At 60.2% G+C, this 57,479-nt stretch carries 51 protein-coding genes; 27 read left to right on the forward strand and 24 right to left on the reverse strand.

The window, feature by feature from the left end; genetic code table 11:
- Window positions 1-289: 289 nt before the first annotated feature.
- Both QYH43_RS23880 and QYH43_RS23885 read right to left on the reverse strand, forming a co-directional pair.
- A complete protein-coding gene (locus tag QYH43_RS23880; protein ID WP_095061471.1) occupies window positions 290-1,783 on the reverse strand; it encodes a CoA-acylating methylmalonate-semialdehyde dehydrogenase in 1,494 nt (497 codons plus the stop codon).
- Window positions 1,784-1,857: 74 nt separating this feature from the next.
- Entirely contained in the window at window positions 1,858-3,207 is a 1,350-nt protein-coding gene (locus tag QYH43_RS23885; RefSeq protein WP_095061469.1) for an aspartate aminotransferase family protein, read from the reverse strand.
- Between the two features lie 125 nt (window positions 3,208-3,332).
- Between QYH43_RS23885 and QYH43_RS23890 the strand changes: the two genes are divergently transcribed.
- From QYH43_RS23890 to QYH43_RS23900, 3 genes are all read left to right on the forward strand, one after another.
- Window positions 3,333-4,253 carry a LysR family transcriptional regulator gene (locus QYH43_RS23890; RefSeq protein WP_095061467.1) on the forward strand — a complete coding sequence of 307 codons (921 nt, stop codon included), beginning with the start codon at window positions 3,333-3,335 and terminating at the stop codon, window positions 4,251-4,253.
- Between the two features lie 88 nt (window positions 4,254-4,341).
- Entirely contained in the window at window positions 4,342-4,992 is a 651-nt protein-coding gene (locus tag QYH43_RS23895; RefSeq protein WP_095152336.1) for a TetR/AcrR family transcriptional regulator, read from the forward strand.
- Between the two features lie 6 nt (window positions 4,993-4,998).
- A complete protein-coding gene (locus QYH43_RS23900; RefSeq protein WP_095152335.1) occupies window positions 4,999-5,580 on the forward strand; it encodes a YigZ family protein in 582 nt (193 codons plus the stop codon).
- A gap of 360 nt (window positions 5,581-5,940) precedes the next feature.
- Here QYH43_RS23900 and QYH43_RS23905 read toward each other — a convergent pair whose 3' ends face one another.
- Complete coding sequence (locus tag QYH43_RS23905; protein ID WP_095152334.1) at window positions 5,941-6,387, reverse strand: hypothetical protein; 447 nt, start codon at window positions 6,385-6,387, stop codon at window positions 5,941-5,943.
- 85 nt (window positions 6,388-6,472) lie between these two features.
- Between QYH43_RS23905 and QYH43_RS23910 the strand changes: the two genes are divergently transcribed.
- The 4 genes from QYH43_RS23910 (at window position 6,473) to QYH43_RS23925 (ending at window position 10,282) form a co-directional block, all read left to right on the forward strand.
- Window positions 6,473-6,829, forward strand: coding sequence for a MerR family transcriptional regulator (locus tag QYH43_RS23910; RefSeq protein ID WP_095061459.1), 357 nt, complete (start codon window positions 6,473-6,475; stop codon window positions 6,827-6,829).
- Between the two features lie 19 nt (window positions 6,830-6,848).
- Window positions 6,849-7,538, forward strand: coding sequence for an SDR family oxidoreductase (locus tag QYH43_RS23915; RefSeq protein WP_095152333.1), 690 nt, complete (start codon window positions 6,849-6,851; stop codon window positions 7,536-7,538).
- 229 nt (window positions 7,539-7,767) lie between these two features.
- Window positions 7,768-9,126, forward strand: a complete 1,359-nt coding sequence (locus tag QYH43_RS23920; RefSeq protein WP_095152332.1) for an 8-oxoguanine deaminase — start codon at window positions 7,768-7,770, stop codon at window positions 9,124-9,126.
- A gap of 202 nt (window positions 9,127-9,328) precedes the next feature.
- Window positions 9,329-10,282 carry an adenosine deaminase gene (locus QYH43_RS23925; RefSeq protein ID WP_095061453.1) on the forward strand — a complete coding sequence of 318 codons (954 nt, stop codon included), beginning with the start codon at window positions 9,329-9,331 and terminating at the stop codon, window positions 10,280-10,282.
- An 81-nt stretch (window positions 10,283-10,363) separates the two neighbouring features.
- On the opposite strand, the gene QYH43_RS23930 is transcribed toward QYH43_RS23925, so the two are convergent.
- Both QYH43_RS23930 and QYH43_RS23935 read right to left on the reverse strand, forming a co-directional pair.
- Window positions 10,364-11,098: a helix-turn-helix transcriptional regulator gene (locus QYH43_RS23930; RefSeq protein ID WP_095152331.1), complete on the reverse strand. Its 735-nt coding sequence runs from the start codon at window positions 11,096-11,098 to the stop codon at window positions 10,364-10,366.
- Window positions 11,099-11,412: 314 nt separating this feature from the next.
- Window positions 11,413-12,342: a LysR family transcriptional regulator gene (locus QYH43_RS23935; protein ID WP_095152337.1), complete on the reverse strand. Its 930-nt coding sequence runs from the start codon at window positions 12,340-12,342 to the stop codon at window positions 11,413-11,415.
- A gap of 126 nt (window positions 12,343-12,468) precedes the next feature.
- On the opposite strand from QYH43_RS23935, the gene QYH43_RS23940 reads away from it, so the two are divergent.
- Both QYH43_RS23940 and QYH43_RS23945 read left to right on the forward strand, forming a co-directional pair.
- Window positions 12,469-13,482 (forward strand): zinc-binding alcohol dehydrogenase family protein, encoded by a 1,014-nt coding sequence (locus QYH43_RS23940; RefSeq protein WP_095061449.1) that lies wholly within the window; start codon window positions 12,469-12,471, stop codon window positions 13,480-13,482.
- 19 nt (window positions 13,483-13,501) lie between these two features.
- Window positions 13,502-13,894, forward strand: a complete 393-nt coding sequence (locus tag QYH43_RS23945; protein ID WP_143498441.1) for a hypothetical protein — start codon at window positions 13,502-13,504, stop codon at window positions 13,892-13,894.
- Window positions 13,895-13,901: 7 nt separating this feature from the next.
- On the opposite strand, the gene QYH43_RS23950 is transcribed toward QYH43_RS23945, so the two are convergent.
- Together QYH43_RS23950 and QYH43_RS23955 are read right to left on the reverse strand one after the other, a co-directional pair.
- The gene (locus tag QYH43_RS23950) at window positions 13,902-15,098 is read right to left on the reverse strand and encodes a multidrug effflux MFS transporter (protein ID WP_095061447.1); all 1,197 of its coding nucleotides are present in this window, start codon (window positions 15,096-15,098) and stop codon (window positions 13,902-13,904) included.
- A gap of 93 nt (window positions 15,099-15,191) precedes the next feature.
- Complete coding sequence (locus QYH43_RS23955; protein WP_095061445.1) at window positions 15,192-15,389, reverse strand: cation transporter; 198 nt, start codon at window positions 15,387-15,389, stop codon at window positions 15,192-15,194.
- 149 nt (window positions 15,390-15,538) lie between these two features.
- Here QYH43_RS23955 and QYH43_RS23960 point away from each other — a divergent pair, with 149 nt between their 5' ends.
- The 3 genes from QYH43_RS23960 to cueR all read left to right on the forward strand — a co-directional run bounded on the left by QYH43_RS23960 (window position 15,539) and on the right by cueR (window position 18,915).
- The gene (locus QYH43_RS23960) at window positions 15,539-15,922 is read left to right on the forward strand and encodes a hypothetical protein (protein WP_095152330.1); all 384 of its coding nucleotides are present in this window, start codon (window positions 15,539-15,541) and stop codon (window positions 15,920-15,922) included.
- A 189-nt stretch (window positions 15,923-16,111) separates the two neighbouring features.
- On the forward strand, window positions 16,112-18,505 hold the full coding sequence (locus tag QYH43_RS23965) for a heavy metal translocating P-type ATPase (protein ID WP_095152329.1): 2,394 nt from the start codon (window positions 16,112-16,114) through the stop codon (window positions 18,503-18,505).
- Entirely contained in the window at window positions 18,502-18,915 is a 414-nt protein-coding gene (cueR, locus tag QYH43_RS23970) for a Cu(I)-responsive transcriptional regulator (RefSeq protein WP_095152328.1), read from the forward strand. The genes QYH43_RS23965 and cueR overlap by 4 nt, the downstream gene beginning before the upstream one ends.
- A gap of 64 nt (window positions 18,916-18,979) precedes the next feature.
- Here the strand turns inward: cueR and QYH43_RS23975 are convergent, their stop codons facing one another.
- Together QYH43_RS23975 and QYH43_RS23980 are read right to left on the reverse strand one after the other, a co-directional pair.
- Window positions 18,980-19,873 (reverse strand): PA4780 family RIO1-like protein kinase, encoded by an 894-nt coding sequence (locus QYH43_RS23975; protein ID WP_095061437.1) that lies wholly within the window; start codon window positions 19,871-19,873, stop codon window positions 18,980-18,982.
- Window positions 19,874-20,147: 274 nt separating this feature from the next.
- The gene (locus QYH43_RS23980; protein WP_301158243.1) at window positions 20,148-21,425 is read right to left on the reverse strand and encodes an acetyl-CoA C-acetyltransferase; all 1,278 of its coding nucleotides are present in this window, start codon (window positions 21,423-21,425) and stop codon (window positions 20,148-20,150) included.
- A 123-nt stretch (window positions 21,426-21,548) separates the two neighbouring features.
- Between QYH43_RS23980 and QYH43_RS23985 the strand changes: the two genes are divergently transcribed.
- The 4 genes from QYH43_RS23985 to QYH43_RS24000 all read left to right on the forward strand — a co-directional run bounded on the left by QYH43_RS23985 (window position 21,549) and on the right by QYH43_RS24000 (window position 27,492).
- Window positions 21,549-22,901, forward strand: coding sequence for a 3-oxoacyl-ACP reductase (locus QYH43_RS23985; RefSeq protein ID WP_095152326.1), 1,353 nt, complete (start codon window positions 21,549-21,551; stop codon window positions 22,899-22,901).
- 2 nt (window positions 22,902-22,903) lie between these two features.
- Window positions 22,904-23,758 carry a MaoC/PaaZ C-terminal domain-containing protein gene (locus QYH43_RS23990; protein ID WP_301158244.1) on the forward strand — a complete coding sequence of 285 codons (855 nt, stop codon included), beginning with the start codon at window positions 22,904-22,906 and terminating at the stop codon, window positions 23,756-23,758.
- 337 nt (window positions 23,759-24,095) lie between these two features.
- Window positions 24,096-25,685, forward strand: a complete 1,590-nt coding sequence (locus tag QYH43_RS23995; protein ID WP_301158245.1) for a collagen-like triple helix repeat-containing protein — start codon at window positions 24,096-24,098, stop codon at window positions 25,683-25,685.
- Between the two features lie 136 nt (window positions 25,686-25,821).
- The gene (locus QYH43_RS24000; RefSeq protein ID WP_301158246.1) at window positions 25,822-27,492 is read left to right on the forward strand and encodes a ShlB/FhaC/HecB family hemolysin secretion/activation protein; all 1,671 of its coding nucleotides are present in this window, start codon (window positions 25,822-25,824) and stop codon (window positions 27,490-27,492) included.
- 683 nt (window positions 27,493-28,175) lie between these two features.
- Here the strand turns inward: QYH43_RS24000 and QYH43_RS24005 are convergent.
- Complete coding sequence (locus QYH43_RS24005; protein WP_095061424.1) at window positions 28,176-28,589, reverse strand: response regulator; 414 nt, start codon at window positions 28,587-28,589, stop codon at window positions 28,176-28,178.
- 52 nt (window positions 28,590-28,641) lie between these two features.
- Entirely contained in the window at window positions 28,642-28,878 is a 237-nt protein-coding gene (locus tag QYH43_RS24010) for a Flp family type IVb pilin (RefSeq protein WP_301158247.1), read from the reverse strand.
- 325 nt (window positions 28,879-29,203) lie between these two features.
- Between QYH43_RS24010 and cpaB the strand changes: the two genes are divergently transcribed.
- The 5 genes from cpaB to QYH43_RS24035 all read left to right on the forward strand — a co-directional run bounded on the left by cpaB (window position 29,204) and on the right by QYH43_RS24035 (window position 34,498).
- Complete coding sequence (gene cpaB / locus QYH43_RS24015; protein WP_095061420.1) at window positions 29,204-30,154, forward strand: Flp pilus assembly protein CpaB; 951 nt, start codon at window positions 29,204-29,206, stop codon at window positions 30,152-30,154.
- A 95-nt stretch (window positions 30,155-30,249) separates the two neighbouring features.
- Window positions 30,250-31,440: a pilus assembly protein gene (locus tag QYH43_RS24020; RefSeq protein ID WP_095061418.1), complete on the forward strand. Its 1,191-nt coding sequence runs from the start codon at window positions 30,250-30,252 to the stop codon at window positions 31,438-31,440.
- On the forward strand, window positions 31,437-32,717 hold the full coding sequence (locus QYH43_RS24025) for a CpaF family protein (protein ID WP_095061416.1): 1,281 nt from the start codon (window positions 31,437-31,439) through the stop codon (window positions 32,715-32,717). The genes QYH43_RS24020 and QYH43_RS24025 overlap by 4 nt, the downstream gene beginning before the upstream one ends.
- A 9-nt stretch (window positions 32,718-32,726) precedes the next feature.
- A complete protein-coding gene (locus QYH43_RS24030) occupies window positions 32,727-33,611 on the forward strand; it encodes a type II secretion system F family protein (RefSeq protein ID WP_301158248.1) in 885 nt (294 codons plus the stop codon).
- The gene (locus QYH43_RS24035; protein WP_301158249.1) at window positions 33,608-34,498 is read left to right on the forward strand and encodes a type II secretion system F family protein; all 891 of its coding nucleotides are present in this window, start codon (window positions 33,608-33,610) and stop codon (window positions 34,496-34,498) included. The genes QYH43_RS24030 and QYH43_RS24035 overlap by 4 nt, the downstream gene beginning before the upstream one ends.
- An 888-nt stretch (window positions 34,499-35,386) precedes the next feature.
- Here QYH43_RS24035 and QYH43_RS24040 read toward each other — a convergent pair.
- Together QYH43_RS24040 and QYH43_RS24045 are read right to left on the reverse strand one after the other, a co-directional pair.
- Window positions 35,387-36,169, reverse strand: a complete 783-nt coding sequence (locus QYH43_RS24040) for a response regulator transcription factor (protein WP_095056259.1) — start codon at window positions 36,167-36,169, stop codon at window positions 35,387-35,389.
- Window positions 36,170-36,282: 113 nt separating this feature from the next.
- Entirely contained in the window at window positions 36,283-36,753 is a 471-nt protein-coding gene (locus QYH43_RS24045) for a prepilin peptidase (protein ID WP_095152317.1), read from the reverse strand.
- 75 nt (window positions 36,754-36,828) lie between these two features.
- Here QYH43_RS24045 and QYH43_RS24050 point away from each other — a divergent pair, with 75 nt between their 5' ends.
- Complete coding sequence (locus QYH43_RS24050) at window positions 36,829-37,269, forward strand: TadE/TadG family type IV pilus assembly protein (protein WP_095152316.1); 441 nt, start codon at window positions 36,829-36,831, stop codon at window positions 37,267-37,269.
- Entirely contained in the window at window positions 37,266-40,019 is a 2,754-nt protein-coding gene (locus QYH43_RS24055; RefSeq protein WP_301158250.1) for an ATP-binding protein, read from the forward strand. The genes QYH43_RS24050 and QYH43_RS24055 overlap by 4 nt, the downstream gene beginning before the upstream one ends.
- On the opposite strand, the gene QYH43_RS24060 is transcribed toward QYH43_RS24055, so the two are convergent.
- The 5 genes from QYH43_RS24060 to QYH43_RS24080 all read right to left on the reverse strand — a co-directional run bounded on the left by QYH43_RS24060 (window position 40,004) and on the right by QYH43_RS24080 (window position 44,377).
- Window positions 40,004-41,926, reverse strand: a complete 1,923-nt coding sequence (locus QYH43_RS24060) for a pilus assembly protein TadG-related protein (RefSeq protein ID WP_301158251.1) — start codon at window positions 41,924-41,926, stop codon at window positions 40,004-40,006. The genes QYH43_RS24055 and QYH43_RS24060 overlap by 16 nt on opposite strands.
- Before the next feature lie 148 nt (window positions 41,927-42,074).
- Window positions 42,075-42,638 carry a DUF4136 domain-containing protein gene (locus QYH43_RS24065; protein ID WP_095056264.1) on the reverse strand — a complete coding sequence of 188 codons (564 nt, stop codon included), beginning with the start codon at window positions 42,636-42,638 and terminating at the stop codon, window positions 42,075-42,077.
- Between the two features lie 54 nt (window positions 42,639-42,692).
- Window positions 42,693-43,313, reverse strand: coding sequence for a DUF4136 domain-containing protein (locus tag QYH43_RS24070; RefSeq protein WP_301158252.1), 621 nt, complete (start codon window positions 43,311-43,313; stop codon window positions 42,693-42,695).
- Window positions 43,314-43,325: 12 nt separating this feature from the next.
- Window positions 43,326-44,075: a methyltransferase domain-containing protein gene (locus QYH43_RS24075; protein WP_095056266.1), complete on the reverse strand. Its 750-nt coding sequence runs from the start codon at window positions 44,073-44,075 to the stop codon at window positions 43,326-43,328.
- Window positions 44,075-44,377, reverse strand: a complete 303-nt coding sequence (locus QYH43_RS24080; protein ID WP_095056267.1) for a MazG-like family protein — start codon at window positions 44,375-44,377, stop codon at window positions 44,075-44,077. Before QYH43_RS24080 ends, QYH43_RS24075 begins: the two co-directional genes overlap by 1 nt.
- Window positions 44,378-44,572: 195 nt before the next feature.
- On the opposite strand from QYH43_RS24080, the gene QYH43_RS24085 reads away from it, so the two are divergent.
- Together QYH43_RS24085 and QYH43_RS24090 are read left to right on the forward strand one after the other, a co-directional pair.
- Window positions 44,573-44,866 carry a hypothetical protein gene (locus tag QYH43_RS24085; protein WP_095056268.1) on the forward strand — a complete coding sequence of 98 codons (294 nt, stop codon included), beginning with the start codon at window positions 44,573-44,575 and terminating at the stop codon, window positions 44,864-44,866.
- Window positions 44,867-45,045: 179 nt separating this feature from the next.
- A complete protein-coding gene (locus QYH43_RS24090) occupies window positions 45,046-46,395 on the forward strand; it encodes an MATE family efflux transporter (protein WP_301158253.1) in 1,350 nt (449 codons plus the stop codon).
- On the opposite strand, the gene QYH43_RS24095 is transcribed toward QYH43_RS24090, so the two are convergent.
- The 6 genes from QYH43_RS24095 to QYH43_RS24120 form a co-directional block, all read right to left on the reverse strand.
- A complete protein-coding gene (locus QYH43_RS24095; RefSeq protein ID WP_301158254.1) occupies window positions 46,389-47,183 on the reverse strand; it encodes a DUF4123 domain-containing protein in 795 nt (264 codons plus the stop codon). The two genes, QYH43_RS24090 and QYH43_RS24095, sit on opposite strands and share 7 nt — an antisense overlap.
- On the reverse strand, window positions 47,180-48,487 hold the full coding sequence (locus QYH43_RS24100; RefSeq protein ID WP_301158255.1) for a type VI secretion system Vgr family protein: 1,308 nt from the start codon (window positions 48,485-48,487) through the stop codon (window positions 47,180-47,182). Before QYH43_RS24100 ends, QYH43_RS24095 begins: the two co-directional genes overlap by 4 nt.
- 231 nt (window positions 48,488-48,718) lie before the next feature.
- Window positions 48,719-50,632 carry an arginine decarboxylase gene (gene speA / locus QYH43_RS24105; protein WP_095056272.1) on the reverse strand — a complete coding sequence of 638 codons (1,914 nt, stop codon included), beginning with the start codon at window positions 50,630-50,632 and terminating at the stop codon, window positions 48,719-48,721.
- Between the two features lie 219 nt (window positions 50,633-50,851).
- Window positions 50,852-51,223: a translation initiation factor Sui1 gene (locus QYH43_RS24110; protein WP_301158256.1), complete on the reverse strand. Its 372-nt coding sequence runs from the start codon at window positions 51,221-51,223 to the stop codon at window positions 50,852-50,854.
- 303 nt (window positions 51,224-51,526) lie between these two features.
- Window positions 51,527-52,096: an NUDIX hydrolase gene (locus tag QYH43_RS24115; protein ID WP_301158257.1), complete on the reverse strand. Its 570-nt coding sequence runs from the start codon at window positions 52,094-52,096 to the stop codon at window positions 51,527-51,529.
- Between the two features lie 3 nt (window positions 52,097-52,099).
- Window positions 52,100-53,167: a DUF2333 family protein gene (locus tag QYH43_RS24120; protein WP_095056275.1), complete on the reverse strand. Its 1,068-nt coding sequence runs from the start codon at window positions 53,165-53,167 to the stop codon at window positions 52,100-52,102.
- A 472-nt stretch (window positions 53,168-53,639) separates the two neighbouring features.
- Between QYH43_RS24120 and gcbA the strand changes: the two genes are divergently transcribed.
- Window positions 53,640-55,310, forward strand: coding sequence for a diguanylate cyclase GcbA (gcbA, locus tag QYH43_RS24125; protein ID WP_301158258.1), 1,671 nt, complete (start codon window positions 53,640-53,642; stop codon window positions 55,308-55,310).
- A 53-nt stretch (window positions 55,311-55,363) separates the two neighbouring features.
- Window positions 55,364-57,310 carry a methyl-accepting chemotaxis protein gene (locus QYH43_RS24130; protein ID WP_301158259.1) on the forward strand — a complete coding sequence of 649 codons (1,947 nt, stop codon included), beginning with the start codon at window positions 55,364-55,366 and terminating at the stop codon, window positions 57,308-57,310.
- Window positions 57,311-57,479 lie beyond the last annotated feature (169 nt).

The following is a 57,479-nucleotide window of genomic DNA, read 5'->3' on the forward strand; positions in this document are numbered from 1 at the left end:
CTCAGATCTCTCATCAGCGGGAGGCGAATTCTACAGCGTTACTCACTGTTGTCAACACCTCTTTTTCAACTTCCTTTTGGCTTCGATGAACTGAAGCAACCCGCTGCCGAAAACCGCGTAACTCTTTGTTTACCAAGGAGTTTTCCGTTTCGACTGCGCCGGAAGTGGGGCGAATTATAGACACCTGAGATCTGCCGTCAACCGCTATTTTCATAAAACTGTCATATAAGTCAAAAAGCCCCGCAAACGCGAAGGCCGGCCACCAGGGCCGGCCTTCATCCCCTTCTACTTACAAACTAGGGAAGGCGAACTGCGACGCTTCGTGGCTCGCACGCTGCGGCCAGCGCTGGGTAATAGCCTTGCGGCGAGTGTAGAAACGTACGCCATCCGGGCCGTAGGCATGCAAGTCGCCGAACAGCGAACGCTTCCAACCGCCAAAGCTGTGATAGGCCACTGGCACTGGCAACGGTACGTTGACGCCGACCATGCCGACTTCGATCTCGTCGCAGAACAAACGCGCTGCTTCGCCGTCACGGGTGAAGATGCAAGTGCCGTTGCCGTATTCGTGATCGTTGATCAGCTGCATGGCTTCTTCCAGGCTGTTGACCCGAACGACGCACAGGACTGGTCCGAAGATCTCTTCTTTATAGATGCGCATTTCCGGTGTGACGTTGTCGAACAGGCAGCCACCCAGGAAGAAACCTTCCTCATGACCTGCCACGGTCAGACCACGACCATCTACAACCAGTGTCGCGCCGGCAGCTACGCCGTCTTCTACATAACCGCTGACTTTGTCGCGCGCCTGGCCAGTCACCAATGGACCCATGTCCAGACCGCAGTTGGTACCGGCACCGATTTTCAGTGCCTTGATCTGAGGAACCAGTTTGGCCACCAGCGCATCAGCCACTTGATCGCCCACGCACACGGCTACCGAGATTGCCATGCAACGCTCGCCGCAAGAACCGTAAGCCGCGCCCATCAGTGCGCTGACGGCGTTGTCCAGATCTGCATCCGGCATCAATACCGCGTGGTTCTTTGCCCCGCCCAGTGCCTGGACGCGCTTGCCGCGCTTGGTGCCTTCGGAATAGATGTATTCGGCAATCGGCGTCGAGCCAACAAAGCTCAGCGCTTTGACTTCCGGCGCTTCGATCAACGCGTCCACCGCAGTCTTGTCACCGTGCACCACGCTCATCACGCCTTTCGGCAAACCGGCTTCCAGCAGAAGCTGTGCAATCAGCAGCGTCGAACTTGGATCGCGCTCGGACGGCTTGAGGATGAAGCAGTTGCCGCAGACGATGGCCAGCGGGTACATCCACAGTGGCACCATGGCCGGGAAGTTGAACGGCGTGATACCGGCCACTACGCCCAGTGGCTGGAAGTCCGACCAGGCATCAATGTTCGGGCCGACGTTACGGCTGTACTCGCCCTTGAGAATTTCCGGTGCCGCACAAGCGAACTCGACGTTCTCGATGCCGCGCTTCAATTCACCGGCAGCATCTTCCAGGGTCTTGCCGTGCTCTTCGCTGATCAATTGCGAGATGCGCGCTTCGTTCTGCTCCAGCAATTGCTTGAAGCGGAACATCACTTGGGCACGTTTGGCCGGCGGCGTGTTGCGCCAGGCCGGGAATGCAGCCTTGGCAGCATCGATGGCGCTCTGGATGGTTTCGCGGGTCGCCAGTGGCAACTTGTGAATCGCCTGGCCGGTAGACGGGTTGAACACATCGACCGTGCGACCGTTCTCGGTCACCAGTTCGCCATTGATCAAATGCGGAATAACGCTCATGGAAGCTCCTGAAAAGTTGTCCACAGGCACCCGTTACCGGGCACCCGTTGTTTATAGGTATATAGAAGGAGAAATCAGTCGATCTTGCTCAGCACTTCGCCGACCGCGTCGAACAGACGATCCAGGTCCTGCGGCTTGCTGTTGAAGGTTGGGCCGAACTGCAGGGTGTCGCCACCGAAGCGAACGTAGAACCCGGCTTTCCACAGCGCCATGCCGGCTTCGAACGGACGCACGATCGCGTCGCCGTCACGCGCAGCGATCTGGATCGCGCCAGCCAGGCCGAAGTTGCGGATGTCGATGATGTTCTTGGTGCCCTTCAGGCCATGCAGCGCATTTTCGAAATGCGGTGCGACTTCGGCCACGCTCTGCACCAGGTTTTCCTTCTGCAGCAGGTCGAGTGCTGCCAGGCCCGCGGCGCAAGCCACCGGGTGTGCGGAGTAGGTGTAACCGTGAGGGAATTCCACTGCGTACTCAGGCGTCGCCTGGTTCATGAAGGTCTGGTAAATCTCGGAGCTGGCAATCACCGCGCCCATCGGGATCGCGCCGTTGGTGACTTGCTTGGCGATGCACATCAGGTCCGGAGTCACGCCAAAGGTGTCGGCACCGAACATGTTGCCGGTACGGCCGAAACCGGTGATCACTTCGTCGAACACCAACAGGATGCTGTGCTGATCGCAGATCTCGCGCAGACGCTTGAGGTAACCCTGTGGCGGAACCAGTACGCCAGCGGAGCCGGCCAGCGGCTCAACGAACACGGCGGCGATGTTCGACGCATCGTGCAGTTCGATCAGCTTCAGCAGTTCGTCGGCCAGGGCGATACCACCCTGCTCCGGCATGCCACGGGAGTACGCGTTGCTTGCCAGCAAAGTGTGCGGCAAGTGGTCGACATCCATCATCGCCTGACCGAACAGCTTGCGGTTGCCGTTCACGCCGCCGAGGCTCGTACCGGCGATGTTCACACCGTGGTAGCCACGGGCACGGCCGATCATTTTGGTCTTGGTCGACTGACCTTTCAGGCGCCAGTAAGCACGCACCATCTTCACGGCGGTATCGGCGCACTCGGAACCCGAGTCGGTGAAGAACACGTGGTTCAGGTTGCCCGGCGTCAGGTCGGTGATTTTCTCAGCCAGCTGGAACGACAGCGGATGACCGTACTGGAAGCCTGGGGAGTAATCGAGAGTGCCCAGTTGCTTGGCAACCGCTTCCTGGATTTCCTTGCGGGTGTGGCCGGCGCCGCAGGTCCACAGACCGGACAGCGAGTCATAAACCTTGCGCCCCTTGTCGTCGATCAACCAGCTGCCTTGCGCACCGACGATCAAGCGCGGGTCGCGCTGGAAGTTACGGTTGGCGGTATAAGGCATCCAGTGAGCATCGAGCTTGAGCTGGCTAGCCAGAGAAGTCGAAGCGTTTTCGGGCAAGTTCATGAGCGAAACCTCGCAAGGCGATAAGCGGCGTAAGGATTAAAAACCGTTGTTGCAGCTAAATTGCCATGGAGATAAAGTCTGTGAAATCCAACTTTTGTAACCTTCAGTCAGGCGTCTACTAAACTATGTCCAGCCGCCGTCCCGATCCACTGGCGCAAGTCAGCGACTTTGATATTCGCTTGCTGCGGATCTTTCGCAGTGTGGTCGAATGCGGCGGCTTCTCCGCAGCGGAAACCGTACTCGGTATCGGTCGCTCAGCCATCAGCCAGCAAATGAGCGATCTGGAGCAGCGCCTTGGTTTGCGTCTATGCCAGCGCGGGCGGGCCGGTTTCTCCCTGACCGAGGAAGGTCGGGAGGTCTATCAATCGGCGTTGCAACTGTTGAGTGCACTGGAAAGTTTCCGCACCGAGGTCAACGGCCTGCACCAACATTTGCGCGGTGAGTTGACCATCGGCCTGACTGACAACCTGGTCACCCTGCCCCACATGCGCATCACCCATGCGCTCGCACAATTGAAAGAACGTGGTCCGGATGTGCAGATCCAGATCCGCATGATCGCGCCCAACGAAGTCGAACAAGGTGTACTCGACGGACGCCTGCATGTTGGCGTGGTACCGCAGGCGAGTGCGCTGTCGGGGTTGGAGTACCAGCCGCTTTATAGCGAACGCTCGTTGCTGTACTGCGCGGTCGGTCATCCGTTGTTTTATGTCGATGACAAGCAACTGGATGACACGCGCCTGAACAGCCAGGACGCCATTGCGCCGACCTTCCGATTGCCGGCGGACATCCAGGCCCATTACCAGGCACTCAACTGCACCGCCAGCGCGTCGGACCGCGAAGGCATGGCGTTTCTGATCCTGACCGGACGTTACATCGGTTATCTGCCCGATCATTACGCGAGCCTTTGGGTGCAACAAGGCCGCCTGCGTGCATTGAAACCCGATGCGCGGTTCTATGACCTCAGCCTCGCCTCGGTCACTCGCAAGGGCCGTCGTCCACACTTGGTACTGGAGAGTTTTCTGGAAAGTCTGGCCGCGACCCGTTAATGATGTTTCAGCCGCACAGAGGCTTGTCTGAAGGCTGTGGCCGCGCTATCAACACAGATTGCACCCACCCACCCATTCGGAAGTGCCCATGACCTTTGAAGTCCCAGCCCACGGCGACAAACCCGCCGGCCGCATTCGTCAGAAGAACGAAGAGACCATCATCAAAGCCGCCGAAGGCGAGTTCGCCCGTCACGGGTTCAAAGGCACGAGCATGAACACCATCGCCCAGAATGCCGGGTTGCCCAAGGCGAACCTGCATTATTACTTCACCAACAAACTCGGTTTGTACGTGGCGGTGCTGAGCAATATCCTCGAACTATGGGACAGCACCTTCAATACGTTGACGGCAGAGGATGATCCGGCCGAAGCCTTGACCCGATACATCCGCGCGAAGATGGAGTTTTCCCGTCGCCAACCGCAAGCTTCGCGGATTTTCGCGATGGAGGTCATCAGTGGCGGGGAATGCCTGACTGAATATTTCAACCAGGATTACCGCGCCTGGTTCCAGGGCCGTGCAGGTGTATTTCAGAGCTGGATCGACGCTGGCAAGATGGACCCGGTCGATCCGGTACACTTGATTTTCCTGCTGTGGGGCAGCACCCAGCATTACGCCGATTTCTCCACGCAGATTTGCCGAGTCACGGGACGCGCCAGGTTAACCAGGCAAGACATGGAAGACGCCGGCAACAACCTGATCCGTATCATTCTCAAGGGCTGCGGCCTGACACCTGCCATTTAAGTACTTATGCCTTTTACCCTCAGCGGTTTTTGCGAACACCGCGAAGAGATTCGCAAAAGCCGTTTCATCACTTTCGCCGCGCCGATCTCCAGCCCGGCCGAAGCCCAGGCGTTCATTGAACAGCACAGCGACTTGAATGCCACGCACAACTGCTGGGCGTGGAAACTCGGCGATCAGTATCGCAGTACCGATGATGGCGAGCCTGGCGGCACTGCGGGCAGACCCATTCTGGCGGCGATTGAAGCGCAGGATTGCGATCAGGTCGTGGTGTTGGTGATTCGCTGGTATGGCGGCATTCAACTGGGCACCGGTGGCCTGGCCCGGGCCTACGGCGGCGGCGCCAACAAATGCCTGCAAGCGGCGCCGAAAGTGGAGCTGATCAGTCGGGTGCCTCTGAGTTGTGCTTGCGGGTTTTCCGAGTTGCCCTTGGTGAAACTTCGGGTGGCAGAATCGGGTGGCCTGGTTGTGGAAGAAACCTTCACCGCCAATGGCGTGGAGCTGCAGTTGGCGGTAGGTGAAGCGCAGATCAATACCTTGCAATCCCAGCTTGCCGACTTGAGTCGTGGGCGGATTCTGTTACAGCGTTAGGGCTGCAATCTTTTGGGGCGCAGCGATTTTTTCAGCTCTTTCACATTTGCCCACATCTACTGTGCACCCGGCTGTGGATAACCTGAGCACATATGGCTGTAACCCTTCTGTCATGCGGCTTTGCGGGCTTTGCTCAATTTTCGTCCAGTTGACCATCGCGAACACCAAAAATACGTAAAAACAAATAGTTACAGCGGTTTATCACCTTTAGAAGAAAGCCACACAGTGCTTATGCCCGACCTTCGGGCTTGCGCACAAATACTGTGGAGGAACCTGTGGATAACCCGTTCATGGCCGCCCGGGCGCCACGCACAGTATGGCGTGCATTCAATTGATCGTTTTTTAACCAAAAACCGATGTTCAAATTCGGGGCCTGGTCAATGTCCCTGCCCTCAAGCGGTGCTGGCCGTCTATCGACCGCACCGGCAACACCTGAGCTACACCCCACGCCATCTCAAAGATCAAGAAAACCACCAGCATTGAACTCGCGCCATGGGCCAGGGCATAAGCCTGCCATGCCGAAAACAGAAATCTGGCCACCGCGTCATATCGCCCAAACACCGGTTGCGGATCACGAATCCGCAGCACCGCCCACACGCAGACAATCGACCCCAACAGATTCGCCATCAACATATGCACAGGCTCGAACGGTGGCAGCTCGCCGGGCAGACTCAGCGTCTGACTTATCCCCAGCAAAAGCCCATGCAACGCCGCGAAACTCCACGGCGTGACAAACGCGGCCGTCACGATCAGGTCGTACCACGCGCTGCCTTGCACCAACCGACGATATTGCGTTGTAGTCCACATCGACATTGCTCCACCAAATCAGGGAGCAACAAGGCTAAAGCCTGGAGTATGCTCCAGGGTCAACCCCCTTTCATGAGACGTCAGGATGCGTATCGGTGAATTAGCCCAAGCCAGCGCCGTCAGCCGTGACACGCTGCGTTTCTACGAGCAGCGCGGGTTGATCGCGGCGCAGCGCAGCGCCAATGGGTATCGCGACTATCCTCCCGATATGGTGCAACTGGTGCACTACATCAAGACCGCTCAACGACTGGGGTTTACCCTCGGTGAGATTGGCAACAGCGTCGCGGCAATCTGGCAGTCGCCCGATCCGGACGCGGCCGTTACGCAGCTGCTGCAAGACAAACTCACGCTGATCGAAGCCCGCATGGCCGAACTCGGCGCGTTGCGCGATGAGTTGCAGCAGCGACTCGGGCAACAGTGTCCATTGAATCCACGACTCTGACTTTTCAAGGAAGCCACTCATGTCTACGGCAAAAACCGCACTCATCATCGGCGCCTCCCGGGGCCTTGGTCTCGGTCTGGTGAAGACCCTTCTGGCCGACGGCTGGCAAGTCACCGCCACCGTGCGCAATCCGCAGAATGCCGAGGCCTTGCAGGCGTTGGGCAAGGTTCGGATCGAAAAGCTCGACCTGGACGATCAGCAAGCCGTGCGTACGCTGAGCCAGCAACTCTCGGGCGAAGTGTTTGACTTGCTGTTCGTCAATGCCGGCGTCAAAGGCCCGGAGGTTCAGACGCCGAATGGAGGCGCGACGATGGCTGAAGTCGGTCAGCTGTTCTTTACCAATGCCGTGGCACCGATCAACCTGGCCGAGCGCTTTGTCGGGCAGATCCGCCCAGACACCGGCGTGCTGGCGTTCATGAGTTCGGTGCTGGGCAGCGTGACCATGCCCGACGCTCCGGAGCTGGCGTTGTATAAGGCCAGCAAGGCGGCGCTGAACTCGATGACCAACAGTTTTGTCACGCAGCTGGGTGACACCCGGCTCACCGTGCTGTCGTTGCATCCGGGCTGGGTGAAAACCGATATGGGCGGTGAAGGCGCGGATATCGACGTGGAAACCAGTACCCGTGGTCTGGTTGATCAGGTGAATGCGTTTGTTGCCAAGGGTGGGCATCACTTCATCAATTATCGGGGTGAGACGATTCCCTGGTAACTACCGCCGCCCCCTGTAGGAGCTGGCTTGCCAGCGATGTTGTGTCAATCAACGTCGATGTCGCCGATAAGCCATCGCTGGCAAGCCAGCTCCTACAGGGGTATTTACTTGCCCACAAAGCCGTTTTGATCGAAACTGCGCACCTCGCCTCCCCGGCGACCCTGGATCAGCAGACAGGACAACACTGAGCTGGCAACCCTGAACCCAACTTTCAGAGGAGCCGGCCACCATGCCTGCGACCCGTACCTGGTTAAAAAATCCCCTCGCCATTTTCACCTCCAACGAGCTCGATGCCCGTGGCGGTCTGGTGCTGCAAGACGGTGTGATCGTCGAAGTGCTTGGCCTCGGTCAGCAACCGTCCGCGCCATGCAATGAAGTGTTCGATGCCCGCGAACATGTGATCCTGCCGGGCCTGATCAACACCCATCATCACTTTTACCAAACCCTGACCCGCGCCTGGGCGCCAGTGGTCAATCAGCCGTTGTTCCCGTGGCTGAAAACCCTGTACCCGGTCTGGGCACGCCTGACCCCGCAAAAACTCGCCCTCGCCACCAAAGTCGCCTTGGCCGAATTGCTGCTTTCCGGCTGCACCACCGCCGCCGACCACCATTACCTGTTCCCGGAAGGTCTGGAAAACGCGATTGACGTGCAAGTCGAAAGCGTTCGCGAACTGGGCATGCGCGCCATGCTGACTCGCGGCTCGATGAGCCTCGGCGAAAAAGACGGTGGCCTGCCTCCGCAGCAAACCGTGCAGGAAGGTCAGGTGATCCTCGACGACAGCCAGCGCCTGATCGCCGAATACCACGAGCGCGGTGACGGCGCGCAGATCCAGATCGCCCTGGCGCCGTGCTCGCCGTTTTCGGTGACTCCGGAAATCATGTCCGCCAGTGCCGAATTGGCGAACAAGCTCGACGTGCGCCTGCACACGCACCTGGCCGAAACCCTCGACGAAGAAGACTTCTGCCTGCAACGCTTCGGCCTGCGCACCGTGGATTATCTGGACAGCGTCGGCTGGCTCGGCCCGCGCACCTGGCTGGCCCACGGCATCCACTTCAACCCGGACGAAATCGCCCGACTCGGCGCCGCCAAAACCGGTATCTGCCATTGCCCAAGTTCTAACATGCGCCTGGCGTCGGGCATCTGCCCAAGCATTGACTTGACCGATGCTGGTGCCCTGCTTGGCCTGGGCGTGGACGGTTCGGCGTCCAACGATGCCTCGAACATGATGCTCGAAGCGCGTCAGGCGCTGTACATCCAGCGCCTGCGTTACGGCGCCGAGAAGATCACACCAGAACGTGTACTGGGTTGGGCGACCAAAGGTTCGGCCAGTCTGCTGGGACGTACCGATATCGGTGAACTGGCCGTGGGCAAGCAGGCCGACCTCGCGCTGTTCAAGCTGGATGAGCTGCGTTTCTCCGGCAGTCATGATCCGGTCTCGGCATTGCTGCTGTGCGGTGCGGATCGCGCGGATCGGGTGATGGTCGGCGGCAAATGGCGAGTCATAGATGGCCAGGTTGAAGGGCTGGACCTGAAAGGCTTGATTGCTGATCACAGCCAGGCAGCACGGCAACTGATCGCCGGCGTCTAAGTCAGCGAAACCTGATGTGGGAGCAAGCTTGCTCGCGATGACGGCGTGTCAGTCGATTTGTTTCGTATGACACAGCGCTATCGCGAGCAAGCGCGCTCCCACATTTTTTTCGTGGATCAATGAACCGGCTGGTCAGGTTTTACCAATTGTTGCGACTGGCATCTGTAGAATGGCGACCATTGCACCTGATGAGAAAAGAATCATGTACGACTGGCTGAACGCCCTGCCCAAGGCAGAACTGCACCTGCATCTGGAAGGCTCGCTGGAGCCCGAGTTGCTGTTCGCCCTGGCCGAACGCAACAAGATCGCCTTGCCGTGGAGCGATGTCGACACCTTGCGCAAGGCCTACGCCTTCAACAACCTGCAAGAGTTCCTCGACCTCTATTACCGAGGTGCCGACGTGCTGCGCACCTCCCAGGATTTCTACGACCTGACCTGGGCCTATCTGCTGCGCTGCAAAGAACAGAACGTGATTCACACCGAACCGTTCTTCGATCCGCAGACCCACACCGACCGTGGTATTCCGTTTGAAGTGGTACTCAACGGCATCGCCGCTGCGCTGAAGGATGGCGAGCAGCAACTGGGCATCACCAGCGGTTTGATCCTGAGCTTCCTGCGTCACCTGAGCGAAGAACAAGCAGAAAAAACCCTCGACCAGGCGCTGCCGTTCCGCGATGCGTTTGTCGCGGTCGGCCTGGACAGCTCCGAAATGGGGCATCCGCCGAGCAAGTTCCAGCGCGTGTTCGATCGGGCCCGTGGCGAAGGTTTCCTGACCGTTGCCCACGCTGGCGAAGAAGGCCCGCCCGAGTACATCTGGGAAGCCCTCGACCTGCTGAAAATCCAGCGTATCGACCATGGCGTACGCGCCATCGAAGACGAGCGTCTGATGCAGCGGATCATCGACGAGCAGATCCCGCTGACTGTATGCCCGTTGTCGAACACCAAGCTCTGCGTGTTCGATCACATGTCGCAGCACAACATCCTCGACATGCTCGAACGTGGCGTGAAAGTGACCGTGAACTCGGATGATCCGGCGTACTTCGGCGGCTACGTCACCGAGAATTTCCATGCACTGCACACTCACCTGGGCATGACCCAGGACCAGGCCAAACGCCTGGCGCAGAACAGCCTGGACGCACGGTTGGTAAAACCGTAAGCATCACCGCAATACCCAATGCAGAAGTGAGCCTGCCCTCATCGCGAGCAGGCTCGCTCCCACTGGTTTGATGTTCAGCCGCTAGAGCGCCATTTCCAGCTCGGTTTGTTTGGCAAAATGGTGGATTTCACGTTGCCCGGTGGCGGTGACCTGCAACGCTCGCGAATCGTTCGGCAGCGTCAACCAACCGGACTGCATGAACAACTGCAATAACGCGGCCCCCAATGCCCCGCCCATGTGCGGGCGTCTTTCGCTCCAGTCCGGGCAAGAGCACGCGGCCCGTTCGTTGCGATGTGCCAATGCCTGAATGTAGACGCTGCGTGCCGCCAGCTCGGTGGAGCCTTTGAGCGTGATCGTGACCCGCTTGTCGAACTGCTCGATCCACCCGGCATCCAGCAAGCGCTGATACAGATCGGCAGCCAGCGTCCCGCCCAGATGGTCATCGCAAAGCCGCGCCCGCAATAGTGACGAACGCACCGCCTGAGGTTTGGCCAGGGGTGCCGGGCGTTTGAAAATCTCTGGAATGTCCTGCGGGGTGCTGGCCAGCGTTGCACTGGCCAATGCTTCGATCGCCGCACCGACTTCAGGCGCTGAGAGACGGAAAAACCGCTTGCGCCCACGGATTTCGACTTTCAACAGACCGCCTGCGGACAAACGCCCCAGGTGTGCACTAGCCGAAGAGGCTGACAGGCCGGCCAACAAGGCCAGGTCTTCGGTTTGTCGCGCCGAGCCATCCATCAAGGCCCACATCATTGCACTGCGCTTGGGGTCAGCCAGCAACGTGGCGATCTGGCTGATGCAAGGTGCATGTTCCATGTATTCACTCCCTGTTGAATCGTTTCGTCCACTGTTCAGAGACATCTTGAACAGTAATGTGTCGTCGGCCAATCCGTGGAAACCGCCATAGCCAGAGCGAAGCCATCGCCAACCCGAGCCGTCACCGGGCAACGGTGGCAGAGGCCAGGCATGGAAAGTTGAAACAAGGCCCGCCCCGGCGAAGCCTCGTCATTTCGATCGACAGTGCATACCTGAGGCGAGCGCTAGTATAGGCGGGTTAACCGCCGGTTCATGCCCTGTACAAACCGTTGGTGCTGATTGTTCCTGAGGGAAATTTCGCTATTTTCCTGCGACTAATCGTCGATACCCGTTAACCCCGGAAAATGGCTGCTCAATCGGGCGCATCGGCTGGCAAGCATTTCCCGCAACAGGTTCACCGGCTTACTCAACTGTGCGCGATGGGCGCACAACAGATTCAGCGGTGCGCGCTCACCGAGCCGGTCAGGCAGCAATACTTTCAAGCGACCGGCGAGGACATCGTCGGCCACATCGAGCCAGGACTTGTAGGCGATGCCAGCACCGGCCAGCGCCCAGAGCCGCACGACATCCGCATCGTCGCTGAAACGGTCACCGCTGACGGTCAAGCCGACTTCACGCTTGCCGTCGTGAAAACGCCAATGGTCGTGAACGCGACTACCCAGCATGTACAGCAGGCAATTGTGCTGGGCCAATTGTTCCAGCTGATGCGGCTCGCCATGCCGGGCCAGATAACTTGGCGCCGCACACAGCACGCGGCGATTCTGCGGGGCGATGGACAGCGCCACCAGGCTGGAATCTTCCGGCTCGCCGTAGCGCAAGGCAATGTCCACCGGCTGGCGGAACAGATCGGCAATACGGTCGCCCAGCAACAGGCGCACGGTGAGTTTCGGGTGCTCGCGCTGGAACTCGTCCAGCCAGGGCAGCAACAGGTTTCGACCAAAGTCCGACGGTGCAGACAGCTGCAATACGCCGCTGACCTGATCCTGACCGCTGGCCAACAAACGCCGGCCTTCGTCGAGATGGCTCAACGCTGCCCGGGCGTATTCAAGAAAGCCTTCACCTTCGGCGGTCAGACGCAAGCTGCGGGTCGAACGGGCGAGCAAGCGGGCACCGAGCTGCTGCTCGATGCGTTTCAACGCGGCGCTCGCCACCGCCGGCGACATGTCCATGCCCCGTGCCGCGGCGGACAGGCTTCCGAGGTCCGCCGCCCGGACAAACAACTGCAAATCATCGAAACGCAGCATCAAGTGCACCGATTATCAAAAAAATATTGAAAGAGACTGCTCTTTTAGCCGGTTTTATCTCCGGGAAAAATAGCCAATCATCTGCCTCATCGAATCTCTTCTATATAAGCGCCCCAGGAATTGCCCATGAAAGCCATTGCCTACTACGCCTCCTTACCGATCAGCGACGAAAACGCCCTGCAAGACATTGAGCTGCCGGAGCCGGTCGCCGGCCCTCGCGATTTGCTGGTGGAAGTCAAAGCCATTTCCGTGAACCCGGTGGACACCAAGGTCCGCCAGAACGTCCAGCCTGAAGGCGGCGCAGCCAAAGTACTGGGCTGGGACGTGGCCGGTGTGGTCAAGGCTGTCGGCAGCGAAGTCACGTTGTTCAAGGCCGGCGACAACGTGTTCTACGCCGGCTCCATCGCCCGTGCGGGCGGTAACAGTGAGCTGCATGTGGTCGATGAGCGCATCGTCGGCCATATGCCGAAAACCCTCGGCTTCGCCGAAGCCGCCGCACTGCCGCTGACCGCCATCACGGCTTGGGAACTGCTGTTTGAACGCCTGCAGATTCGCGAAGGCAAAACCGACGAAGGTCAGCGTTTGCTGATCGTTGGCGCGGCGGGAGGCGTGGGTTCGATTCTGGTGCAACTGGCCAAACAGCTCACCGGTCTGACCGTCATCGGCAGCGCTTCGCGACCGCAAACCCAGGACTGGGTGAAAGCGCTCGGCGCCGATCAGGTGGTCGACCACAGCCAGCCGTTAAGCGAAGCACTCAAGCATGCCGGCATTGATCAGGTGACCCACGTTGCCAGCCTGACCCAGACCGACCAGCACCTGGATCAACTGGTTGAGGCATTGGCGCCCCAAGGCAAACTGGCGCTGATCGACGACCCCAAGTCCCTGGACGTGACCAAGCTCAAACGCAAGAGCCTGTCGTTGCACTGGGAGTTCATGTACACCCGCTCGCTGTTTGAAACCGCCGACATGATCGAACAGCACAACCTGCTCAATCGCGTCGCACGGTTGATTGACGCCGGGACACTGAAAACCACGGTCGGCGAACACTTCGGTACGATCAACGCAACGAACCTGCGCCGAGCCCACGCGCTGCTGGAAAGCGGAAAATCCAAGGGCAAGATTGTGCTGGAAGGGTTCTGAAGCGCTGAAGAAATCGGTCGTGATTTTCATCACTCGCTACGTTTACGCCGTGTGCGACCGGGATGCTCCGGCCACACACGGCTGCGATTCACACGGTCGAAAACTGTGTTTTTTTTCGTTACAAACCGTCAGTCAGACAGTTGATCCTTGTCACGTTGGTGCTCGTATTCAGGACTACAATCGAATCTCCTGCGAGGCAGTCTTTTGCGTGAACGTCTTTTACGAGAGGAGATCAGCTGTGAAGATCCTGATAAAAGAATTGGCAAAATCCCAGTGGCAGGTCCGTCTGGACCAGCATGCAGTCACCTTCCGCAGCGAAGCAGAAGCTCGCGCTTTCACGCGTATTCTTGAAGCACGTATCCACGCCCCTCACCAACTTCCCGCCTTCCACGCACAGCGTGCTGCCGGCTGATTCTTTCTCAAACCTGGGCTTGCGCCAGCGCCCGGGCATTTTGCAAACGCCGGGTGAGCATCGCCACGCTCACCACCAGAATTGCGCACAGGCTGATGACCATGGCCATCGGCATGGCGCTGCCGTCGTGCAACACGCCGACCAGCGCCGCGGCGCCGGCAGCGACGCTGAACTGCAAGCAACCGAGCATCGCCGAAGCGCTCCCGGCGCGGGCGCCCTGCCCGTTCATGGCACACGCCGAGGCGTTCGGGAGGATGCATCCGAGGCTGGAGATACAGATGAACAATGGGATCAGCAGCGGCCACAGGCGTTCGGTGTGCAGGGCGCTGACCGCAAGCAGCGTCAAGCCGGCACCGAGGTAAACCCAAACCGCGCGTGTCAGCAAAAATGCCGGCCCACGTTTGGCCAGCAAACGCGCATTGACCTGCGCCACCAGAATGAACCCCGCCGCATTGATGCCGAACAACCAACCAAAATGCTCAGCCGGGACACCGTAAAGGTCGATGAAGACGAACGGTGAACCCGCGATGTAGGAGAACATTCCGGCAATCGCGATGCCTCCGGTCAGGGCATGGCCGAGGAACACCGAATCAGCCAGTAACCGGCCGTACTGACGCAATGCGCCCGAGAGTGGTTGACGCGGTATATGAGCCGGCAGACTCTCCGGTAATCCGATGGCAACCGCCAGGCCCGCCAATGCACTGAAGCCGCACAAGACAAGAAAGATCGACTGCCAGCCGGTGGTGTTGACCAACAACCCGCCGAGCATCGGTGCGAGGATGGGCGCCAACCCCATCACCAGCATCAGCTGCGAAAAGACCTTCGCCGAACCTACCGCATCACATTTATCGCTGACCACCGCCCGGGAAATCACCATCCCCGCACACCCGCCCAAGGCCTGGACGAATCGCGCAGCGATCAGCCATTCCAGGTTCGGCGCATAAGCGCACGCCAGGGACGCGACCGTGAACAGTACGACACCGGTCAGCAATGGAATGCGTCGCCCGAACCGATCGGCCACCGGGCCATAGGCCAGTTGGCCGATGGACAAGCCGAGGAAGTACGCCGCCAGCGTCATTTGGACGTGTTTTTCGTCCGTACCGAAGGCGAGCGCCATGGCCGGAAAGGCCGGGAGATAGAAATCGATCGCCAGCGGAGCGAAAGCGCTCAAGGCGCCAAGAATCAAAATGGTGCGGAAGTTCATCAGGCATCCAGTGGGGCAGAAGTCAGCAGCTCGACAGTCTAGCCGCGCATGGACGCCTTGAACATTAAGATAGCTCGCTAACTATTAAAAAGATCAAGCCAGCTTGATGCCGTAGCCTTCCTCGCTGATCGCCTCGATGACTTGCTGCGCGGTCAGTGCGCTTTCCACGCCCACTTCTCGGGCATTCAGATCGACGCGCACGCTGGCCGCCGGGTCCTTGGCCTGGACAGCCTGGGTGATGGCCTTGACGCAGTGACCGCAGGACATGCCTTCAACGTTGAACACTTGCATGGAATGACTCCTTTTGATGAGGGTTGCGAGCAGTCTCGAGCTTGCCACCATGGCAAGGTCAAGTTCTGGAGTGATCTGCCGGGCTGGCATTCGGCACCGGGCTCGGCCAAGCTGCGTCCATCTATGACTTGAACTCAGGAGATTCAGCCATGCGCTGGTCAGCTTTCAGCCTGTTTGGCTTACTCAGCCTTTTCGCCGCCGTGCCTTCGGTCAATGCTGCCGGGGAGGATTATGGTGTGCTGATCATTTCCCGCGAGCGACTGGAAGTCGCAACGAGCTGCGAAATCGGCGTGTACATCCAGGACCAGTTGGCAGCGCGTCTGTTCCAGGAGCAAAGCACGTCTTTCAACCTGCCGCCGGGCAATGTGACCTTGCGTCTCAAACTGTTGCCGGGCCAGGCACAGGGTTGCAACCCGGGCATGCTCGCACCGGGCTCTCAGGACATCCAGCTCAGAGCGGGTGATGTGCTGAAGTACCGGATCGCGATGACGCAGGAAGGGATGTACCTGAAGCGCGCCGATCTCGGGTACTGACACACCCCTTGTAGGAACGAGCCTGCTCACGATAGCGGTCTGACACTTACATCCATATTGGATGTGCCGCCGCCATCGCGAGCAAGCTTGCTCCTACAATTGGATCTGCGGTGAATATCAGATTGGTGCTTGACCTTGCCAGCATGGCAAGGTTGATCCTGTGGTCATCTACTACAGGGAGTGCGACCGATGTCCGAATCCACCACGTTCGATCTGCCGATAAACGGCATGACCTGCGCCAGTTGCGCGGGCCGTGTCGAGCGCGCCTTGAGCAACGTCATCGGCGCCAGTGCCGTCAGCGTCAACCTCGCCACTGAACAGGCGCGAGTTCAAGCGCCCACCGGCAGCTTGCCGGCGTTGATGGATGCGGTGGAAAAAGCCGGTTACAGCGTGCCGCAGCACAGTCTGGAATTGAGCATTGACGGCATGACCTGTGCTTCCTGCGTCGGCCGCGTCGAACGTGCGCTGAACAAAGTGCCGGGGGTGAAGAGCGTCAGCGTCAACTTGGCCAACGAACGCGCCCACCTCGAACTGCTCGGCCAGATCGACCCGCAAATCCTGATCGCCGCCGTGACCAAAGCCGGTTACACCGCCAGCGTCCGGGAAGCCGACCACCCACCTGCCGATAACCAACAACAGCGCCTGCACCGCGAGCGTCTGGCCTTGATCATGGCCATCGCCCTCGCGTTGCCACTGGTGCTGCCGATGCTGTTGCAGCCGTTCGGCGTGCACTGGATGCTCCCAGCCTGGGCACAATTCGCCCTGGCCACGCCGGTGCAATTCATCTTCGGCGCACGGTTTTATGTTGCTGCGTGGAAAGCCGTGCGCGCCGGCGCGGGCAACATGGATTTGCTGGTCGCCCTCGGCACCAGCGCCGGTTATGGCTTGAGCGTGTACGAATGGGCCACGGCCACCGACCGTATGCCGCACCTGTATTTCGAAGCCTCGGCGGTGGTGATCGCGTTGGTGCTGCTGGGCAAATACCTGGAAAGTCGCGCCAAGCGCCAGACCGCCAGCGCCATCCGCGCCCTTGAAGCCTTGCGCCCGGAACGGGCGATTCAGGTGATCGATGGCCGCGAGCAGGAAGTCGCCATCAGCGCCTTGCGTCTCAATGATCTGGTGATGGTCAAACCCGGCGAGCGTTTCCCCGTGGACGGCGACGTGATCGAAGGCCAGAGCCATGCCGACGAAGCCTTGATCAGCGGCGAAAGCCTGCCGGTGCCCAAGCAACCCGGCGACAAGGTCACGGGGGGCGCAATCAATGGTGAAGGCCGGTTGCTGGTGCGCACCCAAGCCCTGGGTGCAGAAACCGTGCTGGCGCGGATCATTCGCTTGGTGGAGGACGCACAAGCCGCGAAAGCGCCGATCCAGAAACTGGTGGATAAAGTCAGCCAGGTGTTTGTGCCCACGGTGCTGCTGATTGCCTTGGCAACCCTGATCGGTTGGTGGCTGTACGGTGCACCAATGGAAACCGCGCTGATCAACGCCGTCGCCGTGCTGGTGATCGCCTGCCCTTGCGCCCTCGGGCTGGCCACGCCGACGGCGATCATGGCCGGTACCGGCGTCGCGGCACGCTACGGGATATTGATCAAGGACGCCGAGGCATTGGAGCGCGCCCACGAAGTCAGCGCCGTGGTGTTCGACAAGACCGGCACATTGACCTCGGGCGCACCGCGCATCGCGCATTTGAGTGCGATCGACGGCGACGAAGCGACCCTGTTGCAACTGGCCGGTGCCCTGCAACGCGGTAGCGAGCATCCGCTGGCCAAAGCGGTTCTCGACGCCTGCACCGAACGCGACTTGGGCGTGGCCGATGTCACCGACAGCCAGTCCCTGACCGGGCGCGGCATTGCCGGCACCCTTGAGGGTCGTCGGTTGGCGCTGGGCAATCGACGCCTGTTGCAAGACTGCGAGTTAGAACCAGGCTCTCTAGCTGAATCGGCCACGGCCTGGGAAACCGAAGGCCGGACCTTGTCCTGGCTGATCGAGCAAAGTCCCGAGCCTCGCGTGCTGGGTCTGTTCGCCTTCGGTGACACCCTCAAGCCCGGTGCGCTGCAAGCCGTGCAGCAACTCGCCGTCCGCCACATCAGCAGCCACTTGCTGACCGGTGACAATCGCGGCAGCGCCAACGTGGTCGCCCAGGCGCTGGGCATTAACGATGTGCACGCCGAAGTGCTGCCAGCAGACAAAGCCGCCACGGTTGCAGCGCTGAAGAAAACCGGTGTGGTGGCGATGGTCGGCGACGGCATCAACGACGCCCCGGCGCTGGCTGCCGCCGACATCGGCATCGCCATGGGCGGAGGTACCGACGTGGCCATGCATGCAGCCGGGATCACCCTGATGCGTGGCGATCCGCGCCTGGTGCCGGCCGCGCTGGAGATCAGCCGCAAGACCTACGCGAAGATTCGGCAGAACCTGTTCTGGGCCTTCGTCTATAACCTGATCGGCATTCCACTGGCGGCGTTCGGGTTCCTCAACCCAGTGCTGGCCGGTGCGGCGATGGCATTGTCGAGCGTCAGCGTGGTGAGCAATGCGCTACTGTTGAAAACCTGGAAACCCTCGGATCTGGAGGACAATCGATGAACATCGGCCAAGCGGCCCGCCACAGTGGCCTGAGCGCGAAGATGATCCGTTATTACGAGTCCATCGGATTGCTCAAGGCCGCCCATCGCACCGACAGCGGTTACCGGGTGTATGGCGATGACGACCTGCACACGCTGGCCTTCATCAAGCGCTCACGGGATTTGGGGTTTTCGCTGGAAGAGGTCGGCAAACTGCTGACCCTCTGGCAGGACCGCCAGCGGGCCAGTGCCGATGTGAAAGCGTTGGCGCGTCAGCACATTGATGAGCTGAACCAGAAGATTCGCGAACTGGAGCAATTGCGCGATACATTGCAGGATCTGGTCGAGCATTGTCAGGGCGATCATCGACCGGATTGCCCGATCCTGAAAAACCTGGAGTCGGGTTGCTGTGCTGACGCGGTCCGCGCCTGAATATCGATGCTGGTGTAGGTGGAAGACAAAAAAACCGGCCGAAGCCGGTTTTTTCTTTAGCCGATCACTGCATCCAGGGCGGAGGCGGTTCTTCGGCCTTGTCGGGCGGTGCGTCGTCTGCCGCACGGACCGCTTGCTTGCGTGCTTCATCCAGGCGGGCAGCCTCGATCTCGCGCATGATGCCGCCCACGTCGGCCAGCTCTTCCGGTTCGTCGAACTCACCGGTCAGGACGCTGTTCGGGTGCAAGGTGCCGGCTTCGTACAAGGCCCACATCTCTTTGGCGTACCGGGTCTGCTTCAATTCCGGTGCAAACCGGCCGAAGTAGGACGCCATGTTGCCCACATCCCGTTCCAGCATGCTGAACGCGTGGTTGTTGCCCGCCGCATCCACCGCTTGTGGCAGGTCGATGATCACCGGGCCGGTCGGCGTCAGCAGCACGTTGAACTCGGACAGGTCACCGTGCACCAGACCGGTACACAACATCAGCACGATCTGCGAAATCAGGAACGCGTGATACTCGCGCGCCTGGTCCGGCTCCAGGACCACGTCGTTCAGACGCGGTGCCGCATCGCCGTATTCGTCGGCCACCAGTTCCATGAGCAGCACGCCTTCAAGGAAGTCGAACGGCTTGGGCACCCGCACACCGGCACCGGCCAGACGGAACAGCGCCGCCACTTCGGCGTTCTGCCAGGCGTCTTCGGTTTCCTTGCGGCCAAACTTCGAGCCCTTGGCCATCGCACGAGCCTGACGGCTGTTGCGCACCTTGCGGCCTTCCTGATACTCGGCCGCCTGACGGAAACTGCGTTTATTCGCCTCCTTGTAAACCTTGGCGCAACGTAACTCGTTGCCGCAGCGCACCACATAAACAGCTGCTTCTTTACCACTCATGAGTGGGCGCAGCACCTCGTCGACCAGACCGTCCTCGATCAGGGGTTCAATGCGTTTTGGAGTCTTCATCAGCTTTTATTGTGGGTCCTTTATTACCAAACACGCGAAAGTCATTCGTTATACGGCAATCCAGTCACGGGTGGGAGGGGGTGCCGACCTATGAACACTGCCAGGAACAACAAGAAGCACACAATGTGCCGGATTGATCACGCAATCCCGACGTTCATCGTGACGCCAAAGATCATAGCCGAGCCGGCATGAGGTGTTGTGCAGAGCCTGCGAAGGCATGTGTGACAGAAGCTGACATCCGGGCTCATCCCCTTCGCAGGATATTTCTCTCAAATCACCTTTCGATGATGGCGGTCACGCCCTGCCCTCCCGCCGCACAAATCGAAATCAACCCGCGCCCCTTGCCCGCCGCATCCAGCAGCTTCGCCAGGTTGGCCACGATGCGCCCGCCGGTTGCCGCAAACGGATGCCCCGCCGCCAACGAGCTGCCCTTGACGTTGAGCCGGCGGCGGTCGATCGATCCGAGTGCGGCGTCGAGGCCGAGGCGGGTTTTGCAGTAGTCGGGGTCCTCCCAGGCTTTCAAGGTGCATAACACTTGCGCGGCAAAGGCTTCGTGGATTTCGTAGTAATCGAAGTCTTGCAAGGTCAGGCCGTTGCGCGCCAGCAAGCGCGGGACCGCATAGACCGGCGCCATCAGCAAACCTTCGGCACCGTTGACGAAATCCACCGCCGCCGCCTCGCCATCGCGCAGGTACGCGAGAATCGGTAAGCCACGCGCCTTTGCCCACTCCTCACTGCCCAGCAGCACCAACGATGCGCCATCGGTCAGCGGCGTCGAGTTGCCCGCCGTCAGTGTGCCCTTGGAGCTTTTCTCGTAGGCCGGTTTAAGCGAGGCAAGTTTTTCCAGCGTCGAATCCGCACGCAGGTTGTTGTCGCGGGTGAGGCCGAGGAACGGTGTCATCAAATCGTTGTGCCAACCTTCGGCATAGGACGCCGCCAACTTCTGATGGCTCTCCAGTGCCAGTTGATCCTGGGCTTCACGGGGGATGTTCCAGGTCTGAGCCATCAATTCACAATGCTCGCCCATGGACAGACCGGTGCGCGGTTCGCCGTTGCGCGGGAATTCGGGGATCAGGTGTTTAGGGCGCAATTGCAGGAAGGTCTTCAGTTTGTCGCCGGTGGTCTTGGCGCGATTGGCTTGCAGCAGAATCCTGCGCAGCCCTTCACTGACACTGATCGGCGCATCGGAGGTGGTGTCGACGCCACCGGCAATGCCGCACTCGATCTGGCCCAGGGCAATCTTGTTCGCCACCAGCAACGCCGCTTCCAGCCCGGTGCCGCAGGCCTGCTGAATGTCATACGCTGGGGTGGCTGGCGACAACCGCGAACCGAGCACGCATTCGCGCGTCAGGTTCATGTCCCGCGACAATTTGAGCACCGCGCCGGCGACCACTTCGCCAACGCGCTGGCCATGCAGGTTGTAGCGTTCGATCAGGCCTTCGAGGGCGGAGGTGAGCATCGACTGATTGCTGGCCGTGGCGTATTGGCCGTTGGAGCGAGCGAAGGGAATGCGGTTACCGCCAATGATCGCGACGCGACGCAACTGAGTCATGAAAAGCTCCTGATGAAAAATCAAAATCCTACAATGATCAAGCGTAGGCCTTATCTCGCGGATCGAACGACTGATCGCCGTTGATGGTCCACACTTTGAACCCCAGCCACTGGAGCGTGTTCCATGTCCGACCGCTATATCGACTTCGCCAATTCGTCCATCGGCCATCGTCTGGTCGGCGCCCTGGGGCTGCCTTCACCCACGCGGCTGGAGCGCTGGCAAGCGGGCCGGTTGCGTCCGGTGGAAGGAGCGTTGCTGATCGGTGGCGGCCCGCTGACAGAAAAAATCAGCTCACTCGCCCACCGCCTGACCGATGCGATCTACAGCTACGGCACCGAGCCTTCGATGGCGACAGCATGGATTCCCGGCCACGGGCCGAAACTCAAAGCCGTGGTGTTCGACGCCAGTGACCTGGTGCACACCGACCAGCTCAAACAGCTGCGCGAATTCTTCCAGCCGCTGATGAAAAACCTCGATCAATGTGCGCATCTCGTGCTGCTCGGGCGGGCACCGGAAACTCTGAGCGATCCGTTCGCCGCCAGTGCGCAACGTGCGTTGGAAGGCTTCAGCCGTTCGTTGGCCAAGGAGTTGCGCAGCGGCAGCACGTTGCAATTGATTTACGTTGGCGAGGGTGCTGAAGACCAACTCGAAGGCCCGTTGCGGTTTTTCCTCTCGCCCAAAAGTGCCTTCGTGTCCGGGCAAGTCATTCGCCTGGCACCGTGCGCCACTCAAGTGACGGACTGGACGCGCCCGCTCGCCGGGCGCAAAGCCTTGATCACCGGGGCAGCGCGAGGCATTGGCGCTTCGATTGCCGAAACCCTGGCCCGTGACGGCGCCGACGTCATCCTGCTCGACGTACCACCGGCCAAGACCGATCTCGAAGCCCTCGCCGCCCGTCTCGGTGGCCGCAGCATTACCCTGGATATCTGCGCCGAAGACGCCGCTGCACAGTTGATCGAACAGTTGCCCGACGGCGTCGACATCGTGGTGCACAACGCGGGCATCACCCGGGATAAAACCCTGGCCAACATGACCCCGGAATTCTGGGACGCGGTGCTCGCGGTCAACCTCAAGGCTCCGCAAGTGCTGACCAAGGCCCTGCTCGACAACGGCACCTTGCACGACAATGGCCGGGTGATTCTGCTGGCCTCCATCAGCGGCATCGCCGGCAATCGCGGGCAAACCAATTACGCGGCGAGCAAGGCCGGGTTGATGGGTCTTGCGCAGGCGTGGGCGCCGCTGCTTCAAGAGCGCGGTATCAGCATCAACGCGGTGGCTCCGGGCTTCATCGAAACGCAAATGACCGCACACATTCCGTTCGGCCTGCGTGAAGCCGGGCGGCGCATGAGCTCACTCGGTCAGGGTGGCCTGCCGCAAGACGTCGCCGAAGCCGTTGCCTGGCTCGCGCAGCCGGGTACCGGTGCGTTCACCGGGCAAGCGCTGCGGGTTTGCGGACAAAGTGTTCTGGGGGCATAGACATGATCACCGACTGGCACACGCTCAACCACGAACCCAGCCTTCCGGGCCTGTATGCGCGGGCAGCGACACGCCGCAAAATCACCGGCACCACCCTGCCCCGCTCGGGTTTGCGCTGCTGGCTGAATGTCGACCCCAAGCGACTGGAGGCCTATCGCAAGGTCTGCGGTTTTGTCGACAACGGTCTGCTGCCACCGACGTATCCGCACATTCTCGGCTTCGCGTTGCAGATGCAATTGCTCACCGCCAGAGAGTTTCCGTTCCCGCTGCTGGGGCTGATTCACTTGAGCAATCGCATCCAGGTGTTTCGCCCCATGGGCGGAGTGAGCCGAGTGCGAGTCAGCGTGCAAGTGCACAACCTGCAACCCCACGCCAAGGGCGCGACGTTCGATCTGGTCACGACCCTGGACGATCAGTTGGGGTCGCTGTGGGAAGAACAAAGTCAGATGCTCTGTCGCGGCGTCAAACTCGACGGCGAGCCGGTCGAGGAGGTGTTGGCATCGACCCTGGCAATGACCGAAATCGCACGCTGGACAGCGCCCTCGGACATTGGGCGGCAGTACGCCAAAGTGTCCGGCGACTACAACCCGATTCACCTGAGTGCGGCCAGCGCCAAACTCTTTGGTTTCCCGACCGCCATTGCTCATGGCTTATGGAACAAGGCGCGCACCTTGGCGGCGCTCGCCGAGTATCTGCCGGCGGCGAACATCGAAATCGCCATGCAGTTCAGGAAACCGGTGCGCCTGCCCAGCGAAGTGACATTGACGGCCAGCGCGCCGGGATCGAGCGGGGACTTGCAGTTGCTGGGCGCCGGGGATCTGGAACACATGGTCGGGCATTGGCGCCCGGTTGCCTGACAAAGACGAGGGTCTTGATGCGGCAGTAGATGGTTAATTGTGAATATATAACTTAAGTTTTTACGGCTTCATCACCGCATCATTACGCCGCGCCGCGCCCTGCACTCCCTTGATTTATAAGAAGTTTCCCGACACAAGAATACAAATACCCCCTCCAACGAACTAATCCTAAAGAAATGCCATCACGCCGATATCAAACGGGTTAATACCAAGTTGAGAATGGCGCTGCGCAGCCCTTGCGATTGTTATGTGAACAACGGACGAAGGCATTGTCGGCAATAGAACCGGCGAGCCTTCGTAGACAACTACGTTGTGTCAGGTGCAAGGAATCTCGCTCATGAACAATCAAGTGTGGTGCAAATCGGCAATCGCATTAGCGCTCATCCTCTCGCTCGGCCTCAGCGGTTGCAGCAGTGGCGGTGGCGGTCATCACAGCAGTTCCGGCGGTTCCGACGATACTGCCGCAGCAGACGGGACGGGCGGCACTGGTGATACGGCCGGCACCGGCGGAACGGGTGGCACGGCAGGCACTGGCGGAACCGGTGGCACCGGCGATACGGCTGGCACAGGCGGCACAGGCACCGGTGGTACTGGCGGTACTGGCGGCACTACTGACCCGACGAATCCCACCAACCCCACCAACCCTACAAATCCAACAAATCCAACCAATCCCGTGGTGCCCTCGCTGGTGACCACGACGCTGCTACAGGACGTCGGTAAAACCGTCAGTGGCGTGGGCGACGGCGTAGGCCAGGTCGGCGACTCGCTGAGCGGTGTTCCAGTGGCGGGTGGCGTCGTGCAAAGCGTGGTCAATACCACCGGCAATGTCGTCACTACGCTCGGTGACGGTGTGACCAATGGCATCGGAAAACTCAGCACCAACCCTGACGGCCTCAGCGTTACCACTTCGGCAGTGGGCGGCGTGGTGCAGGATGTCGGCAACGGTGTTTCCGATCTCAGCGGCAAATTGGCCACGACCACCAACAGCATTCCGGTCGTCGGTGGGGTGGTGACCAAAGTGGCCCCCGTGCTGGATGGCCTCGGCGAGAAAGTCACCATGCTCGGCGACACGCTGAGCCTTGCCACCAGCACCGGTCCTCTGGGCTCGGTCACAGAGCAATTGGGCAGCAAACTGGTGCCGGTGATTGCCCTGGCAGAGTCCACCACCAACAAGATCGGTGACAGCACCGGCCTCGGTGCGCCATTGAACGGCATCATCGGCAAAGTCGGCACCACGGTCGACGGTCTCGGCACCCGCGTCACGACGGTCGGCGAGGGCAACGCACTGACCAACACGGTCGGTGGCGCATTGAGCAACACCGGAACAACTCTCGGCACGTCGGGTGGTCTGCTCACCAGCGGCACAAGTTCTGGCGGCGGCTTGGGCGGCACGGGTCTGCTGGAAACGGTGGGCGGCGCCGTGGTGAATGTCAGCAGTGGCCTGAACGCGGGTAACACTAACGGCGTCATCAGCTCGGCAGGCGTGACCGGTGCTACCGGCGGCAATCTTGTTGCGACAATCGGCGGTGCGCTGGGTGGCTCGGGCGTTGCCAATACCGCTCCAACAGCACCACTGGGCACGCTGGGCGTGACCGTCGGTGCCGCGATCAATCCGGTGACCGCCACCGTTACGAACGTGACCCAAAACGTCGGCGCCGCCACCGGGCTCGGTACACCCCTGGCCGGGTTGACCACTCAAACCGGTGGTGCCGTCGCCAGCCTCGGCGGGGCGATCGCCGGCAGCACGACCAACCCGGTCGTCACAGCGGTCGGCAACACCGTCGCCACCGTAGGTGGCACAGTCGCAGCCGTTGGTGGGCTGGTGACGGGTACCACGAGCGGCACCTCAACAACCGGTGGCGTCGGCGGCGTACTCGGCGGCTTGACCGGAGCCTTGGGTGGCGCGTTGGGCGGCAACAATCGCTGAATTGCACCTGGCCGTTCGACGGCCGCACCTACAGCGCCTACGCTTGGTTGATGGCGCAAGATTCTCATCGATCTTGCGCCTTTTCTTTGGATCACAAAGATCCAGACGCTGCTGTTGTTCGAACACGGAGTGTCCTATGCGCGTCACCACGTCCTTGCTGTTGCTGACTCTGAGTTCCACTGCTCTCGCCGAAACCCTCCCCAGTTTTCTCAACACCAACGAAACCCTTCGCAACCTGCCCGCACCCAACCTGCCCGCCGACGCTTACCGTCCGAGTGCCGCACCGCTGCAAGTGCCAGAACCCGGTGCCACCCAGACCCAACCGTTGCTGATGGGCACCAAAATCAACCTCAAGACCGTGCAGATCGAAGGCGGGACGATTTATCCCCTGAGCGAACTCGCCGCGCTCTACCAACCCTTGATCGGCCATGAAACCAGCCTCGCCGATCTGATCGAAGCCACCCGCAGCATCACCCGTCGATATCAACAGGACGGTTACCTGCTGTCCTACGCTTTCCTGCCGCAACAGCCCTTCGACAATGGCGTGGCGCGCGTGGTGTTGGTGGAGGGTTACATCAAGGATTACCAACTGCAGGGCGACGTCGGACGGGTCAAAGGCCTGCTCGACAAACTGGTGGCCAAACTCCAGGCCGAACGTCCTCTGACCCGCAAGACTTTCGAGCGCTACACCACGCTGATGAGCCGCATTCCTGGCGTCACCTTGCAGGCCCAAGTGCCACCGCCAGGCACCACCGATGGCGCCGCCTACCTTGAGGCCCAGGCCAGCCGAAAACCCTTCACCAGCACCTTGAGCACCACCGAAACCAATCGCAACAGCCTCCAGGCCTTGCTCGGTGTGAGCAGTAATTCCCAGACGTCCATGGGTGAACAGGTCACTCTGAGCGGCCTGTTCCCCCCGGGCGACGATCACGAACATTACTACCGACTGGACTACAACCAGTTCCTCAATGCCGAGGGCACCCAACTGGCCCTGTCCGCCTCACGCTATCGCGCAGATCCGGGCACCAACGTGCAACTGGACAACGGCTTGCAGCTTAAGCCGCATCGGGAAAACGACCGTTACTCCGTCGGCTTCAACCATCCGTTGATGGCCTCGCCCAATGAACTGCTCAACGCCGGTGCACGCCTGTACGCCGTCAACGACAAAACCGAATACGCCGTCGTCGGCTATCCGTTGAGCGTCGAAGAACGCACCGACGTCCGCGCGCTCGCCGCTGAAAGCGACTGGCGCAAGGCCAATGAAAAACAACTGCGCATCCTCAGTGGCGGGCTGTATCAAGGCATCGACGGCATGGGCGCGAAAACCAACAACAGCGCCTACGACCTGGACTTTTTTCGCCTGCGGTTATCGGGCGTGCAGAGCGACAAATTCTTCGAAAACTGGCAAGGCGTGATGTCGGCGGCGCTGTACTGGAGCGACGACAGCCTGCCCGACAGCGAGCGCGCAGTGTTCGGCGGGCAGAACTTCGGTCGCGGCTACCCTGACGATCAAGCCTCCGGCGACAAAGGATGGGGCGCGGCTTACGAAGTGAACTACAGCTTTCATCGGGAGGGGAGCTGGGTACGCATTCTGCAACCCTATGGCGTGCTCGACCGTGCCAAGACCTGGTTCAACGAATTGCCGGTCAAGAGCAACGACATGTCATCGGTCGCCGTGGGTTTGAGATTTGGCGATGCCAAGTACTACAACGTCTCCCTGGAAGCCGCCAAGCCGATGTCCGATGAAGCGCTGGACACCTTCAACCGCCGGCCGCGATACAGCATCAGTTTCAGTTACCAGTTGTAGGAATGGGGGAGTGGCATCCGGATGATCGGGTGCCAGTCATACCGCCATCGCTGGCAAGCCAGCTCCTACAGTTTTTGCGTCGGACATGAATGATTCGAACGGCACCAAGCCTGTGGGAGCAAGCTTGCTCGCGATGAGGCCGGTGCATCCAACATCGATGTTGACTGACAGACCGCCATCGCTGGCAAGCCAGCTCCTACAGTGTTTGCGTCGAACATGAATGATTCGAACGGCACCAAGCCTGTAGGAGCAAGCTTGCTCGCGATGAGGCCGGTACATCCAACATCGATGTTGACTGACAGGCCGCCATCGCTGGCAAGCCAGCTCCTACAGTGTTTGCGTCGAACATGAATGATTCGAACGGCACCAAGCCTGTAGGAGCAAGCTTGCTCGCGATGAGGCCGGTACATCCAACATCGATGTTGACTGACAGGCCGCCATCGCTGGCAAGCCAGCTCCTACAGTGTTTGCGTCGGACATGAATGATTCGAACGGCACCAAGCCTGTAGGACAAGCTTGCTCGCGATGAGGCCGGTGCATCCAACATCGATGTTGGATGTATCGGCACTCCGGGCGTTTGCCATAAGGGACTCGCCGTAAGGGCGAAACCATAAGCCGCCATTACTGCGAAACGGATAGTTACTCAATCAACCAGGAGCATGGTCGGCCCAGAGGCCGCCAAGTCACCCCTTGACCAAATACATCTGCGGCTGAGGAAACAAATTGTTCAGCGTCTCCAACAACCGCACGTGATAAATCGGCTTGCGAAACAAATCGAGTACCTGCAACCGAAGCAAGTCACTGACATCCTCCATACCCGCATGCCCGGACATCACAATCACCGGCAAATGCTCACGCGACGTATGCTCGCGCAGCCGCTTGATCAACGACATGCCACTCTCCTCCGGCATGCGCAGGTCCGTGATGACCAGCGCAATATCCGGATGACGCGTCAAATGCTGCAACGCAATCTTGACCGAAGTCGCCGTGTAGCAATTGAACCCTTCACCCTCAAGCAACTCCGCCAACTCAAGCAATGCATCCTCTTCGTCATCGACCAGAAGAAGCTGCTGGCGTGGCTGTGCGAGCGCATTCATAAGGCAATACCTGCAATGGACTAAGCACTGACGTTAGGAGCAAATTCTCGTCTCAATCAGGGCTCGCTGGGGTTGCAGCTTTGCGACCCAGTGCCGTTCCGATCTGACCGAATATAGTCTTGATGTCGTCCCCCAGGTCGCTACTGAGCCCGGCAATCACCACCGCAACCATCGCTGCCACAATCGCATATTCAATACCCGAAGCACCCTCGGTATCCCTCACCAGTCTCCTGTAACTGAAGAAAACGATTTCCAATTTGACCTTCTGAACCAGTGTGGAAATAGACATAACGTTCTCCTGGACGACGACGGGTGTTGCACGGACGCAACATGATTCCCCAGTGCCAGCATCAGCATTGTCGGCATTACCCACCCCAACAACTGTAAATACGCATTAATACAAAAGTATTAGTCGGTTCGTTGACGTCATAAAACAGTGTCATTTCATCGGGCATCGCTGTTTGGAGGCTTATTTTTTCCTCTCGGTAATGGCATTTCGCTCTACCTGCGCTACGGTCAAATAGCGAAATAGTTCAATGTTCATAGCTGCCTGATTGCGAAGTTTTCTCGTTAGATAGAACGAGTTCTGTAGCAGCAGGAAAGGGAGAGCCGTCATGAACAGCCGTATTACCCTGGGTCTCGCCGGTTTGTTTTTGATCGGCGCCATCATTGCCGGATATTGGGGCGTCTCATTGAGCCGCCAACCGGCCCCCGAACCCGTTGTCCAGGTCACCGACACCCCACCGGTTGTCGCCACTCCGGCGTCGATGCCTGCGGATGATCTCACTCGACATCCGGTGGTCGTGCTGGTCAACAATGTCGCGGCCTTTGTACCGATCACCGCCGCCGACGTGACCGTGGAAAAACTGCGCACGGTACCAGCCGGCAGCCTGACCCGCCTCGACCAGGTGATCGGACGCACGCCATGGCGAGCCCTCAGCGCCGGCACCTGGCTCAACGACGCCAGTTTCGAAGCCGGCAGCCAACTGTCACGCATGATCCGCATCGATGAGCGTGCCCTGGCGGTCGCCGTGGACGAAGTGATCAATGTCGGCGGGCAACTGACGCCCGGCGACTATGTCGATGTATTGCTGTTTCTGCGTAAAGACACCCTCAACCTTCAACCGTCGTCGCAGCTTGTGATACCGGCCTTGCGGGTGCTCGGCGTAGGCGAACAAATGGGTTTGACCAACGACGGCCAGCCTTCCAGCCCGACGGCCAACCAAGACGAAAAACTCAAGCAAGACCAGAAGCGCGCCGCGGCCCGGACCGTGTTGCTCGCCGTTCCCGAACAACTGGTGAGCCGCCTGATGCTCGCAGCCCAGGTCGGGGTGTTGCGCCTGGCGGTCCGCAGTGCCGATGAACAACGCCTGGCCCGCTACTGGGCCGGTGAGCGTGTTTCGGCAACCACGCTGGCCAATGCCAACCGCGAACTCCTGCAATTCAGCCAACTGGCCATGACCGCTCCTCCCCCGAAATCTGCCCCGGTCAGCAATGGCAACGCACCGCGCAAGCCCAGTGTGGAAGTCATTCGTGGCAACGAAATCACCCAACAGACCCCCTGAGCCGAGCAAGGACGCCTTTCCATGCGCAGACGCTCTACGCCGTTGTTCAACCGCCTCGAAAACGGCGACATCGATAAACGCAGTGGGTTATCGCAATGAGCCAGAACCTGAATCAGACCTTCCTCGCAATCACGCGTAACAACACCGACCTCGAATGGCTGCAAGGCGCCCTCGCGCCTTTGGGTCAAGTGGTCAGTGCCGGTGGCGGCAGCCTCGATGAACTGCTCGCGCTGGTCGACGTGACCTTCGCCAGCCTGGTGTTCGTCGGCCTGGACCGCGACCATGTGGTGGCCCAAAGCGCATTGATCGAGGGCGCGCTGGAAGCCAAGCCGATGCTGGCGATCGTCGCGCTCGGTGACGGCATGGACAACCAGCTTGTGCTCAATGCCATGCGTGCCGGTGCCCGGGATTTTGTCGCCTATGGCTCGCGCTCCAGCGAGGTCGCGGGCCTGGTACGGCGCCTGAGCAAACGTCTGCCGCAAGTGACGCCTAACACGCACCTGGCCGGCCTGACCGTCCTCTATGGCGTACAGAGCAATGCCGACGGCGCCTTGCTCGCGACCCACATGGCGCAAGTGGTGCAGAAGAGTGGACAACACACGTTGCTGCTTGATCTGGGCTTGCCCCGAGGCGACAGCCTGGCCCTGCTCGGTCTGGAGAGCTCGTTTCACTTCGGCGATGCGTTACGCCACTTGCGACGCCTCGATGCCACGCTGATCGACAGCGCGTTCACCAGTTGCGAAGCCGGGCTGCGCATTCTCGCCTATGCCAGCAGCGATGAACCACTGGAGCACACCAGCGCCGCCGAGTTGTATATGTTGCTCAGCGCCCTGCGCCAACACTTCCAGCACATCGTCGTGAACCTCACCGGTCAGCCGGACAGCGAGGCACTGCGCACCTTCGTCAGCCATTGCGACAAGCTGCTGTGGTACACCGATCAGAACGTGCTCGACTGTCGCCGCAACCTCGCCGTGCTCAACGCATGGCGTGAAAAAGGCATGAAGCTCGATCACGCCAGGCTGTTGATCGACCGCTACCTGCGCAACGTCGCGCCCGACTCCGAAACCCTCGGCAAAACCTTCGATCTGGAGATCATCGCCACGCTCGCCTACAGCCCGGAGGTCCGCCTCAACGCCAAGAACCAGGGCGTGACGCTGTTCGAACTGGCGCCTCGCGAAGGCCTCACCCAAAGCCTGCGCGCCCTCGGCGAACGCCTGGCCAAACGCTCCGAAGGCCTGGCCAAACCCAAGGCCGGTTGGTTCGACCGCTTGCGAGGTGTGCAATGAGCAGCGAAAAACTTTTCGGCGCCACGCAACGCGCCGCCATTGGCAACACTGACCATGACGGCCTGAAACTGGTCTTGCACCGCTACATCATCGACGCCATCGAAGAGTCCGGCAAAAACCTGCTGGAAGGCTCGCGGCAAGTGCTATCGCAATTTGTGATCGACAAAGTGGCCGAGTACATCGCGCGTCTGCACCTGGCCATTTCCCGCTATGAAATGGAGCGCCTGGCCGAAGAGATCGTCGACGAACTCACCGGTTTCGGCCCGCTGGAAGTGTTGCTGCGTGACACGGCGGTGACCGAGATTCTGGTCAACGGCCCCCATCGAGTGTTCGTTGAACGCGAGGGCGTGCTGCACCTGAGCGACTTGCGTTTCATCGACTCGCACCACGTTGAACGCGTCATGCAACGGATTCTCGCGCCACTGGGGCGACGGCTCGACGAGTCCTCGCCGATGGTCGATGCGCGCCTGCCCGATGGCAGCCGGGTCAACGCGATCATTCCACCGATTGCCCTCGATGGTCCGTGCCTGTCGATCCGGAAGTTTCGCCAGGACATGCTCAAAAGCACCGACCTGATGGCCATGCAAACCATCGATCAGGCGATTTACGATTTCATTCAGGAAGCCGTGGGCAAGCGCTGCAATATTCTGATCAGCGGCGGCACCGGCACCGGCAAGACCACGCTGCTGAACATTCTCAGTCAACTGATCAACCCCAATGAACGACTGGTGACCATCGAAGACGTCGCCGAGTTGCAACTCGGCCACCCGCACGTCGTGCGCCTGGAAACCCGTCCGCCGAATGCCGAGGGCCATGGCGAGGTGAAATCCAGCGACTTGATTCGCAACGCCCTGCGGATGCGCCCGGACCGGATCATCCTCGGCGAGATTCGTGGTGTCGAAGTGGTCGACGTGCTCACGGCCATGAACACCGGCCACGACGGCTCCATGAGCACCGTGCACGCCAACAACGCCCAGGACGCGTTGCTGCGCCTGGAAACCCTGGTCGGCCTGACTGGCCGCACCATCGCCGAACGCACCCTGCGACAAATGATCTGCGCGGCACTGGACGTCGTCATCCAGCTGACGCGCTTGCCCGACGGCCGCCGCTGCGTCAGCGAAGTGGTCGAGGTGATTGGCGTGCGCGATGACGTGTATGTCACCAACACACTGTTCCGTTTCGACCGTCGTACCGGTTTTGGCTTTTTGCGCGAAGCGGTCAACCCCGCTGGCGACAAATTGCGCCGCGAAACGACGCTCGCCCCTTCGGCGTATTGAGGCCTCGACATGCTCAGACCCGCGCTGCTGATCCTTGTTTGTCTGATCCTGTTCGGGCTGTCGCTGCGCTTTCTCTATAGCGGGCTGCGCCAGAACGGCACCGAGCGAATTCTTGGCCGTCTGAGCCAGGGACAACCGCAACGGATGCTGCCGAAATCATCCTGGAGCGGCCTCGAACGCGCGTTCCTGCGCGCAGGGCTCGGGCGCCCCACCGAACGGCTGGGCCTGTGGATTTCGTTGTGGGCATTGGGCGTGCTGATGGGGTTTGTCGTGTCGGGCTGGCTCGGCGCGTTGGTGTTGCTGGTGATGCCCCCGGTGATCGTGCGGCTGTTTGTCAGTTGGCGTTATCAGCGTCGCCTCACACGCATGATTGAACAACTGCCGACCTTGCTCGATCACGCCGTGCGCAGCCTGAAATCCGGCCGGACACTGTCCGATGCCGTGCTGGGCGCCATCGACACCGCCGCAGACCCGCTCAAAGATGCCATGGGCCGGGTTCAGCGCAACGTGCAGTTAGGCGTTGGCCTGGCCGAGGCCACTTCGGACTTTGCCGAACTGTACGAGAAAGATGAGCTGCGTCTGTTCGCACTCGGTTTGAAGGTCAATCACCGTTACGGCGGCAATGCCAGCGAGTTGCTGGAAAACCTGATCAAGATGATCCGCGAGCGGGAGCAGGCGGCGCGTCAATTGCGCGCAATGACCGGTGAAACCCGCATCACTGCGTTGGTTCTGGCGCTGCTTCCGGTCAGCGTTGCAGCTTACTTTCTGGCCACCAACCCGACCTATCTTCAGTGCATGTGGAGGGACAGTTCCGGACAAATGATGCTGGTGAGCGCGTTCGCTCTGCAGGTGGTCGGTTGCTTTGCGCTGTGGCGCATGATGCGCACCCTATGAAGATCTCATTACTGATCTGCGCGCTGCTGTTTCTCGGGGCTGGTCTGTTGTTGCTGCACAATTTGCTGGAACAACGACGCCGAGCGCGCCAGGTGACCCTGCGACTGGATGGCAAGTTGTCTGGCGACAACCGTTTCAACCAATGGCTGCAAATGCTGGGCGCCAGCCGTCTCGGGCAACTGTCGGTCAACATGGACAACGAAACCCTGACGCTGCTCAACCGTCTGGGGTGGCGCAGCGCCCGCCAGCGTTCACTGTTCGCCGCGCTGCAAGTGGGCGTGCCCTTGCTGGCGTTGGTTTTGTGCTTGCTCGGCCAGGAGCTGTTTTACCCGACGGTAAAAAACCACTGGGTGGCCCCGATCATCGCCATCGGCTTCGGTTATCTACTGCCAAAACGCTTTCTGGCTGCCGCAGCACAACGTCGACAACAACAGCTCGTCGTCGAGACCTCAACCTTCATTACGCTGCTGCGCATCCTGTTCGAATCGGGCATGGCGGTGGAACAATCCCTGCGCGTCCTGAGCCAGGAAGGCAAGCAACTGCTGCCCGCCCTGACCCATGAACTGCGTCTGGTGCTGGCGCGGGTAGACTCCGGCCTGGAACTGGGCGAAGAACTGAACAAGTCCAGCCACTTGTTGGCGGTCCAGGAGTTCACTGACACCTGCGTGATCTTGCAACAGCTGATCTACCAGGGCGGTGGCGCGATGAAATCCCTGCTGGCACTCAAACAGTTACTCGATGACCGCCGCCTGACACGCCTGCAGGAATACATCTCCAAAATGTCCGCCAAAATGTCCATCGTGATGATGGTGTTTCTCTTCCCGGCGTTGTTGATCGTACTGGCAGGCCCGGGCTTTACCGCATTGAGCCGGGCGTTTGCTCATTAGAGAGCGCCGTTTTTGGAACAAGATGGTGGGTCAGGGACTTTTTGTTGCTCGCCGATTTTGTGTACCCCTGAAAACAGTGTAGGAGCGCGTGCAGCAGCAAGATCAGGTTGGTTGGCAGGCCGTCATCGCTGGCAAGCCAGCTCCTACAATTGGACGAGTGCAGCCGCAACGTCAGGTTGGTTGGCAGGCCGTCATCGCTGGCAAGCCAGCTCCTACAATTGGACGAGTGCAGCCGCAACGTCAGGTCGGCTGTCAGGCCGTCATCGCTGGCAAGCCAGCTCCTACAATTGGACGAGTGCAGCCGCAACGTCAGGTCGGCTGTCAGGCCGTCATCGCTGGCAAGCCAGCTCCTACAATTGGACTGTGTGCAGCCGCAACGTCAGGTCGGCTGTCAGGCCGTCATCGCTGGCAAGCCAGCTCCTACAATTGGACTGTGTGCAGCAGCAAGATCAGGTCGGCTGTCAGGCCGTCATCGCTGGCAAGCCAGCTCCTACAATTGATCTCCGTACACCCGCGCTTCTCACCACTCATCAGGCCGAGCGTTAGCTCGCCTTCAGCTTTTGATCTTGATCCACCCGCCCCCTCGGCAGGCTGAGTGGAGGTGTTTATCCGGGGATTGGCGCGCAGCGCCGTTCGACGCAGTCGAACTCATTGCATGTAGGTCGAAGCGAAGCCGACCGGAGGGCAATGCCCCCGGATGAATGCCGGAGCGAAGGAACGCCGAGCCTCAGCGAGGGGCCGTACGTAAGGGGCGAGACCTTTTGGTTACTTTTGGGGCGTTCCCAAAAGTGACTCGCCGTAAGGGCGAAACCGCCAGCCGCCGTTACCGCAAAAACGGATATGTACTCAATCAACCAACAGCCTGGTCGGCCCAGAGGCCGCCAAGGATCAATGCGCCGTAACCCGCTGCCGCAACCCGGAATTACTGGGCGACAACGCCAACGCCAACTGCGTCCGGTTATGCATATGCGTCAACCGCAAAACCTGCGACACATACAACTTCACCGTGTTCTCGGTAATCCCCAACTCACAGGCCACCTGATAATTGGTATTCCCCTTGCCCACCAACCGGGCCACATCCAGTTGCCGCGGCGACAGCTGATTGAAAATCGCCGGCATCTCGACCGAGTCAGTCTCCATAACACCCGGGTCATGTCGGTCTACCGATTGCGGGCCGCGTCGCACCTTGTCCAGGTCCTGATACAGATCATCGATCGACTCGGACAAGTACTGAAGCTTCTGATTCAAGTGGCCCAATTGCTGGTTCTTGTGCTTTTCCTGCAAGACCATTTCCTGACGCTGCAACCCTTCGAGCAGCTCATCCAGATCAATCGGCTTCTGGTAATAGTCGGCAATCCCGGCGCGCAACGCCTTGATCACGTCCTGCTTGTCGGCGCAGCCGGTGAGCATGATCGCTTCGAATGCACGATGCTTGCCCGACAGTCGTTGCAACTCCTCCACCAGCTGGATCCCGTCCATGCCAGGCATGTGCAGATCGCACAGCACCAGACCGATATCGAGGTCCTCCTTGAAACGCTCGATGGCCTGATGGCCGGACTCGCAAGGAACACAGCGGTAACCTTTGCTCTCCAGAAATTCACACAGTTCTTCAACGATCATTAGCGCATCGTCGACCACAAGGACTTTTACTGCCGAAGTAAACTTGTTCACGTGCAACTCCCTGTGAGGCCAAACATTGACCCGTCTTCACTGACAGCCACAGGCTGTACAACTACTGACTGAAAAATAGACTTAGTTTCCGGCGATGTACATACGAGTCATCTCTAATGGAACCACGCGAACGTCAGCATCAGGCCCACTAACACAAAGGGCGCAAATGGCTGCTTCTTTGACATTCCAGGTGCCAGGTAAAGAAGATGGCTTCTAAGCCCTTGACTCATATGAAGCCAGACTCTTGGCGCCAGCAGCAGCCAAAAAACACTGGCCAATCCGGCGCCGATAAACGTGCCCAATACATGTGTACCGTCCGTCGCAAGACCCAGTGCAGCCATCAGTTTTACGTCGCCGGCGCCCAAACGCCCCAGGGCATAGCCCGGCAAGGTGAACGCCAGAGCCAACAACAATGCCCAGCCACCCTGCTCTGCACCGGCCCCCAGCCAGGTTGTGCCGCTCCACAACAAATAAGCCAACGCCAACATCCCGGCCCCCAGGGTCAAGCTGTTGGCGATGTGACGTTCCCGAGCATCCTGTGCCGCGCAGAGCGCCAGCCAGATCAGTAGGACAACACTCTGCATCTGCTAATAAACGTCCGTTTTGGCTGAATGATTCTATGATGATATTACCTAGTGATGGTCAGGGTAGACGCACTCATGAGAAACAGCCTCCCGCACAAACAAAAAGGTGCCGCCGCGATTGAGTTCGCTCTGGTGTTCATCGTTTTTTTTTCCGTGTTCTACGGCATTGTCAGTTACAGCCTGCCGATGCTGCTGATGCAATCATTCAACCAGTCGACCGCCGAAGCCGTAAGGCGCAGCGTCGCGCTGGACCCGACCACACCCGGTTACGCAAGCGCGCTGACGGCGCTAGCCACGGCGGAGCTGAAGAATCAATTGTCCTGGATTCCCCCCGCGCTGGCATTCAATGCGGCCACCGACACCAGCGCCACATTCGTGGGCGGCGTATTGAAAGTCAGCGTCAACTACCCGACCAGTAAAATTAACGCCGTTATCCCGTTTCTGAACCTGCCGGTTATCGGTCAAGTGCCCAACCTGCCGGCCACCCTGACAGCCAGTTCGAGCCTGCAATTTTGAGCGCTGGGGACAAGTTGTTCGGCCGTCTGCTCAACCGCTATCCGCAGCCCCGGCAGGAGCCGCCCGAGACGCAGTGGGTGCAGTGTTTCGGTTTGCAGGTCCAACTCAATGCCGAAGGCCGGGTCATGCAGTTGACCGGTCCATTGCGGCATCTGCTGGCACAGCGGGTCCCGAACGCCCGGGCGCCTCATCTTCTCGACTTGCTTTTACCCCACAGCAGCCTGGCCATCGAAGGCTCGCCCGCTGATTGGCAGGGCCAGAACCTGGACCTGGACTTCTACACCCTGAACGGTGCCCCGCTGCATCTGCGCGGCTGGGTACAACCCTTCGGCGATGCCTGGTTGTTGCAACTGCTGGACATCGGTGACCTGTTGCTGGAGCGGCGGCAATCGCACAACCGCGAGCAGTGCCAACGGCTGGCCATGCAAATCGCTGAGCAGTTGCGCCTGTGCAGCCTGACGCGCCTGCCGGACGTGCTGACCGAGCAACTGCAAAACCTGGCACAGCGCTTTCAGATTCCATGCCTTGCCCTGGCCTTGCCGGATGAGCAGGAACACGGCTGGCAGATTCAACAGCAGTACGCCGCGTTCGACGCCCCACAGCTCTGGCAAAACGGTCAGCGCCTGGGCACTGGCCTCGACAGTTTGAGCGGTTCTGCGCCGCAGTATCTGACCCTGCGCGAACACCCGCGCCTGCAAGGCACCTTCGGCAATGCTGACGGCTTCGCGGTGCCCTATCACGATGCGAACGGGGTGGTCGCCTGGTTGCTCTGCGGTTTCTATGCAGTACAACAACGCGCGCCGGATACTACCGAGCGCGACTGGCAGCAGCTGACAGCTGCGCTCGCCGCGCCTTTGCTTGAACGTCTGCGCGAACATCGACATCAGTTGCAGCTCGAGCGTCTTGAGTCGCTGCAAGCCCTGCTGGGCACCGGCTGGTGGGAAATGTTCAGCGACAGCGACGAGGTGCAGCTGGCCCCTTCGCTGGCCAATACGCTGAACCTGGGAACATCGCGTTTATCGGTGCAGGATTGGCTTGAGCAGGTGTATCCCGCCGACCGCGAAGTGTTGCGCCGTCGCCTGCAAGACTTGCGGGATGACGGCCTGTCCATGCTGCTTTGCGTGCGCCTGTATCGCCCCGACGATGGACCCGAACCGATCTGGTATCGCCTGCAAGGCCAGGCGCTGGGGTTGGGTAAAAGCCGTCGGCTGGTGGGTTTCATGCTCGACATCAGCGACATCAAGAATCAGGAGCAACGCGCCGCCGCCGCCCATGCGCGGCTGGACAACCTGATCGCCAGTTCTCCGGCGGTGATCTACGTGCAGCGTTACGTCGAAGGCGCGTTGCAACCGACGTTCTTCAGCGACAGCCTGCTGCCACTATTGGGCTGGAGCCTCGCCGATTGCGCACCCGATACGCTGGTGGACCGGGTTCACCCCGACGACCGCTCGCAGTACTTCGAACGCACCCGACTGTTGCTGCGCGAAGGTTCCGTGCGTGCCCGCTATCGCCTGCGCGACAGCCGTGGCGATTATCACTGGCTGCTCGACGAAGCCAAATTACTGCGTGATGACCTCGGCTTGCCGGTCGAAGCCGTGGGGCTGTGGCTGGATGTCACCGAAGCGACCCTGGCCGCGGAACAGGTCAAGCAAAGTGAAGAGCGCTACCGGATTCTGGTGGAAGACTCACCGGCGATGATCTGCCGCTACCGCCCGGACTTGACCCTGACGTTCGGCAACCGGCCGCTGGCCATGTACCTGGAACTGACGCCCGAGCAATTGCCGGGGATGAATCTGGGCAACTGGATGTCTCAGGCGCAGCGCGATGCCTTCACCCAACGGCTGAATCAGCTGAGCCCCGAGTTCCCGATCAGCACCGCCGAAATCAACCTGCAACTGCCCGGACGTGAACACGCGTGGTGGGTCTGGTCCGACCGCGGGGTGTTCGACGAGCAAGGTCAATTGCTGGAAATCCAGGCCGTGGGTCGTGACAACACGGAAGTACGGCGCTCGCAGCAGCAACTTACTCAAAGCGCGAAAATGGCCACGCTGGGCGAAATGGCCACCGGCCTGGCCCATGAGATCAATCAGCCGTTGAACGTGATGCGCATGGCCGTCGTCAACGTGCTCAAGCGCCTGAGCACCGGTGAGGTGCAGGTCGATTACCTGACCGACAAACTCAATCGCATCGACTCACAAGTGCAGCGTGCTGCGCGGGTGGTGGATCACATGCGGGTGTTCGGCCGCCGTTCGGAAATCGAGCAGCATCCGTTCAATCCGGCCCTGGCCATCGAAGGCACGCTGGCACTGCTGGCCGAGGGCATGCGTGGCAAAGGCGTCGACCTGCGGATCAGCGAGGCCGGTTTTGACGTGCAGGTGCGTGGCCACGTCGATCAACTGGAACAGGTGCTGATCAACCTGATGGTCAACGCTCGGGATGCCTTGCTCGGTAAACGCGAAGGCAACCCGGCGTTCAAACCCTGGATCTCGGTCAATGCCGAACGCGATGCCCAGGTTGTGCGGTTATGGGTCGAGGACAACGGTGGCGGTATCGATCCACGCCTGCTGGAAAGGATTTTCGAGCCATTCTTCACGACCAAACCGGTGGGGGTTGGTACCGGTTTGGGGCTGTCGGTCAGTTACGGCATCGTCGAAAACATGGGCGGCAAACTGAGCGTGATAAACGCCACCGAGGGTGCACGGTTTTGTATTGAGTTGCCGATTGTGCAAGAGGATCAAATCACCAGGTAGGCTTTACCCTTCTCTCCGCAGGTCAGGTTGAACCCGACGTCGACCTTGTTGACGTCGATGCCGAGACTGGACAGTAGTCCATCGAGGATAGGGTCGACCAATGGCGCCAGCAGACCGCTGATACCCGTGCTCAACAACGAAATCACCTGCGTCAGCGTCGACAGCAAGGTGTTGAGCAATGTGCCCAACAAACTGCTCGTCAGGACGGGGTCATGCGAAATCAATTCCACGCCCCCAAGCGTGCCATTCAGACTACCAACCACGCCTGACACCATCACGGGATGCGTCGGGTTCGGCGGCACGTTTACATCGTGAGGATTGGCAAAGGCGAAATTGGGTTCACTGACACCGGCCACCGAACTGTCGATCATGATTTCACTGCCACCGCCGCCGAAAGGTTTTCGCGCGCCACAGCCGGACATGTTGCAGGTTTGTGTGCCGATATCAAACAGTGTCACGGGCGAAAGGGCTTCAGACGTGGAAGACGAGAGCCAGATAGCCGGGTCGATCCGCCCGACTTTAACTTGCAGCGTAGAAATGTCGGTGCTGGCGCTGAGGCTTTTGCTGGCTGGGGTGGCGCAGCTGTAATCGGTGACATAGCTGCGCCCCACTCCCGCTTCAAGCCCCACGTCCAGGTTCAGCCCGTCGGGCATGAAGCTCAAATCGGTCTGGGTACAACTCAAGACGCAGGTCGGGCTCAGCAGCGTATTGATCAGCCCCACCACCGTATCCAACAACCCTTTGACGACCTGCAAAACCGCATTGATCAGCGACAGATCGACCGACACCAGCACTCGCACCTGCGCCGTGCGTACATAGATTCGGTTCGCCCCCAATGGATTGAGTTTGGCCAGCGCCGGATCGCCTATCGCCGAAAACTGCGGGGGCTCAATAATCTTGATGCGCGTTGTCACGCCCGCCAGCCCCAGGACATTGACTGGCAGCACGGCGGTCACGCCGCTGTTTTTGTTCGAAAGCTGAACAACCCCCTGAATCAACTGAAACAGCTGCACAGAGGCATCCAGGCCCGCCGCCTCATTACCGGTTTGCAATTGCAGCAAGTCACCCAGTTTGATGGGCGAAGCGCCAGTGGCGGCCACCTGCAAATTGACCAATGCGGTGGTGACCTCAGCCGTGGCGCCATTTTGGGTCGCTGCATTGGCGGCGGCTTTGATGAACTTGGTCACAGAGCCTTGGGCGTTCAGCAGCCCGGTGTAATCACCCGCCGTCACCCCCAGCTGAATGGCCAACTGGTCCATGAATTTCAACAGGTTGATATCGGTGTTGATCAAACCATCCCAGCCCAGGGCTGTGAGGTTCACATTACCGCCCAACAACGTCGAGAACAGTGGATTGAGCAGGTTTGATCTAGAGGTATCCGCCCCCGCCAGGGTGCTGCGGATACTGAGCTGCGCCAGTGTCATCTTGGGCTCGGCGGCAACCGCAGTAGCGCCGAGCCGGGTAGTCAGACTGACCGGATCACCCGACAACAATGCACCAATGCCGGCCGCCACGCTGGTTTGGACTGTATGGGTGGCAATGACCTGCACCGCTGCGCTTTTGGTGGCATCGGCCATAAACGTGCGAAGGTGATTGGCACCCGTCTGCAAGGTGCCGCAACTGACGGCCAGGGTACGATCGGCATTGACGGTAAAACCGTTCCGCGTGGCGCTTTGAGTGGCGTACGTCGTCGCAGTCTGCCCGGCCCGACAATTGCCATCACGGGTGACCGCTTCCAGTGCGGCCGTGTCAGCGACGCGTTGCAAACTGCGCTGCTCCAGATAAAGCCTGCCGCTATCGACCACCAACAACATGAAGCCCAGGGCCGTGGTCAGGGTCAACGCGGCCATCAGGCCAATCGCGCCCTGTTGCCGGGCCGGACCGCGAAACTGCATACGGGAAGACATGGCGCACTCCTTTGCCGGCGCACAGCCGGGCGCAACCTCCGTGGGTGACAAGGAGTGTAGTCAAGGGTGATCGAGGTCGCTGGCAACTCGCCACTTCCGGCAATAAAAAACCCCCGGCGGCGAAACAGGGGGTCGAGAGGCGTTAAGGCTAGGATCTGCGCGGAGGATAGTTGGCCAGAATCCGCGTGACCGTTTCATGGATGGCCGTGCTGCGATCTGACGGATTCGGACTGCCACTGAGCATTTGCTCATCGCTGCCGCGCCACACCAGTTTGCCGTCCTTGCCGTCGAGCAGGTCGATCTGGATGGTCGCGACCTTGTAGGAAACCAGGCGGGTTTCGTTGTACATCGGCGCGCCATAGTAGCCATACCATGGGTTACCCCAGCCACCGCCATAATTGGTGGTCACCTGTTGCTGGCGCTCTTCGACAATCAGGTAGGTCTGCACATTCAAGTCAGCCTTGGCGTCCGCGGCGGCTGGACGCAGACCACGCTGATCCAGTTGATCGGTCACCGCCTCGCGCACGCGTTGCTCGGTCAGGTCACTCTTGATCCGCGGATCATCGGGACGGTATTGCAGCGCGGGCTCTTTCCAGCTCCAGCTGTGATAAGCCGCGAAGTCACGGCTGGCGTCATAGTCGTGATTGACCTGGTTGGCGGCGCAGGCACTGAGCAGCGCAGCCACTGCCAGTAAAACGAAACGGCGAAGCATGATGATTCTCCGGTGGAAAGCAGAAACCTGCGAAATGCTTCTTATCTACAGAAGCTAACTGGGAGGATACGCCGACATGGCCTTTTCCACAGCCTCCCGAATGGCATCGGTGCGCTGGCTTTCGCTGCCCCGGTTGCTGGTTTCGGCACTGGAACTCCAGACCGGCTGACCGCTCTGGGCGTCATACATATCCACTTGCACCACGACGACCTCTTCCGAATACGTACGAATGACCGGCACGGCGGTGTACGCACCGTAACCATTGCCGTAGCGGTTGTAACCGCCATAACCGCCGTAATAGGCACCGCCGTAATAATCGTCCTGAGCCTGGCGCAAGCGGGTTTCCATGCGCAGGTCGGCACTGACGAACAGGTCGGCCGGGCGATTATCGTGCAACGGGCGCAAGCCACGTTGATCCAGCGCACTGCTGACCGCTTCGGCCACCTGCGCCGAGTCCGCCCAGGCCGTGCCCGCTGGCAGTTGCCCGTCGAGCCAGGCCCAGCTGCGGTAGCGTCCGTAGTCACGGGGCGCCGCCGGGTAGGCACTGCGGTCGAAGGTTTTGGCGGCCTGGGCCGGCGCCGGAGGCAAGGGGTTGGACGTGGCCACGTAAGGGTTGCTGCCCTGGCAAGCGGTCAACCCCAGACAGATCACCAACAACCCTGAACGAGTTTTCATTTCGTACTCCGATCAGACCGGCCGGCAAATCCAGTGCAAGTAACGCCCGAGCCCGGCAAAGCTCGGGTGACGACGGTGGGCCAGTTCCATTTCCAGCAAGTCCACCAACTCGGCGCGGGCCTGGAATTCCACCGGCATGTAATCGTGAAAAACCCGCACGCCACTCTGGGTTTCGACCTGCCACAAACCCTCAAGTTGCGCCGCCAGCTCGCGTGGATCAAGGGGCTGTTGCGGGGTCAGGCTCTGCTTTTCACCGGCCATGTCGTTCTTGCGCATCTTGCGGAAATGGCCCTTGAGCAAGTTGCGGTAAATCAATGCGTCGCGGTTGTAGAACGCGAGGGACAGCCAGCCGTCCGACTTGGTCAATTGATGCAGCACCGGCAAAATCGCATGGGGTTCAGCCAGCCATTCCAGCACCGCGTGGCACAGCACCAGATCGTAAGGTTCGGTGAGCTGGCCCAGCAGGTCTTGCCATGGCGCCTGGATAAACGTCGCCGTCTGCCCTGCGTCGGCGAAGCGTTGGCGAGCGCCTTCAAGCATCGGCTCGGCGGGCTCGGCGAGGGTCACCTGATGCCCGCGCTCGGCCAGCCACAACGACATGTGACCCAGGCCGGCGCCGATGTCCAGCACGCGCAGCGGTCGATCCGGCAGGGTTTCGGACAGGTCGGCCTGCAACACCGCGAGACGGATTGCACCTTTGGCGCCACCGTAGATTTTTTCGGCGAAACGGGTCGCCAACTGGTCGAAGTGACGGTCGCTCATCAGGTAAACCTCCGCTCGCTGTCCGCCAGTTTGCTGCGCACCACTTGCTCCATGTCCAGACCCAACTCGCTGCACAGCAACAACAGATACAGGACGATATCGCCGACTTCCTGCCCGGCGTGCGCGAGCTTGTCTGTCGGCAACTGGCGTGACTGCTCTTCGCTCAGCCACTGGAAAATTTCTACCAGCTCGGCCATCTCCACGCTCGCGGCCATGGCCAGGTTTTTCGGGCTGTGAAATTGCCGCCAGTCATTGCGATCACGGATGGCGTGCAGGCGTTCGGTCAGTTCAACAAGGTTCATCGGGCTCTCCTGAAGGCGTATAGCTTCGGGGGGATGACCGAGGATGGCAAGTGACAACGTTTAATGCCGGATGATCCGTCGCTTTCGCGAGCAAGCCCGCTCCCACAGGTACGGTGCAACCCTCTATGCTTGTGGGAACTCGGCAGCATGATCGACAGCCCAAGACTCACTCTCTTTAATCAGGACGCTCACTCCATGCAGGTAGAAGGTTTTTCCGAATGGCTCGGCCAGGCACTTGGCTCGATCATCCGTTTCATCGTTGATGGCCTCAGTGGGTTGTTCAACTTGCTGAGCAATGCCAGCAGCAACTTTGTCGAAGGCTTGTCCAGCGCGTTGGGCATGGATACCTCGATTGTCAGCATCATTACCTTGATCCTCGGGCTGATCCTGCTGTGGTCGGCCATCCGCGCATTTCTCAATGCGTCGTTCATCATGGGCATCATCTGGTTGATGCTGGGGCTTTGGTTGCTCAGCTGGATCATCCACTAGCCCTGCACAATTACCTGTGGCGAGGGAGCTTGCTCCCGCTCGGCTGCGAAGCAGTCGCCTGCGGTCTGATGACAAAAAGGGCCGCTTCGCGCCCCAACGGGAGCAAGCTCCCTCACCACAATAGATCGCAGTATGCTCTCGATGTGTCGCTACAATGCCCGCTCCCCCAAGGAGCCTGCATGTCCAACCTGACCGCCGACTGGCGCGACCGCCCTACCCATCGCAGGGTCTGGGCGCTGGCCGCGCCGATGATTCTCTCGAACATTTCCGTACCGCTGGTGGCGCTGGTCGACAGTACCGTCATCGGTCACCTGCCCCACGCCCATCAACTTGGCGCCGTGGCGGTTGGCGCCAGCCTGTACACCTTCCTCGCCTGGGCCATGGGCTTTCTGCGCATGGGTTCCACCGGATTCGCGGCGCAAGCCGCCGGGCGCGGGGATGGCACGGCGTTAAGGCAAATTCTATTGCAAGGTTTGCTGCTGGCCATGGGACTGGCAATTGTATTGGGCGCGGTGGGCGTGCCGTTGAGCGGGGTCGCGTTGCACTTCATGCAACCTTCGGCAGAACTCGATCAGCTGACCCGCGAATTCTTTCACACCCGCTTGTTCGGACTGCCGGCGGCACTGGCCAGTTACGCGCTGGTCGGCTGGTTCCTCGGCACCCAGAATGCCCGGGCACCGCTGGCGATTTTGCTGAGCACCAACCTGGTCAACATTGCCCTGAACCTGTGGTTCGTCCTTGGCCTGGAATGGGGTGTGGTCGGCGCCGCCCGGGCCTCGGTGATTGCCGAATGGACCGGTGCACTGATCGGCCTGTTGATGACCCGCAAGGCCTTGCGCGCCTACCCCGGGCATATCGTCTGGGCGGCATTGGCGGTGTGGCAGAGTTGGCGTCCACTGCTGGCGGTCAACCGCGACATTTTCATTCGTAGCCTGGCGCTGCAATCTGTGTTTTTCCTGATCACCGTGCAAGGCGCGCGACTGGGCGATGCCACGGTCGCCGCCAACGCCCTTTTGCTCAATGGCCTGCTGCTGACCGCCCACGCCCTCGATGGTCTGGCCCATGCTGTGGAAGCCCTGTGCGGGCACGCCATCGGCGCCCGCGATCGCGATGCCCTGCGCCGTTCATTGGTGCTGGCGTGCGGTTGGTCGTTATTGGCGAGCCTGGGGTTTGCAGTGCTGTTTCTGTTCGCGGGGCATCTGTTCATCGAGATGCAGACCGACATTCAAAGCGTGCGCGACACCGCGTTCATCTACCTGCCTTACCTGGCGGCACTGCCGATGATTGCGGTCTGGAGTTACCTGCTCGACGGCCTGTTCATCGGCGCCACCCGCGCCCGGGAAATGCGCAACGGCATGCTGCTGACGGTGGCGCTGGTGGTGCCGTTCGGCTGGTTGCTGCAAGACCGGGGCAACCACGGCCTGTGGATAACCTTCCTGTTGTTCATGTTACTGCGCAGCCTGACGCTCGGCGTGATCGCCTGGCGCCTGCGTCGCAACGATGGCTGGTTCACCCGCGCCACTCACTGATCGCGCTGCCACAGGCGGCGCAGATTATCGAGTCGTTCCTGCTGAGTCAGCCCCGACAGCGGCGGCTCAGGCACGGCGTCGGGATGCTGCAATCGTAGCCATAACCAGTCATCGAGCACCGCACGCTCGCTGAAACCCAACACCAACCCCTCCTGCAGTTTGGCCCACAGATCGGGATACTCAGTGGCGGTGGATCGGCTCCAGCACCAGGCATGTTGTTCGAGCAGGCACAGTTGAAGTTTTTCCTGTTGCCCGGCGCTGAGGTCTTCTTCAACGGCCAACGGCCTCACCGTCAATCCGGGGTTTTGCAAGCGTTGCCAACCGTCACAGCCCATTGCGCGGTCAGCCCAGGTTCCGCCGAACCAGCGCAACTGGCTGATCGGCCCCAGCCAGCGACTCAGCTCTGCGGCATCACAAGCGTCGAAAAAGTAGCTTGCGGTGTTCGGGTTGAAGTAGCTCAGCATGGCCCGGTGCAGGCCGAACGTGACGGTCAGCATGCGCCGCAGATGGGCCAGCAATGACGTGGTCGATGTTTCACTGGCAATCAGCAAGCCGCGCCAGCGCCGCCCATCCACGCGGTACAAATCAGCCAGGGCCGGGCATGTCCGCAGATCGACGAGGATCGGTCCCTGCGCCTTTTGCGCCTGCCATTCCGTGCCCTCGAACAACCAGAACCAACGCGCCTGCCCGAACGCCTGTTGCAACACTTCTACCGCCGCTGACGCGGCCATTGCCTCAAGCAACAACCATTGCGCAGGCGAGTCAGGCGTGGACGGGGCCGCGATCATACGCCACCGCTCTGGCCGAACCGTGTCGCCGCCCGACAGGTACATAACACCTGCGCACAATGATTGAAGCTGCCGCCACCAGGCAGCAGACACAGCAACATCAATGGTTCACCGGAGCGTAACCATTGCGGCAGTCCCACCTCATCTGCAGCGTCCGGGGATGACACGCAATCGACTATTTCTTCCGTAGCGTTTGGTATATGCAGCAGTCCGGTGATCAGGGGTTGATCCGGATCACCTTCGATAAAACTCACGACCAGTTCAGTACCCTCTCGCAACGGCGCGACAGAGCTGGCCTGAAGTTGTGCGTCCAGCGCCAGCCAGCAATGGCTGGGCACCGCGCCCTCTCCCTGATAGAGCCAGTCGAACTGCACCGGCACCGGCCTGCCCGGGTCGGGGAGCGGCTCATCGACATCGACCACCCACGCGCGATGCAGGCTGTGCATCCGCGGTTTGACGGCCGGACACGCCAGCTCGAAGGACGCCGTCAAGTGAAGTGCCCGGACCTGATTGCGATAAGGCATTGCCAGATCCTGACTGCCCTGATGGCTGATATCAGTCAGCAACCAAAGGTGATTACACTCCGAGTCCGGGTGACCCGACAGCGGCATCAACTGGCCGCTGCGCAAGGTCGTCAGGTCCGTAAAACACTCTGCCGACTGACCGCATCGCTGATGCTCAAATTGCCGCACGGCCGGTGGCCCACCTTCGACCCTGAACATCACAGGCTCGCCCAACGGAAAATGCCGTTGATCATCGCTGAACACCATGCAATGCCGACAAGCCTGATGTTCGAAACGGTAATGCAGCCGTTCTTCGGCGCACAGCCGTTGGAGAAACTGCAGATCCGACTCCCGAAACTGCGTGCAGAAATCCCGGGGCGGGTAATCATCGCTCAATTCGAAACGCCGTGAGGCGCCGACGATACCGTGCTCCCTGAGGACCTGATCGAGAATCTCCGGCACTGGCCGACCACTGAAAATTCGCTGACTGAAGCGCTGGGCCAGACAGGTCAACCTGGGGCCCAGACGCACCTGACAAAGCCTGCTCCCTGCGCCGTGATCGCGCTGGACGATTTCGTGCAATTGACCATGGATACAACTATCCGCAGGCCCGACATGCAAAGTGGCCGAACGGTACAACAGGCTGGCGAGGTCAAGCGTCGGGTCATCGATCAGCAGGTCCATGTCGAACACAAACGGTTCGCTGATGGCCTCGCTACCGGTAAAGGCCAAGACTTCGAAGGCGTCGGGCAGTCCTGCTACATCCAGACGAAATGAAGGCTCGCTGACTGGATCGAACATCGCGTTTCTCTACAGGAGGGGCGGCCGGGGATTCTCGCCGAGAGGCATGGCCGAGTAGAGAGCTGAAATACAACTTAGGAAATGACCTACGCGAAAAGAAGACCAAATGGCCTGGATCGCCGAGGACGTGGGAAATTTCGCGGTGGATAAGAGAGTCGCCGCACCAGGTCATCTGAAATTTCCGCAGCAGACGGTAAATTTTCAGACGACCTGATGAGCGTGAGACTTACCTCAAGAAGACAGGTAAGACGAACGGGTCAGGCCCAAACGCAAGGCATCGAGGAACTGGGTGCGCTCGGAGGCACTGATGCGGGCGCTGGCGCACTTGTCGCGGTAGTGGGTCATCAGCTCTTCCGGCGACAAGTGCACGTAACGCAGCATGTCTTCGATGGTGTCGTGGGTTTCGATACCGGCGTGGTACACGCTGCCGTCGGCGTTCTGGTAGATGTTCACCGAATCGGTGTCACCAAACAGGTTGTGCATGTCACCGAGAATTTCCTGATAGGCGCCGACCAGGAACACACCCAACAGGTAGTCCTCGCCTTCCTTCAGGGCATGCACCGGCAAACTGGTCTCGATGCTCTGCTCGTCGACGTACTGGTTGATCTTGCCGTCGGAGTCGCAGGTCAGGTCTTGCAGTACCGCGCGACGCAGCGGCTCTTCGTCGAGACGGTGCAGCGGGATGATCGGCAGGACCTGGTCGATGGCCCAGGTGTCCGGCAGGCTCTGGAACACCGAGAAGTTGCAGATGTACTTGTCGGCCAGCTTGTCGTTGAGTTCGTCAAGCACCTGACGGTGGGAACGCTGACGTGCCTTCAACGAGTTGTGCAGGCGACGGCACACGGCGAAGTAGCACTGCTCGGCCAGGGCTTTCTCGGCCAGGGTCAGTTTGCCGTCGGCGTACTGGGAAGCAATGTCACTCATGTAGTGCGTGGCGCGCCAGTAGGTTTCGGTGACCATCTCGATGTCGGTCGGACCCAGCAGGTCTACCAGCCATTGTACGGTTTCCGGCAGCGACTCCTTGTTCTCGATCTGCGGCACGTCGTCGTTGTGTTTCTCGACGTCGGTCACCTGGATCACCAGCATCGCGTGGTGCGCGGTCAGGGAACGGCCGCTTTCGGAGAAGATGTTCGGGTGCGGCAGGCTCTGCGCGTCGCAGAACTCCTTGAGCATCCCGACCACGACACCGGCGTAATCGTCCATGTCGTAGTTGATCGAACTGGCGTTACGCGAATGCGTGCCGTCGTAGTCCACGCCCAGGCCACCGCCGACGTCGATGTGATCCACCGGCAGACCGAGGTTGCGCAGTTCGCCGTAGTAACGGATCGCTTCCTTGAAGCCATGCTGGTAGTCCGCCAGATTGGCAATTTGCGAACCCATGTGGAAGTGCAGCAGGCGAATGCCCTGGTCCAGACCGGCCGCGCGGAAACGCTCGACCACCGACAGCAGTTGCGCCGCCGACAGACCGAACTTGGATTTCTCGCCGCCAGTGTCCGCCCACTTGCTCGAGGCCAGGGACGACAGACGCACGCGCAGACCGACCTGTGGCTTGACCTTCAGCGAGGCCGCTTCTTCGATCACCAGGCCGACTTCGGATTCTTTCTCGATCACGATGAACACGTTGTGGCCGAGCTTCTGGCCCATCAGCGCCAGACGAATGAACTCGCGGTCCTTGTAGCCGTTGCAGACGATGGTGCCGCCCTTCGGCGCCAGTGCCAGCACCGCCAGCAGTTCAGGCTTGGAGCCCGCTTCCAGACCGATGGACACGTTCTGGGTAGCGATGATGTTTTCGATCACCGCCTCCTGCTGATTCACCTTGATCGGGTACAGCGCGGTGTACTTGCTCTGGTATTCCAGACGCTCGATGTTGGCGTCGAATGCGCCGGTCAGCTGACGCACGCGGTCTTGCAGAATGTCGGGGAAGCGCACCAGCAACGGCAAGGACAGGCCGCTTTTGCGCAGCTGGTCGACTTGCTCGAACAGGTCGATAGGCGAACTGCTCGGCCCGTTCGGACGAACTTCGACGCGACCGGCGTCATTGATCGCGAAATACCCGGCCCCCCAATGGCGAATCCCGTAAACGCTGCGGCTGTCCGCAACTGTCCATTGGCTGCCATCGTCTTTGCGTGTGCGTCGTACGGACATCGAAGTCCCCTATAAAGAAGTCATAGTGCGTCGCCTGGGTTCAGGCCGGCGCAGTCTAAAGAATGAAAATGACGGTTCGTCAACGGGGCAATAGACCCCGCCGACCGCAGTGAGTTTAGATACCGGTCATGAACAGGCTCTGTGAAAACCATGTAGACGATGCCGGACCTGAATGTCATCAGGACCGGATCAAGCCGGGGGTGGTTTTCACAGAGGCTGCTAGCCGCCGGACTTCTTTGCCTTGAAACCGTGCTTGATCAGTTCAGCCAAGAGTAGCTCGACATGATCGCCCTGGATTTCAATGATCCCGTCTTTCAACGCCCCACCGGTCCCACAGCGTTTCTTCAACGTCGTGGCCAGCTCCCTGAGCGCGTCTTCTGCCAACGGCACACCGGTGATGGTAGTCACCGTCTTGCCGCCACGGCCCTTGCTTTCGCGACGCACGCGAGCGATGCCGTCGCCGACCGGGATAACGCTTTGTTTGCAGATACAGGCGTCCACCGGCTTACTGCATTCCGGGCAATGACGACCTGCGTCGGTGGAAAATACCAAGCCACCGAGGGCGGCGAAGGATGCGGCTTTTTTGGCCACCGGCAATCCTCTTTGGAGGACAAAGACTGGTCGCAGCACCTGGGCAGGGCTATCGACCGCGAAGCCCCACTCAGGCAGGGGCAGCGCTACTGAAACGGCACAACATTCACGTCACTGTAGGAGCGAGCTTGCTCGCGATGAACTCAAAGGCGACGCGTTCATTCTGGATGCCCGCGTTATCGTTGACGTCCATCGCGAGCAAGCTCGCTCCTACAGCAACAACAAGCAATACCGGTTCAGCTTTAAAAGGTCGCGCAGTGTAACGGCAAAAACGCCGATTGCTAAGAGCCAATCGGCGCCAATTTATAGCGGTTTTGCGACGTCGGTTTGTCGTGAACGCAGATAGCGCTTCAACGCGGCCAAAGAGTCCGGGCAATAAGGCTTTTGCTCGATTTCCAGCATGACCTGATCGATGGGGATAAAGCGCGCTTCCAGCACCTCTTCAGGTTGCAGGATCAACGGGCCGTCCCACACCGCCGAAAAGGCCGAACACCAGAGACGATTGCCGGTGTCTTCAAAGAAAAAGTGGTCATGGGCAGTCAGCTCTACGCCACTCACGCCCAACTCTTCTTCAAGCTCCCGGGCCGCCGATTCGGCGTAAGTTTCACTGGCGAGCACCATGCCACCTGCCGCCACGTCCCAGTAGCCGGGATAAATCGCCTTGCTGAGCGTGCGCCGATGCACACACAGCTCACCGGCAGAATTGAACAACATGATGTAGGTGCCGCGCCCGATCAACCCGCGCTCGCGCAAATCGGAACGGACCAGGGCGCCGAGCAGGTTGTCCTGCTCGTCGACCCAGGCGATTTGCTCGGCATCCGAGGCCGCACGGTGCGCGGCCTCTCGCAGGTTATAGATGGAGCTATCGACCATGACTCAGCCCTGATTGAGCAGTTGACGCAAATCGATCACCGCCGCGTTGGCCCGGGAAATGTAGTTGGCCATGACCAGCGAGTGGTTGGCCAGCACGCCGAAGCCGCTGCCATTGAGAATCATCGGGCTCCAGACTGGCTCCTGCGAGGCTTCCAGTTCGCGAATGATCTGACGCACGCTGACGGTAGCGTTCTTCTTGGCCAATACATCGGCGAAGTCGACTTCGATGGCGCGCAGCAGGTGAGACAAGGCCCACGCCTGACCACGGGCTTCATAGAACACGTTATCGATCTGCATCCACGGCGTCTCGACGACTTCTTCGTCGACCTGCGGCGCCACACCCGGTACCACGACTTCGGTTTTCAACGCGGTATTGAGCTTGACTCGGCCAACGCTGGCCGACAGCCGTTGCGACAGCGAACCCAGACGAGTCCCGACATCACCCAGCCAATTGTTGAGGTTGTCGGCGCGGGCATAGAACAGCGCGCTCTTCTGGTTCGGATCGGACAGGCGCGCCTGATAGCGGCTCAGGGAATTGATGCCTTCCTGGTATTCCGACTCACTGGATGGCAGCACCCAGCTTTTATTGTCGAAGTTGAAACGCGGCTCGGCCTTGGCCAGATCGGCGTCTTCGGCGGACTGCGACTGCGAACGGGCGAAGTCTTTGCGCAACGCACGGCTCAGGTCGCGGACCTGCACCAGCACGCCGTATTCCCAGCTCGGCATGTTGTCCATCCACAAGCCCGGCGGGAACCGGTCATTGGAAATGTAGCCGCCCGGCTTGGTCAGCAAAGTGCCGGCGACGGTCTTGAGGGTTTCGACCGTGGTGTAGCCGACGACCATCTGCTTACCTTCTTTTTCGGCCGCTTGCTGGGCCGTTTGCTGGACCGGGAACAGCGCGGGTTCCTGGCTCCAGTACCATCCCAAAACACTCGCCACCAGCAGGTAAAGAGCAATCAGAGTGGCCAGCGCCCGGCTGAACAACAGGCCGCCCAGATAACTGCGGGTGTCCGATTTCGGCTCAGCGGCACGTTCGGGCGCACTGCCTGCGCGGTTTTTCCAGTCCAGCATGGCGATATCCTTTCAATCACTTGAGTTCACGGTTCGACCACAACCATACAACAACGTGCCTTCGCCCGGCACGCGCCCATTGTGCTGATGGCAGAAATTGCCGCACCTGCGGACAAAAAACTCCGCCCTGAACGGCAGCGCTGTGCAACGCAAATACGGCTAATGGATGGGATCGCACCCACTAAGGGAATCCCTGATGCCCTTTTAGCCCGAAACGACTCCGCGGAGAAAACCGGATGCCTGCACCGTCGCTCATCCCCGCGAAACGCAACGGTCAGCACCAAACGTCCATGAACAAAGCTCCCCGCCACCTTCCACCCAGACTTTACGGGCCAAAAGCAGACTGACCGGTCAGAAACTGAATGAGATTACATTGCAGATTATTGACGTATAGCGCTCATGTAACCGAAAAGTGGTGCTAGCATAGAGCCACCACTCGACCTCAGCGCGCCCCCTAATCAGTAGTCAGGATATGACCGAGCCAGAAGATCCCAGCCGCGAGCGCCTCAAGCACCACTTTGCCCAGCGGGTAATTCATCAGGCACGTCAGATTCTTGAGATATGGCAGCGCCTGCAGCGCAGTGAGTGGTCCACCGCCGACCTTGCGGAATTGAGCGAAGCCAACCTGCGCCTGTTGCGCTTTGCCGAGCGCTTCGAACAACCGGAACACTCGCAACTGGCGCTGCATATCGGTCAGTCGCTGGAGGCTGTGGACGCCAATCGCGGACGCCTGAGCAGTGGCCTGATCACCGACCTCAATCGCTTGATGCAACGCCTGTCGCGCACCGGCCTGCGCCAAGGCGATCAGCTCGATCAGACGTTCCTGCCGCCTCTGCGCAAACCGATCTACGTCATGCTTCAGGATCACGACCGCGCCGAGCGCCTGGCCAAACAACTGGAATTCTTCGGGCTCAGTGCCCAATGCCTGGACAGTGTCGCTGCGTTTCGCGCCTCGATGATCGAGCGCCTGCCGGCGGCCATTGTCATGGACGTCGACTTCAGTGGTCCCGGCATCGGCCTGAAACTGGCCGCCGAAGCCCAGGAAGGCCTGGATCATCAGTTGCCGCTGTTGTTCTTCAGCCTGCACGAAACCGACACACCCACCCGTCTCGCCGCCGTGCGTGCCGGTGGCCAGGAGTTTTTGACCGGCACCCTCGAAGCGTCGAGTCTGCTGGAAAAAATCGAAGTCCTGACCTGCGTTGCCCAGTACGAACCTTATAAAGTGCTGATCATCGACGACTCCCGCGCCCAGGCCTTGCACACCGAGCGCCTGCTCAACAGCGCCGGGATCGTCACCCGGACGTTGATCGAGCCGATCCAGGCCATGGCCGAACTGGCGGATTTTCAACCCGACCTGATCATCCTCGACATGTACATGCCGGCCTGCACCGGGACGGAACTGGCCAAGGTGATCCGCCACAACGACCGTTATGTCAGCGTGCCGATCATCTACTTGTCCGCCGAAGACGACCTGGACAAACAACTCGACGCCATGAGCGAAGGCGGCGACGACTTCCTGACCAAACCGATCAAGCCGCGGCACTTGATCACCACCGTGCGCAACCGTGCGGCGCGTGCGCGCAACCTCAAGGCGCGAATGGTCCGCGACAGCCTCACCGGCCTGTACAACCACACCCACATTTTGCAATTGCTCGAAGATTGCTCGTTCCGCGCCCGTCGCGAGAACAAGCCGCTGAGCTTTGCCATGCTCGACATCGACCACTTCAAACGGGTCAACGACAGCCACGGCCACCCCATGGGCGACCGAGTGATCAAGAGCCTGGCACTGTTCCTCAAGCAACGGTTGCGCAAAACCGACTTCATCGGCCGTTACGGCGGCGAGGAATTCGCGATTGTGATGCCGGATACCGATATCGAAGCGGCCTACAGCGTGCTCGACGAAATCCGACAGCGCTTTGCCGAAATTCACTACCCGGCGCAGCCCCAGGACCTCTGGTGCACGTTCAGCGCCGGGGTGGTCGAGCTGTGCGAAAGCTCGGACAGCCTGACGATGGCCAGTCAGGCAGACGAAGCCCTGTACCGCGCCAAACATGGCGGACGCAACCGCGTGCAAGCTGCACGGGCGTCAAAGCAAAGTGCCACTTTTTTATCGGAATCGACCGATACAGTCATAACTTTGTAATAGAAACGCAATAACTTCAGGCCCTTACCATTTCTGCCGTTGGTAGTCCCGTAATGCGCCTGAAGCTGCTGACCAATCTCAATACCCTTCTGTTGGTGGCCGTTTGTGTCGCCCTCGGCGCCACGCTGTGGTGGTCACAAAAAGCCCTTGAGCGTCCATACCTGTTAATGGAGCGCTACCTGGGCCTGTCGCAGACTTTCCAGAATGAAGTCGCGCGTAGCGTTGAGGATTATCTCGGCAGCGGCGATGCCTTGCGCCTGAGCAGCGCCAGCCAGGCCATTGAGGGCGTTCAAAAAGAACTCGATGAGTTGCCGCCGACACTGGCCGAGACCCTGCGTCCCAGCCTGTCGAACCTGAGCGAATTCAGCAAAACCGACCTGCTGGCGGCCGGCAAGCTCGCCGGCGACCCACAAGCGCTGTTGCTGCAAGCTGAACGGGAGCTCGGCGCCAACCTTGATCAGCTCAACCAATACGCCAGCGGCAACGCGGCCTACCTGGCGCCATTGCTGGCCGCCTCGCAACATCTGGGCAAGTTGTCGCTGGCCCGGGACAAGCTGGTCAGCAGCGGTCGCAGTGAGCTGGCCGCCGATGTCGAACGCGAAGTCGGCAACATTCGCGCTCAAGCGGAAAAGCTGGGCGCCCTGCCGTTGCTCGGCGTAACAGCCAGCAGCGAATCGAACACCGATGATTTCGCCTCGATGATGGGTTTGGAGAACACCGAAAAAGCCGCTGCCGAAGATGCCGGCGTCGGACTCAAACGCGAACTCAACAGCCTGCTCACCCGCTACCCGGCCGAACTCGCACGCACTCGTGATCAAATCCAGAAGCGCGCCGACCTCAGCGCGGCAACACACCTGAAAATCGCCGATGTGCAACAGGCTATCGCCGGGCTGGAGCCCGTGGTGCGGGCCCAGCACGGGCAGATCCAGAGCGAAGTGCGATTGATTCAAGGCATCATGATCGGCCTGATCTTGCTGATTGCCCTGCTAATCGACACGCTGCAACGCAAACTCGCCCGGACCCTGACCAACCTCGCCCCGGCCCTGTCGACCTGGGCCGAAGGCGACTTCAGCCGCGACATTCAACTGGGCAACACCAACCGTGAACTGCATGACATCGAAGCGTCGCTCAATCGCCTGCGTGCCTATCTGGTGGACCTGGTGGGGACCATTCGCCGCAACGCCGAACAGGTCGCCGGCAGCAGCCGAACCCTGGCTGACCTCAGTAACGACCTGCACGACGGAGCGGAACATCAGGCCGGTGATACGGCACTGATCCGCGACTCGCTCAGTGAGCTGGAAGCCACCATCCAGCAAGTGGCCGGCGATGCCAGCCAGGCTGCCGACGCCAGTCGTCATGCGGGGCTGGCGGTCGAGCACGGACAGAAAGTCATCGGCCTGAGCCTCACAGGCCTGCATGCGTTGGTGGACGAAGTGCAAGGCAATGCGCAGATGATCGAGCACCTGGCCGAGGAGTCCGCCACGATCGGCGGCGTGTTGACTGTCATTTGCTCGATTGCCGACCAGACCAACCTGCTGGCCCTCAACGCCGCTATCGAAGCCGCTCGTGCCGGGGAAATGGGCCGGGGGTTTGCCGTGGTGGCGGAAGAAGTGCGCTCACTGGCACAACGCACCGCCGGGGCCACGGCCGAGATCCAAACCTTGATCGCCGGCCTGCAAACCGCCGCCCGGCAATCGGTGGAAGGCATGCGCGCCCAGGTCGAACACGCCCAAGCCACCGCCAGCCAGGCTCAGGCGGCTGACGGCGCGCTGGATAAAATCGTCGGGGCGATCCAGACCATTTCCGACACCGCTGTGCGCATCGCCGATGTCACCGCACAACAGAGCGGCGCCGTCAGCGAAATCCGCGATCACAGCGAGCGGATTCACCAGCTGGGTGGGGATAACTTGCTGCGTATCGGCGAGGGGCGTGAGCAAGGGGAAAACCTGCTGGTACTGGGTGGGCGATTGCATACTGCCGTTCAGGCCTTTCGCGTCTGACGTACCTTTGTGACGAGGGGGCTTGCCCCCGTCCGGTTGCGCAGCAACCGAATCCGATGCTTCGCGGTCCGCCAATTGAAATGAAGGGCAGGGTTTGGGTCCGCTTCGCGGTCCAACGGGGGCAAGCCCCCTCGCCACAAAAGCGTGTCTGCATACACTGCGACTGTCC

This window comes from Pseudomonas sp. C32 (assembly GCF_030417915.1).
Lineage (GTDB): Bacteria > Pseudomonadota > Gammaproteobacteria > Pseudomonadales > Pseudomonadaceae > Aquipseudomonas.

Coding starts and splice junctions, on each gene's coding strand:
- QYH43_RS23880 (WP_095061471.1), bottom strand. CDS start 1,783: ATGAGCGTTATTCCGCATTTGATCAATGGCGAACTGGTGACCGAGAAC.
- QYH43_RS23885 (WP_095061469.1), bottom strand. CDS start 3,207: ATGAACTTGCCCGAAAACGCTTCGACTTCTCTGGCTAGCCAGCTCAAG.
- QYH43_RS23890 (WP_095061467.1), top strand. CDS start 3,333: ATGTCCAGCCGCCGTCCCGATCCACTGGCGCAAGTCAGCGACTTTGAT.
- QYH43_RS23895 (WP_095152336.1), top strand. CDS start 4,342: ATGACCTTTGAAGTCCCAGCCCACGGCGACAAACCCGCCGGCCGCATT.
- QYH43_RS23900 (WP_095152335.1), top strand. CDS start 4,999: ATGCCTTTTACCCTCAGCGGTTTTTGCGAACACCGCGAAGAGATTCGC.
- QYH43_RS23905 (WP_095152334.1), bottom strand. CDS start 6,387: ATGTGGACTACAACGCAATATCGTCGGTTGGTGCAAGGCAGCGCGTGG.
- QYH43_RS23910 (WP_095061459.1), top strand. CDS start 6,473: ATGCGTATCGGTGAATTAGCCCAAGCCAGCGCCGTCAGCCGTGACACG.
- QYH43_RS23915 (WP_095152333.1), top strand. CDS start 6,849: ATGTCTACGGCAAAAACCGCACTCATCATCGGCGCCTCCCGGGGCCTT.
- QYH43_RS23920 (WP_095152332.1), top strand. CDS start 7,768: ATGCCTGCGACCCGTACCTGGTTAAAAAATCCCCTCGCCATTTTCACC.
- QYH43_RS23925 (WP_095061453.1), top strand. CDS start 9,329: ATGTACGACTGGCTGAACGCCCTGCCCAAGGCAGAACTGCACCTGCAT.
- QYH43_RS23930 (WP_095152331.1), bottom strand. CDS start 11,098: ATGGAACATGCACCTTGCATCAGCCAGATCGCCACGTTGCTGGCTGAC.
- QYH43_RS23935 (WP_095152337.1), bottom strand. CDS start 12,342: ATGCTGCGTTTCGATGATTTGCAGTTGTTTGTCCGGGCGGCGGACCTC.
- QYH43_RS23940 (WP_095061449.1), top strand. CDS start 12,469: ATGAAAGCCATTGCCTACTACGCCTCCTTACCGATCAGCGACGAAAAC.
- QYH43_RS23950 (WP_095061447.1), bottom strand. CDS start 15,098: ATGAACTTCCGCACCATTTTGATTCTTGGCGCCTTGAGCGCTTTCGCT.
- QYH43_RS23955 (WP_095061445.1), bottom strand. CDS start 15,389: ATGCAAGTGTTCAACGTTGAAGGCATGTCCTGCGGTCACTGCGTCAAG.
- QYH43_RS23960 (WP_095152330.1), top strand. CDS start 15,539: ATGCGCTGGTCAGCTTTCAGCCTGTTTGGCTTACTCAGCCTTTTCGCC.
- QYH43_RS23965 (WP_095152329.1), top strand. CDS start 16,112: ATGTCCGAATCCACCACGTTCGATCTGCCGATAAACGGCATGACCTGC.
- cueR (WP_095152328.1), top strand. CDS start 18,502: ATGAACATCGGCCAAGCGGCCCGCCACAGTGGCCTGAGCGCGAAGATG.
- QYH43_RS23975 (WP_095061437.1), bottom strand. CDS start 19,873: ATGAAGACTCCAAAACGCATTGAACCCCTGATCGAGGACGGTCTGGTC.
- QYH43_RS23980 (WP_301158243.1), bottom strand. CDS start 21,425: ATGACTCAGTTGCGTCGCGTCGCGATCATTGGCGGTAACCGCATTCCC.
- QYH43_RS23985 (WP_095152326.1), top strand. CDS start 21,549: ATGTCCGACCGCTATATCGACTTCGCCAATTCGTCCATCGGCCATCGT.
- QYH43_RS23990 (WP_301158244.1), top strand. CDS start 22,904: ATGATCACCGACTGGCACACGCTCAACCACGAACCCAGCCTTCCGGGC.
- QYH43_RS23995 (WP_301158245.1), top strand. CDS start 24,096: ATGAACAATCAAGTGTGGTGCAAATCGGCAATCGCATTAGCGCTCATC.
- QYH43_RS24000 (WP_301158246.1), top strand. CDS start 25,822: ATGCGCGTCACCACGTCCTTGCTGTTGCTGACTCTGAGTTCCACTGCT.
- QYH43_RS24005 (WP_095061424.1), bottom strand. CDS start 28,589: ATGAATGCGCTCGCACAGCCACGCCAGCAGCTTCTTCTGGTCGATGAC.
- QYH43_RS24010 (WP_301158247.1), bottom strand. CDS start 28,878: ATGTCTATTTCCACACTGGTTCAGAAGGTCAAATTGGAAATCGTTTTC.
- cpaB (WP_095061420.1), top strand. CDS start 29,204: ATGAACAGCCGTATTACCCTGGGTCTCGCCGGTTTGTTTTTGATCGGC.
- QYH43_RS24020 (WP_095061418.1), top strand. CDS start 30,250: ATGAGCCAGAACCTGAATCAGACCTTCCTCGCAATCACGCGTAACAAC.
- QYH43_RS24025 (WP_095061416.1), top strand. CDS start 31,437: ATGAGCAGCGAAAAACTTTTCGGCGCCACGCAACGCGCCGCCATTGGC.
- QYH43_RS24030 (WP_301158248.1), top strand. CDS start 32,727: ATGCTCAGACCCGCGCTGCTGATCCTTGTTTGTCTGATCCTGTTCGGG.
- QYH43_RS24035 (WP_301158249.1), top strand. CDS start 33,608: ATGAAGATCTCATTACTGATCTGCGCGCTGCTGTTTCTCGGGGCTGGT.
- QYH43_RS24045 (WP_095152317.1), bottom strand. CDS start 36,753: ATGCAGAGTGTTGTCCTACTGATCTGGCTGGCGCTCTGCGCGGCACAG.
- QYH43_RS24050 (WP_095152316.1), top strand. CDS start 36,829: ATGAGAAACAGCCTCCCGCACAAACAAAAAGGTGCCGCCGCGATTGAG.
- QYH43_RS24060 (WP_301158251.1), bottom strand. CDS start 41,926: ATGTCTTCCCGTATGCAGTTTCGCGGTCCGGCCCGGCAACAGGGCGCG.
- QYH43_RS24065 (WP_095056264.1), bottom strand. CDS start 42,638: ATGCTTCGCCGTTTCGTTTTACTGGCAGTGGCTGCGCTGCTCAGTGCC.
- QYH43_RS24070 (WP_301158252.1), bottom strand. CDS start 43,313: ATGAAAACTCGTTCAGGGTTGTTGGTGATCTGTCTGGGGTTGACCGCT.
- QYH43_RS24075 (WP_095056266.1), bottom strand. CDS start 44,075: ATGAGCGACCGTCACTTCGACCAGTTGGCGACCCGTTTCGCCGAAAAA.
- QYH43_RS24080 (WP_095056267.1), bottom strand. CDS start 44,377: ATGAACCTTGTTGAACTGACCGAACGCCTGCACGCCATCCGTGATCGC.
- QYH43_RS24085 (WP_095056268.1), top strand. CDS start 44,573: ATGCAGGTAGAAGGTTTTTCCGAATGGCTCGGCCAGGCACTTGGCTCG.
- QYH43_RS24090 (WP_301158253.1), top strand. CDS start 45,046: ATGTCCAACCTGACCGCCGACTGGCGCGACCGCCCTACCCATCGCAGG.
- QYH43_RS24095 (WP_301158254.1), bottom strand. CDS start 47,183: ATGATCGCGGCCCCGTCCACGCCTGACTCGCCTGCGCAATGGTTGTTG.
- QYH43_RS24100 (WP_301158255.1), bottom strand. CDS start 48,487: ATGTTCGATCCAGTCAGCGAGCCTTCATTTCGTCTGGATGTAGCAGGA.
- speA (WP_095056272.1), bottom strand. CDS start 50,632: ATGTCCGTACGACGCACACGCAAAGACGATGGCAGCCAATGGACAGTT.
- QYH43_RS24115 (WP_301158257.1), bottom strand. CDS start 52,096: ATGGTCGATAGCTCCATCTATAACCTGCGAGAGGCCGCGCACCGTGCG.
- QYH43_RS24120 (WP_095056275.1), bottom strand. CDS start 53,167: ATGCTGGACTGGAAAAACCGCGCAGGCAGTGCGCCCGAACGTGCCGCT.
- gcbA (WP_301158258.1), top strand. CDS start 53,640: ATGACCGAGCCAGAAGATCCCAGCCGCGAGCGCCTCAAGCACCACTTT.
- QYH43_RS24130 (WP_301158259.1), top strand. CDS start 55,364: ATGCGCCTGAAGCTGCTGACCAATCTCAATACCCTTCTGTTGGTGGCC.